Raw genomic sequence first — 57671 nt, 5'->3', positions numbered from 1 at the left:
CGCTGGCCGTCGGGGGAGACCGCGAACTCGGCGAACTTCTTCTGGCCCTCGACGTTGTCGGAGCCGGCCATCATGTAGACGTTCTCGCCCTCACCGAGGGTGCCGGGGCCGCCCGACGGGCCCTTGGGCACCGGTACGACCTCGATCTTGTCGGTCCCGATGCTCTTGACGAACCTGGCGAGCACGTACGGGCCGACCAGGTAGATGCCGCCCTGCCCCTTCTCGAACACCTCGTGGGTGACAGTCGTGTCGTTGCTGACCGCGCCCGGGTTGACGGTCTTGGCCTTGCAGAACTGGTCCTGCAGGTACTGGACCGCCTCCACGGTCTTGGGGTCGCTCACGACGGGGCTGAACTTGCCGCCGCCGTTGGCCTTCACGAAGTCGCCGCCGTTGGCGTAGATCAGCGAGGAGGCGTACCAGGAGGCGTAGCCGCGCTTGGTGCCGGCGGGGATCACGAAACCGGCCGTGTCCTTCTGGCCGTTGCCGTCCGGGTCCTTGTCGGTGAAGGCCGCGGCCAGTTTGGCCAGGTCGTCCCAGGTCTTGGGCGGCTCCATGCCGACCTTCTCGCGCCAGTCCTTGCGGATGATCAGGGCGAATGCCTGGGCGGAGAACGGCGTGCCGTAGTACTTGCCGTCGGAGCCCTGAGCGGCCTTCCATGCCTGCTCCGACACCTTGTCGCCGCCGGCCAGCTTGGCCTTGTCGACCTCCTGCAGCCAGCCCTGCGTGTGCATGTTGCCGAGTTGGGCCGTGTCGTTGATGACGATGTCAGGTAGCTTCTTCTGAGCTGCCTGCTGTTGAAGCTTCGTCTCGAAGTCGTCGAAGAGCGCGACGACTTTCGTTTTGATACCGCTGGCCTTCGTGAACGCGTCGGCCAGTTTCACAGCCGTTTTCGCGGAGTCGGAATCGGGCGCCTGCCTGATCCAGATCTCCAACGCGTCGTCCGAACTTGATCCCCCGGAGCCGCAGCCTGTCAGCGTTACGGCCAGGGCCGTCGCAATCGCGGCCCCGAGCAGCTGGCGTGACATCAGACCGCCTCCCGTTCACATATATGGACACCTGTCGCAGACGTGGAGCCTGTCCGTGTGAACGTAACGAGTGACGTAGGTCACGGTCAATATTCAGGAATGTGAATTTGGACCAGAGTTGTGTACAACAATGAGCCATATGCGCATTCTCATGACCGGCGCCGCCGGCAAGGTCGGTACGTTGCTCCGCCCCCGCCTCGCCCGCGACGGGCGTACGCTGCGCCTGTCCGACCTCCACCCGTTGGAGACCGCGCCTGGCGAGGAGATGGTGACGGCCGATCTCGCCGACGAGGCGGCCATGGCCGAGGCGATGAAGGGCGTCGACGCGGTGATCCATCTGGGCGGTCAGAGCCGGGAGCATCCGTGGGCCGACATCGTGCGGGCCAACATGGACGGCATGCACGTCCTGCTCGAGGCCGCCCGGCGGGAGGGCGTCGAGCACCTCGTGCTGATGGGCAGCCACCACGCGGCCGGCTTCCACACCCGCCCGGCCGATGGCGCGGAGCTGCCCGACTACGCCTTCCCCCGGCCCGACACCTTCTACGGTGTGAGCAAGGTCGTCATGGAGGCCCTCGGCAGCCTCTACCACGACAGGTTCGGCATGAACGTGACCGTGATCCGGCTGGGCACCTGCAACGAGGCTTCGGGTGACACGCGCGGCCTGGCCACCTGGATCTCCCCTGACGACCTCGCCCGCCTGGTGGAGGCCGCGCTGACCGCGCCCGGCTACCACGTCGTCTGGGGCGTCTCCGACAACGCGCGCCGCTGGTGGTCGCTGGAGGAGGCCCGGTCGATCGGGTACGTCTCGCGGGACGACTCGGAGGGCCAGGCCGCCGCGCTGATCGCCGAGCAGGGCGAGCCCGATCTGAGCGAGCCGCTGCATGACCGCGCGGGCGGTGTCTTCACGCTGAAGGACCTCGGAGGCAAGTGGTAGGACGTTTCGCCAGCGTGACGTGCCTATAGGGCGCTGTGCAACCGGTTGTATTCAACCACCCAACATTCATCCGACCCTTTGCTCTCGACCATTGATTGAACTGGAAGAACATAGATCACGATATGTCGATAACAGCTATGTAACGTCTGCAAAGGGTTGACGAAACTTTTGGCACACCTATAGGAAGGCGCTATCCCATCCCGCCGAGCCGGGCAAGCCCTGATACGAGGGGTGCATGAATGTCTGTAACCCCGGACAGCGCGGTTGCGACCGTGCCACCACGCGCGCAACCGCCCGGTGGGCGTCGCCGCACCTCACCCGTTAACGCTCACAAACGGCGTGAGGCCCGCACGGCTTACGTCTTCCTCGCCCCATGGTTCATCGGCCTGTTCGTCATCACCATAGGCCCGATCCTGGCGTCGCTCTACCTGTCGTTCACCGACTACAACCTGCTTGAAGCGGCCAAGTGGGTCGGGTGGGACAACTACCACAAGCTCTTCACCGTCGACACGCGCTTCCTCACCTCGCTGAAGGTGACCACGATCTACGTGGTCGTGTCGGTGCCCTTGCAGCTGGCCTTCGCGCTGGCCCTGGCCTTGGCGCTCGACCGCGGGCTGCGTGGTCTGTCGTTCTACCGCTCGATCTACTACCTGCCGTCCCTGCTCGGTGGCAGCGTGGCGATCGCCATCCTCTGGCGCAAGCTCTTCGGTAGTGACGGCCTGGTCAACGCCGTGCTGGACGTCTTCGGCATCCAGGGCGCCGGTTGGGTCTCTGACCCCGACACCGCGCTCGGGACGCTGATCCTCCTGCACGTGTGGACGTTCGGCGCGCCCATGGTGATCTTCCTGGCGGGGCTGCGGCAGATCCCGCAGAGCTACTACGAGGCGGCGGCGGTCGACGGGGCGAGCAAATTGCGGCAGTTCCGCTCGATCACGCTGCCCCTGCTCACGCCGATCATCTTCTTCAACCTCGTACTCGAAGTGATCAAGTCGTTCCAGTCCTTCACCCAGTCGTTCATCGTCAGCAGCGGCACGGGTGGTCCGGTCGACTCCACGCTCTTCTACACGCTCTACCTGTATCTGAAGGGCTTCAAGAGCTACGAGATGGGCTACGCGGCCGCCATGGCCTGGGTCCTCCTGCTCATCATCGCCGGCCTGACCGGCGTGAATTTCCTCGCGTCGAAGTATTGGGTCTTCTATGGCGACACGAAGTAAGCCGCTGCCGCTGCTGTTCCGCCCGCTTCCGCGGGGCAGCCGCGTCCTCAAGCACATCCTGCTGATCGGCTTCGGCCTGGTCATGCTCTATCCGCTGCTCTGGATGGTGTCCAGCTCGCTGAAGCCGGAGGACCTGATCTTCCGCGAGCCTGGCCTGTGGCCGAGCAGCTTCACGCTGGAGAATTACAGCGAGGGCTGGACCGCGCTCAAGCACTCCTTCGGCTACTACCTGTGGAACTCCGCCGTCCTTACGGGCTTGACCGTGGTGGCGAATCTGGTCGCCTGCTCGCTGGCCGCCTACGCCTTCGCCCGGCTGGACTTCCCGCTGAAGAAGCTCTGGTTCGCGGTCATGCTCGGCTCGATCATGCTGCCGTACCACGTGACGGTCGTGCCGCAGTACATCGTGTTCTCCAAGCTGGACTGGATCAACACGATCTGGCCGCTGATCGTGCCCAAGTTCCTGGCCACGGACGCGTTCTTCATCTTCCTCATGGTCCAGTTCATCCGGACCCTGCCGAGGGAGCTGGACGAGGCCGCGGCCATCGACGGCGCGGGCTACTGGCGGGTCTTCCTCCAGGTGATTCTCCCGCTCTGCACCCCGGCGCTCGCGACGACCGGCATCTTCACTTTTATCTGGACGTGGAATGACTTCTTCAGTCAGAACCTTTACCTGACAAACTCGGACAATCTCACAGTGGCCGTTGCACTCCGCTCCTTCCTAGACTCCAGTGGCGAGTCGTCGTGGGGCCCCATGTTCGCGATGTCGATCGTGTCATTGGGGCCGATCTTCGGCTTCTTCCTTGCCGGTCAGAAATATCTGATTCGTGGTGTAGCTACCACCGGACTGAAGTAACACCCCCCCGCAACTCTTCACCAGGAGGTAGAGCTGTGAAGCCTAGGATGATGTGGACCGTCGCCCTGCTGTCGGCTGCCGTCATGACGGCAGCCGCCGGCTGTGGCGGCGGTAGTGGCGACAAGGCGAGCGGCGACAAGATCCATCTCCGCTTCTCCTACTGGGGCAGCGACGCGCGGCAGAAGCTCACCGAACAGGTGATCAAGAAGTTCGAGGAGAAGAACCCGACCATCGACGTCGAAGGCGACTTCTCCAACTGGGAGAGCTACTACGAGAAGCTGGCCACCAAGGTGGCGGCCAACGACTCGCCCGACGTCATCAGCATCGAGATCCGCGGCCTGAGCGAGTACGCCGGCCGCAACGCCCTGGCCGACCTGGCGGGCAAGGTCAACACCGCCGACCTCGACCAGCAGGTGCTCACCAGCGGCCAGGTCGACGGCAAGCAGTACGCCATCCCGAGCGGCGTCAACACCTTCTCGATGCTCGTCAACAAGTCGGCGCTGGAGAAGGCCAAGCAGAAGCTGCCCGACGACAAGTCCTGGACCTGGGACGACTGGATCAACCTGGCCAAGCAGATCTCCGCGGCCGGTAACGGGGTCAACGGCGCCGAGTACAACTACAACCCCGCCTGGCTGCAGATCTTCGCGGCCCAGCGCGGCGAGAAGTTCTACGACGGCAACAAGATCGGGGTTACGCCCGAAACGCTCAAGGCGTGGTGGGGCATCCACCAGCAGCTCATTCAGACCAAGGGCTCCGCAGACGCCGCCAAGAGCGCCGAACTGATCTCCGTGGGCCCCGAGCAGTCGCTGCTGGCCACCAACGCGGGCGCGATGGGCATGTGGTGGAGCAACCAGCTCAACGCCCTGTCCAAGGCGTCGGGCCAGGAGCTGACCCTGATGCGGATGCCCAAGACCGCGGGCGCGACCACCGGCGGCATGTTCCTGCAGCCGTCGATGTTCTACACGGCCTCCGCCAAGTCCGACCACCCCGCGGAAGCCGGCAAGTTCATCGACTTCCTGGTCAATGACCCGGACGCGGCCTCGATCCTGCTGAGTGACCGCGGCCTGCCGACCAACGCCAAGGTGCTCGCCGCCGTGAAGGGCAAGCTGCCGGCCGTCGACCAGAAGACGCTGACCTTCATCGACGCCGTCAAGGGCGAGCTGAGCCCGATCGTCGCCCCGCCGAAGGGCGCGCTGCAGATGGAGGACATCCTCAAGCGCAACAGCGAAGAGGTCCTCTTCGGCAAGACGACACCGGACGCCGGCGCGCAGAAGTTCCTGACCGAAGCCAACGCGGCCATCGCCGGCTGAGGTCTGATCCAGGCTGGGGGCGCGACAGCCCCCAGCCCCACTCCACGACTCGGGGAGAGAAGTTGAGCACCAGGTACGCCTTCGTCGGACTCGGCCATCGCGCCCAGATGTACGTCGACGCCCTGCTGGGTGACTGGCGGGACACCGGTACGATCGTCGGCCTCTGCGACGTCAACCAGACGCGCATGAACTACTACGTCGAGCGCATCGGCCAGCAGGTGCCGTGCTTCGCCCCCGACGAGTTCGGCAAGCTGCTGGAGCTGGCCGACGCGGTCGTGGTGACCACGGTGGACGTGACGCACGCCCGCTATGTCGTCGCCGCCCTCGACGCGGGGCTCGATGTCATCGTGGAGAAGCCGCTCACCATCGACGCCGAAGGCTGCGAGGCCATCGCCGCCGCCGCCGAGCGCAACCCGGGCAAACTGGTGGTCACCTTCAACTACCGCTACTCACCGCGCAACTCGGCGGTCAAGAAGCTGATCAGCGAAGGCGCGATCGGCGACGTCACCTCCGTCCACTTCGACTGGGCACTGGACACCATCCACGGCGCCGACTACTTCCGCCGCTGGCACCGCGACAAGGCCAACTCCGGCAGCCTGCTGGTCCACAAGTCCACCCACCACTTCGACCTGGTCAACTGGTGGCTCGCGGCGGCGCCCGAGCTCGTCTTCGCCCAGACCGACCTGCGCTTCTACGGTCAGGCCCTGCCCCGGGGTCCGCGTCCCGCCCGCGGCCAGGGCGCGCCCGGCCTCGGCACCGACCCGTTCATCCTGGACATCTCCACCGACGAGCGGCTCAAGCGCCTCTACCTGGACGCCGAGCACGAGGACGGCTACATCCGCGACCAGGACGTCTTCGGGCCGGGCGTGACGATCGACGACAACATGTCGGTTCTGGTCCGCTACGCCAACCGGGCCATGCTCACGTACTCCCTCACCGCGCACGCCCCGTACGAGGGCTACCGCGTCGTCTTCAACGGCACGGAGGGCCGGATCGAGCTGGACGTCCTTGAGCGGCCCTGGACCCCGGCGCACGCCGCGATCGACCCGAGCGCCGCGGGCAAGGAGCACATGGCCGGCGCCGGGGAGAAGCTCATCCTGCACCGGCACTGGCAGCAGCCGGAGGAGATCGCCATCGAGCAGGGAGAGGGCGGTCACGGCGGCGGCGACCGGCTGCTGCTCGACGACGTCTTCCGCGGCCCGGGTGACGACCCGCTCGGGCGCCCGGCGGGTTACCGCGACGGCATCCGCAGCGTACTGGTCGGCGTGGCCGCCACTCGCTCGGCCAGCACCGGCACGCCCGTCCGCCTGACCGCCGACGGCACCCGCCTCCTCGGCGCCTGACCGATGCGTGAGCTGCGCCATCCCGGGCCGTTCTCTGGGCTGACCGATGCCTGAGCTGCGCCACCTCGGGCCGTTCTCCGGTCTGGCCGAGCTCGCGGAGCGCCGGCACGGCCTGTTTCCCGAGGCCGCGCCCGGCCCCGCGCTCAGGAAGGCCGCCCGCGAGGCCATCGGGACGCTCGACCTCGCCGTACAAGACGTGCGGGTCGAGCGCTCCTGGACGACGAGGGACCTCAGCGGTGAGGAGCTCTCCTGGTCGGTGGGGTTCGGCCCGCGCACCCACGCCTACCTGCTCAAGCCCCGCGACGCGGTAGGACCGCTGCCCGGCGTGCTCGCGCTGCACTGCCACGCGGGCATGAAGTGGGCGGGCAAGGAGAAGATCGCGGACGGCCCCGAGCCGGCCACGCCCGAGGTGCTGCGGCTGCGCGAGCAGATCTACGGCGGCCGGGCCTACGCGAGCGAGCTGGCCAGGCGGGGCTTCGCCGTACTCGTCCCCGACGTGATCGGCTGGGGCAGCCGCCGCTTCGACCCGGCGGACATGCCCGAGCGCGTGCTCGCCCACGCGAACGATCCCGTCATGTCCGAAGCCGACCGCTACGACGTCGCGGCCGGGCACCACGAGCACGTGCTGGAGAAGTACTGCACCCTGCTCGGCACCTCGCTGGCCGGCGTGGTGGCGGGCGAGGACCTGGCCGCCGCGGCCTACCTGCGCTCGCGCCCCGACGTCGGGCGGATGGGCTGCGTGGGGCTGTCAGGGGGCGGCCTGCGGGCGGCGCTGCTCGGCGCGTTCGACCCCGGCGTCGACGCGGTCGCCGTCGCCGCGATGGTCTCCACCTACCGCGAGCTCCTGGACGGCTACGTCGCCGGGCACACCTGGATGTTCTACCCGCCCGGACTGTCGCGCGTCTGCGACTGGCCGGCGCTGGTCGCCGCCCGCGCGCCAGAACCGCTCCTGGTCATGTACGGCGAGCGGGACCAGCTGTTCCCGCCGGCCGGGATGCGCGCGGCGCACGAGGCCATCGCGCGCCGCCACCCGGACGGCGGCTACGAGGGGGTCTTCTTCGACGCCCCGCACGCCTTCGACGTCCCCATGCAGGAGCACGCCTTCACCTGGCTAGAGCGCCACCTCGGCGGCTAGCCCGGCCGCCTCGGCGGCGGACAGGCGCCCGTCGGCCACGACCACGGACACGCCCCTGGTCAGCTCGTCCTCGAAGACCAGCGGCGTGTCCCAGGCCAGCGCGGTGCCCACACCGGGATACTGCGCCACCCTGACGAACCACGGATCGTCCCCCGCCCGGACGAACACCAGCGTCCAGTCCTCGCCCGCCAGCGCCAGCCAGGGCGCCCGGGAGCCGTGGACCCGCTCCTCGCCGTCCTCTGACGAGGTGAACGCCCGCAACCCCGGCGACCCCGCCGGCGCCCGCCAGAAGAAGCCGCCATAGCCCGCCCCGGTCCGGCCCTTGGTGGCCGAGCTCTGGATCGTCAGTGGCGCGCCCGTGAGGTTGCGCAGCGTGAAGCCGAAGTCCAGCGCCCAGCCCCGCGACAGCGGGACGGCCCGCACGGTCCGCTCCTCACGCACCACCGGCTCCTCGCCCGGCCGCTGCCACAGCAGCGTCTCGGCGAAGCCCGAGGAGTCGCGCCCGGTGAACGACACATGCCGCTGGATCCCGTGGTCGTCCAGCCACTGAGGCCCCTGGTCCCTGACGAACGTTCGGCCGCCCCAGAAGTTGCGCCCGCCGACATCGGTGACGGCCACCCCGGCGCCGAGGTGGTGCGGATGGTCCGCGGGCTGCAGCTCGGTCACCACCGTGCCGCCCAGCGTGCGGACCGGGTGGAGATAGGGCCGCGGGGCCGCGGTGATCGGCAGGTCGGGCCGCGTGACGTACTCGGCCACCACCTGGTCGGCCACCATCAGCGGCACGGCCCAGCTCACGCCCAGCTCGGAGAAGAGCTCCAGCCGCTCGGCGCAGGACTCGACCACCTGGGCGATGCCGGGCAGCACCGGCCCCTCACCGGACAGGTCCTGGTGGTCCCGGGAGATCGGCAGCGGATCGGGCGCGACCCTGATGGCCTCCAGAACCTCCATGAACGCCCCGGTCCGGTGGATCGGCACGATCAGCTCGGCTCCGGAGCGTACGTGCTCGGCGAGGTTCTCCAGCAGGTCGGCCCGGGGGAAGCGGCGCACGGGGCCGTCGCCGACGCGGACCTCGTCCACCGTGTACGTGAACGTGATCGTGCCCCGTTCGCCATGAACGACCACGTACGGCTCGTCGCGCCCGGTGGCGCAGAGCGTTACGGCGGCCACGATCGGCGGCCCGTCCGCCAGGTGGACGCGGATGGCGGAAGTGTCGTCCGACTCGATGGCGTTGGCGTGGAACAGCTCCGCCTCGACCGACGTGACCGCGCCGCGCTCCTCGGCGCCCGCCACGGCGAGGGCGGTGGCGACGGCGTGCGCGAACGGGTTGGTCAGCGCGCCGTCCACGATGTCCACGCCGTCGAGCCGGCGCCGCCCCGACCAGGAGCTGCGGGTGAAGTAGGAGGCGGGCCGCGGCCACGCCCCCGCCACCCCGATGCCGGTCACGCGGCCGATCGTGTCCTCGGCGATCAGCCGGCGCACCTCCGGCAGGGCCGCGGACGCGAGGCTCTGGAAGCCCACCTGGCAGGCGAGACCGGCCTCGGCGGCGGCCTGCTCCATGCGCTCGAAGTCGGCGAGCGTGGCCGCCGTCGGCTTCTCCACCAGCACGTGCGCGCCGGCCGCCAGAGCCGCCAGCGTCAGGTCCGCGTGCGTCGGGATCGGGGTCGCCAGGATGGCGATCTGCGCGCCGGTCCGCTTGATCAGCTCGGGCAGGTCGGTGGAGAACTCCGGCGTGCCGAGCCCGTCGAGGTCTTCGGGGGAGACCGGCCGCACGTCGCAGACGCCCGCCAGCTCGATCTGGCCGGCCAGCTTCCGCAGCCGGTTGAGGTAGTGGGCGCCGAACCCGTGTGCTCCGGCGAGTACGACCCGCATGCTCATCTCCAGTGGAGGCCGAGCCCCCGGTGCTCACCGACGCGCACCTTCGCGTCGCTCACGTGGACGGGATACGGCTCGGCCAGCAGCCCCAGCGCGGCGAACGAGGCGTCCTCGACCTCCTCGGCCATGCACGGCAGCGGCAGAGCCAGCGCGAGCTGCGCCGACAGGTCGGGCAGCAGGTGCGGGTAGACCGGTACGTCGAACGTCCGGGCCAGCTCGGTGATGCGCAAGAACGGGGTGATTCCCCCCACCCTGACCACATTGGGCTGCACGATGTCGCAGGCCCCCGCCGTCAGCAGGTCGCGGAAGCCGTAGACGGTGTAGACGTTCTCGCCGACCGCGATGGGCACGTCCACGGACCGCCGCAGCTCCACGTGCGCGGCGACGTCGTCGGCGGGCAGCGGCTCCTCCAGCCAGTGCAGGTCGTACGGGGCCAGCGCCTCGACGGCGCGACGGGCCCGGTGCAGGTCCCAGCGCTGGTTGGCGTCGATCATCAGCAGCGTGCCGGGGCCGACGACCTCGCGGACCGCGGCCACCCGCTCGACGTCCTCGGCGAGGTCGGGCCGGCCCACCTTCATCTTGATCCCGGGATAGCCCGCGGCCTTCCACCGCCCGGCCTGGGCGACCAGCTCCTCCAGCGAGTAGTGCAGGTTCACCCCGCTGCCGTACACCGGCACCGTGTCCCTGCGCCGCCCCAGCACGTCGGCCAGGCCGCGCTCGCCGCAGCGCAGATCCCACAGGGCCAGGTCCACCCCGGCAAGCGCGACGGTGGTGATCCCGCCGGGCCCGGCCTCGCGCAGGTGCCGCCAGAGCCGGTCCCACACCACCTCGGGGTGCGGGTCCAGGCCGATGACGGCCTCGCGGATGTCGTTCTCCAGCAGCGCCTGTACGGCCCGCGCCCCGATCTGCGGCGTCCAGGAGAAACCGGTGCCCGTGCGGCCGTCGTCGAGCGTGAGCTCCACGACCATGACGTGGTTGACGGGCACGTCCGGCCCCCACGGCCTGGACAGCTCGGCGGTGTGAGCGCTCACTTTCAGGTCACGGATCATGAGACGCCTGCCAGCGACCGCCCGTGTTCGATCAGGGCCTTCAGCTCGGCCACGTGCTCGGGCGAGGCGTCGACCAGGGGCGGGCGTACCGGGCCCGCGTCCAGGCCGCCGAGCCGTACGCCGGCCTTGACCAGGGAGACGGCGTAGCCGGGGACCTTGGAGCGCAGCCTTACAAGCGGCTCGTAGAACTCGGTGAGCAGGTGGTCGGCGCCGTTCAGGAACGCGGTGGCGATCTCCGGCGCGAAGGCGAAGACGGCGGAGGAGTAGAGCTCCACGCCGATGCCCCGGTAGGCGCCCATCGTCAGCTCGGCCGTCGGCAGCCCGTTGAAGAACCTGAACTCCTCGCCGATCTCCCTGCGCACCGCCAGCACCGTGCGCTGGATGAGGTCGATGTCGCCCAGGCCGTCCTTGAGACCGATCACGCCCGGGATCCTGGCCAGCGCCACGACCTGCTCGGGGGTGGGTGCCACCGCGTCGCGCTGGTAGATGATGACCGGCAGGATCGCGGCGACCGCGCGTACGTAGGCGGTGAAGCCCTCGTTGGGGCCCTTGGCCAGGTAAGGGGGCATGAGCAGCAGGCCGTCGGCGCCCGCCTCGCGGGCCGCGCGGGCCTGGCCCAGCGCCGCGCCGAGCGGACCGCCGGCGCCCGCGAACACCGGCACCTGGCCGGCCGTGGTCTCGACGGCCACTCGGACGGCGGCGGCGTGCTCCGCCTCCGACAGCGCGGGGAACTCACCCGTGCCGCAGGCCGCGAACACCGCGCCAGGGCGGTGTTGGAGCCCGCGCCTGATGTGCTCGGCCAGCACCTCCTCGGCCAGCCCGTGGTCGGGGTCGAAGGGGGTCACGGGGAAGAAGAGGACTCCGCTGAGGTTCATCCGGTCTCCAGTTCGGTGTGCCACGATCTCTTGGGCGTCCAGCCCAGCATCCGCCCGGCCTTGGCGGAGGTGAAGGCGGGAGCGGTCCCGGTGAGGTTCGCGGCCGCGGCGGCGGTCGAGGGGATGACGGCGGGGAGCAGCTCCGCCAGGGGCTCGCGGGCCAGCGCGTCGGCCGCCCCCGCGAAGAACACCTCGCCGTTGGGCAGGTCGGGCAGGCGTTCGAGGAGCACCGAGATCAGGTCGGAGGCGTCCCTGGCGTCGAGGTAGTTGAACAGCGAGGCCCCGGCGATGTCCGGCCGGTCCAGCCGTTCGACGATCGTGTGGCCCGACTGGGTGGGCGCGCCCGCCCACTCCTCGGGAGCCACCACGAAGCACGGCCGCACCGCCGCGAACCGTGTCTGCGAGCTGCGCGCGAACGACGCCATCGTCTGCTCGGCCACGACCTTGGACAGGTTGTAGGCGTTCCACGGCGCGACGGGGTGCTCCTCGTCGATGGGCAGATAGCTGGGCGTCCAGCCGCCGGGCGCGCCGTAGCCGATGACGGTCGGGCTGCTGGCCACGACCACCTTGCCGACCCCGATGCTGCTCGCGGCCGCGCACACGTTGAAGGCGAGCTGGGTGTTGGTACGGAAGGTCAGCCCGTCGGTACGGCTGAACGGGGTCGCGATGGCGGCCAGGTGGATCACGGCGTCGGGCCGGAAGCGGGCCATGACGTCATACGCCTCGCCCAGGTTCGTCAGGTCGGCGGGCAGGGTGACCGCGGCCTCGGGGGGAGTGCCCGGTGTGACGTCGATGCCGATCACCTCATGACCGGCCTGAGCCAATGAGGCGACCACGCTGCGCCCTAGCCGGCCGGCGCTGCCGGTCACCAGTGTTCGTGTCATCGGTCGTTCACCACTCCTGCTTGGGATACGGCAACCGGTTGCAGAAAGTATCGAGGCGGGGCCGGGATAACGTCAAGCGGCATGGCCTTCTCTCCCCAGGCGGTCTGGCCATATGAAGAGATATGGTGGGGATTTAGGTGAAAAATCCGGCGGGGATGGCTGATTGACAGTGATACAAACGATTGCACTAAAGTACTAGGTACGGTCGGAGGAGGCCAAGCGTGGCGGTGACGATTCGTGACGTGGCTGAAGCGTCGGGCGTGCATGTTTCCACGGTGTCCCGGGCGTTCTCCGCGCCCCACCTGGTCAACCCCGAGACGCGCACCCGCGTGCTCGCCATCGCCGAGGATCTCGGCTACCGGCCCAACCGCGCCGCGCGGGCGCTGACCACGGGCCGCACCCACAACATCGGCCTCATCGTGGCCGACATCGCCAATCCCTTCTTCCCGCCGCTGATCAAGGCCGCCCAGGCGCAGGCCAGGCTCCGCGACTACCACGTGTTCGTGGCCGACACCGACGAGGACCCGCAGGTCGAGGAGGATCTGATCCAGACCCTCACCAAGCAGGTCGACGGCGTGCTGCTGTGCAGCCCGCGCCTGACGAACCGGACGATAGAGCGGCTGCGCGAGGAGGTGCCGTTCGTCGTGGTCAACCGCCGGGCCAAGGGCATGCCGACCGTGCTCATGGACGTGGGCCGCGGGGCCAGGCAGGCCGTCGAGCACCTCACCGCGCTCGGGCACCGGCGCATCGCGCTGGTCACCGGGCCCAGCGGGTCGTGGACCAGCAAGGAGATGCAGGAGGCGGCCGCCGCGATGAACGACGTGGACGTCGTCTTCCTCGGCCCCAACCCGCCGACGGAGCTGGGCGGCCTGGCGGCGGCCACCGATGTCATCGCCTCGGGCGCGACGGGCGTGCTGGCCTACAACGACCTGGTGGCCATCGGCCTCATCGAGGGGCTCGCCGAGCGGGGCAAGAGCGTCCCCGGAGACGTCAGCGTGATCGGCGTGGACGACATCGTGCCGGGCCGGCTGAGCCGCCCGAAGCTGACCACGATCGCCATGCCCACCGCCGCCGCCGGCCGCATCGCCGTAGACCTGCTGCTCCAGTCGGTCGACTCGGCGGCCACCGCCGCCGCCACGATGCTGGAGACGGCCCTGATCGTCCGCGAGTCCACGGGAAAGGCACACAGATGATGTTCGGAACGCTGCCGTCGGGTGAACAGGTCGAGCGCCTCGAGCTGTCCTCGGGACGGCTGCGCGCGAGCGTGCTCACATACGGCGCCATCCTGCAGTCGCTGGAGGTGTCCGGCGTCAACGTGGTGCTCGGACTGCCCACGCTGGAGGACTACCTCACCCGCAGCCGCTACTTCGGCGCCGTCGTCGGCAGATACGGCAACCGCATAGCGGGCGGCCGCTTCACCCTCGACGGGGTCGAACACCGCCTGCCGCTCAACAACGGGCCCAACAGCCTGCACGGCGGCAACCGTGGCTTCGACCGCAAGGTGTGGACGGTCGCCGAAGCCACCGACTCCTCCGTGACGCTCACGCTGACCAGCCCCGACGGTGACCAGGGCTATCCCGGCACGCTGACCGCCTCGGTCACCTACACGCTCGAAGACGACGCCCTGCGTCTGGACTACACGGCCGAGACCGACGCGCCCACCGTCGTCAACCTCACCAACCATTCCTACTTCAACCTGGCCGGCAGTGGCGACGTGCTCGGGCACGTGATCCAGATGGACGCCGAGCACTACCTGCCCGTCGACGACGACAAGATCCCCACGGGCGAGCCGGCGCCGGTCAAGGGCACGGAGTTCGACTTCACCACGCCGCACGCGGTGGGCGAGCGCTACGACGGCGGCTACGACCACTGCTTCGTGCTCGACGGCGGCATCCGGGTGACCGAGCCGGTCGGTGGCCTGACCATGGAGGTCACGACCACCGAGCCGGGGGTCCAGTTCTACGCGGGCGGCATGCTGGACGGCGTCGCCACGCCGTACGGACCGCACGCGGGTCTGTGCCTGGAGACGCAGCACTTCCCCGACTCGCCCAACCAGCCGCAGTTCCCCTCTACCGTGCTGCGGCCGGGCGAGACCCGCACCTCCACGACCTCCTACCGGTTCACCACCTGACCGCCTGCCCGCAGCGCGGTCGTGGCGCGGAGCACCAGGAGCGCCACGTCGTCGTTCGACGGCTCGGTGGCGAACGACTCGACCGCCTGCCGGATCCGCTCGGCCACGGCGTGCGCGCTCAGCCCCGAGCAGCCCGACAGGATCGCGGTCAGCCCGTCGTCGTCATCGAGCAGCCGGTTGCCGTCTCGCCGCTCGGTGACGCCGTCGGTGACGCACAGCAGCAGCTCCTCGGGCAGCAGCTCGAACGTCTCGGTGTAGAACCGCGCGTCGCCGTCGATGCCCAGCAGCAGTTGCGAGGTGGCGACGGGCTGGACCTCGCCGTTCGCGCGCAGCAGCAGGGGCGGGGGATGGCCCGCCGAGGCGAGCGTGCACAGCGCGCCGCCCTGGGGCAGCGGCGTCAGCTCGCCGCAGAGCAGGCTGAGGAAGCGGCCGTCCTCGCCCTCGTCGAGCAGCGTCTGGTTGAGCCGGTCGAGGATGTCGGACACGGTGTAGTTCTCCTTGGCCAGCAGCCGTACGGCGTGGCGGGCCAGCCCGGTCACCGCGGCGGCCTCCGGACCGCTGCCGCAGACGTCGCCGAGGGCGAAGCACCAGTGGTCGCCGACGGTGAACAGGTCGTAGAAGTCGCCGCCGACGTGCGCGCCCTCTCCGGCGGGCTCGTAGACGACCGCCGACTCCAGCCCCGGCATCGGCGCCACCCGCATGGGCAGCAGGCTGCGCTGCAGCACTCGTGACGTGGTCGCCTGCCGCGAGTAGAGCATGGCCGTGTGGAGGTTGAGCGCCACCAGGCGGCACAGGTCGGCGAGCAGGTCGGCCAGCTCCAGCGGAAGCGTCGGCTCGACGCGCCCGATCACCAGCGCGCCGTGCGAGCGGCCCTGGGTGAGCAGCGGGAACGACAGCACGCTCTCCGGCCCGACCGGCCAGGTCACCTCGCCCAGCGCCGAACGCGGGATGACGGGCAGGGCCTGGCGCAGGTCGGCGTTGTGGCGTTCCTCGCTGTGCCACACGTGCGCGAGCCTGGTCATGCCCGCCAGGTCGGTCAGGTAGACCGCCGCCCAGGTGGCGATCTTGGGTACGACCAGCTGGGCCGTCAGAGCCGCGATCAGCTCCTCGTCGTGCACGCCCGCCAGCAGCTCGCCGGCCTCCGCGAGGAACGACAGCCGGCCCCGGTGCGCCCGGTCGCGCTCGGCCAGTCGCTCGCGCTGCACGGTCACCGCCACCTGGTCCGCGATGTGCTGCAGGCTCGCGGTGAGCGCCTGGTCGAACCGGCCGGGCTCGGCGGCGGTCGCCACGAGGTAGCCGGTCACCTCGCCCGCCACCATGAGCGGCGCGCACGCCAGCGACCTGGCCTGGAGCCGCTGGGCCAGCTCGACGTCGGTGGCCAGCAGGTCGTCGAACATCGCCGGCGCCTGCTGCTCCACGCCGAACACGCCCGCGCCCACCACCCCCACCAGCCCCGCCGTCGCCCCGGTGCCCGCCGCGACGCCGAACCGGTTGCCGCCCTCGGCCCGTACCAGCACATAGGCGGCGTCGGCCGCGCTGGACAGCTGGACGATCTGCGCGATGGTGTCGAGCAACTCGTCCAGCGGCATGTCGTGGTCGAGCAGGTCCTTGATGCGGCCGCCCTGCTCCCGCTTGAGCGGGGCGGGCGGGGAGGCCAGGACGTAGCGGTGGTCGCTGGACACCACGATCCAGATCGACCGGCGGTCCTGCGCGCGGCCGTCGGTGCGCAGGTGGGAGATGTAGACCGGGAGCAGGTCCCCGTCGCGGTGCCGCATCCTGGACTCGCCGCGCCAGCGGCCCAGGCCGAGCGTGTCCGACAGCGACAGCGCGCACGGGCCGTGCCTGCGCCAGGCGACCAGATCCGCCAGCGGCTCGCCGGCGACCTGGGCGGCGGACCAGCCGAGCAGTGCCTCCGCCTCGGCGTTCCAGGAGACGATCCGGCCGTCGAGGTCGCTCACGATGACGGCGACGTGCAGGGTCTCCGTGGAGGCCGCGACCGAGGCGGCCTTCGCGGCGGGGATGCCGGAGGCGCTCTCGTGGCCGCACCCCTTGTCGAGCTCCATGCGGACCCAGACCCGCTTGGCCGCGCCCGTGTACGTGACGCCCCAGGCGTCGGCGAGCATGCCCGCCAGCGCCAGACCGCGCCCGCTCGTGGCCATGCCCTCAGGCGGCGACTCGGCGGCCGGCACGATCAGGGTCGGGTGATGATCGTCGACCTCGATCTCCAGCCTGGTCGGGACGGCGTTCGGGTCGAGCCGGCAGGTCAGCTCCAGCCCCGTGCCCGCGTGCACCACGGCATTGGTGACGAGTTCGCTGGTCAGCAGCACGGCGTCTTCGGTGAGGTGGCTCAGCTGCCATTCGCCGAGCACCTGACGTACGAAGCGCCGCGCGGCCGCGGGGGCCTGCGGGGTGCCGTCGAAGGCCGTGCTCGACACGCGGGTCGTGTCCACTATGCGTCCTAGAACATCACTCGATGTGGCAGTTCGGTCACTCTCAGAGTGGCAGACTGGACGGCTCCAATACCCCCCAGTTGCAAAGAAGGCCTCCATGGTCGTGCTGTTGGACCCGCTGGAGGTGAGGTATGGACGGGTCTCGGGGGACTCGGGCGGCCTCAGGTGGTCTGGGGGGAGAAGGAAGGATTGTGATGAATCGCCAGGTGAAGATCTTGCTGGTCGACCACAAGGACGAGAGCCTGGTCGCGCTCGAGGCGGTCTTACGCCCGCTTCAGCAGCAGCTGTTCAAGGCCAGATCGGGGCAGGAGGCCATGAAGCTGATGCTCCGCCACGACTTCGCGGTGGTGCTGCTCGACGTGCTCATGCCCGGCATGGACGGCGTGGACGGCACGCAAGGCATGGACGGTTTCGAGACGGCGACGCACATCAAGCGGTTCGACCAAGCGGGTGACGTGCCCATCATCTTCCTGACCGGCACCGAGCCGGGATCCGGCGCCGCGTTCCGGGGTTACGCCGTGGGGGCGGTCGACTACATCGCCAAGCCGTTCGATCCGTGGGTGGTGCGGTCCAAGGTCGCGGTCTTCGCCGAGTTGTTCCGCAAGAACGCGGTGCTGCGCGAGCAGACGGCCCTGCTGGGCGACCTCGTGCGGAACGACGTGGCGCAGTCGAGGAACGCGCGGGTGCTGTGCGGATTCTCCGAGCGGCTCGGCGCCGTCGAGGCGCGGCTCGGCGAACTGGCCGGCTCCTGCGCTGGCGACGAGGCAATGAGGGAAGCGATCAGGGACATGGCCGAGCTGGTGGCCGGCATGCAGGCGGCCTTCGACACGGTTCGATTGTGACGGGTCCGGGGTAAGAGAGCTTTCGCACGCCGCCTTCACGCGTGTTCGGCGAGCCTGTGTGCGTTCCGCGGTGTCTCCGTCGTACCTTTGGCATCATGGCCACCCGTACGCCGAAAAGCGCATCGAAGGGGCCGGCGAAGCGGTCGACCTCCGCCCGCTCGACCCCCGCCAAGCGCGCAACCAGCTCGACCGGGCGGCCGAGGGCGAAGGGGGCCGGGTCGGCCCGCAAGCCGGGCATGACCCACCATGACCCGATCACGTGGGTCTTCACGATGATCGGCAAGCTGATCGTCGGGCTCTGGATGCTGCTCGCCAACGGCATCGGCAGCACCGCCCGGGCGCTCGGCAAGAACGCGCGCGACCTCGATCCGGCGCACCGGCGCGACGGGGTGGGCCTGTCCGTGCTCGCCGGCGCCATCGTGCTGGCCGCGATGACCTGGCGCCAGGCCGACAGCACGGTCTCCGGCGTGGTCAACGTCACCGTGCACAGTGTGTTCGGGTCGCTGGCGTGGGCGCTGCCGCTGCTGCTCGGCCTGCTCGCCTGGCGCTACCTGCGCCACCCCGACCAGAACGCCGACACCGGCCGCATGGTGATCGGGTGGAGCGCGCTGCTGGTCGGCGTGCTCGGCGTCATCCACGTCGCCAACGACACGCCCTACCCCGCCGGCACCGCCAACGACGGCATGGAGCGGGTGTCGCAGGCGGGCGGCATCATCGGGTTCATCGTGTCGGCGCCGCCGATGAGCATCCTGCCCGCCTGGATCACGATTCCGCTGCTGCTGATCCTGTCGGGCTTCGGCGTGCTGGTCATCACGGCCACTCCCGTCCACCGCGTTCCGGAGCGGCTGGCCGAGCTCACGCACCTGCTGTTCGAACGGCACGCGCTCGCCGAGCAGGCCACGCCCGTCAAGAAGCGGCCCAGGGCCAAGAAGGGCGAGACGGGCGAGAAGGCCGATCTGGTCAAGCCGTACGACACGCCGGTGCTCTCTGAGCAGGACAAGCGCGCCGAGCACTCGCCGGAGATCGTGCCGGGGCTGACGGACGAGGAGGAGCCGCCCCCAGCGCCGGTCAGGAAGACCGAGCCGCCGGAGCCCACTCCCGCGCCCCGCAAGGTCGAGCAGTTGGTGCTCTCGCCCCAGGCCGGGCCGTACAGCCTGCCTGATCTGCAGTTCCTCAAGCCGGGCAGCGCGCCCAAGCCGCAGACCAAGGCCAACACCGTCGTCGTCAACGCGCTGACCAGCGTCCTTGAGCAGTTCGTCATCGACGCGCAGGTGATCGGGTTCACCCGCGGCCCGACCGTGACCCGCTACGAAATCGAGCTGGGCCCCGCGGTCAAGGTGGAGAAGGTCACGGCGCTCACCAAGAACATCGCGTACGCCGTTAAATCGGCGGATGTCCGGATCTTGTCGCCGATTCCGGGTAAGTCGGCGATCGGGGTGGAGATCCCGAACGCGGACAAGGACCTGGTCTCCCTGGGTGACGTGCTGAAGTCCCAGGTGGCGCAGAGCGACCACCACCCGATGATCGTGGGACTGGGCAAGGACGTCGAGGGCCGCACGATCGTGGCGAACCTCGCCAAGATGCCCCACCTGCTCATCGCGGGCGCCACCGGCGCCGGCAAGTCGGTCTGCGTCAACGGCCTGATCACCTCCATCCTGATGCGTGCCACGCCCGACGAGGTACGCATGGTGCTCGTCGACCCCAAACGGGTGGAGCTGTCGGTCTACGAGGGCATCCCTCACCTGATCACGCCCATCATCACCAACCCGAAGAAGGCCGCGGAGGCCCTCGAATGGGTGGTGGGGGAGATGGACCGTCGCTACGACGACCTGGCCGCCAGCGGGTTCCGGCACGTCGACGAGTTCAACAAGGCCGTGCGGGCCGGCAAGCTGCAGCCGCCGCCGGGCAGTGAGCGGGTCTACCAGCCCTACCCGTACCTCCTGGTGATCGTCGACGAGCTGGCCGACCTGATGATGGTCGCCCCGCGTGACGTCGAGGACTCCATCGTGCGCATCACGCAGCTCGCCCGCGCGGCCGGCATCCACCTGGTCATCGCCACGCAGCGGCCCTCCGTCGACGTGGTCACCGGCCTGATCAAGGCGAACGTGCCCTCGCGGCTGGCCTTCGCCGTGTCGAGCCTCACCGACTCGCGGGTCATCCTCGACCAGCCGGGCGCCGACAAGCTGGTCGGCCAGGGTGACGCGCTGTTCCTGCCGATGGGCGCCAGCAAGCCCATCCGCATCCAGAACGCGTTCGTCTCGGAGAAGGAGATCGCCGAGATCGTCACGCACTGCAAGACGCAGATGCAGGCCGAATACCGCGACGACGTCGCCGCGGCGCCGGTCAAACGGGAGATCGACGGCGACATCGGCGACGACCTCGACCTGCTCGTCCAGGCGGCCGAGCTGATCGTGACCACGCAGTTCGGCTCGACCTCGATGCTGCAGCGCAAGCTCCGCGTCGGCTTCGCCAAGGCGGGCCGGCTCATGGACCTGCTGGAGAGCCGCAACGTGGTCGGCCCCAGCGAGGGTTCCAAGGCTCGCGAAGTGATCGTGAAGCCCGATGATCTGCCCGGTTTGCTAGCTGACTTGCGTGGCGAATGACCCCAATGCACGTTCGCCCCACGACTACTGATTGAATGTGAATCATTACAGAACGTCGTGGGACGGAAGGCGCTAGCCATGCCGGAACAGAGCACAGGGGCCATGCTGGCCGCGGCCCGGCGGTCAGCCGGGCTGACGGTCGCGCAACTGAGCGAGACCACCCGCATTCGTGAGGCGATCATCTACGCGATCGAGCGCGACGACTTCTCGCAGTGCGGTGGTGATTTCTATGCGAGGGGACATGTCAGGGCCGTAGCCAAGGCCGTCGGGCTCGATCCCGTGGCGACCGTCCACCTCTATGACGAAGAACACAGCGGGGCGGTCACGCCCATCCGGGCCGCCGCCGTCTTCCAGGCCGAACGCAAGATCAGGATCAACGAGCGGCGCGGTCTCAACTGGACGATGGCGCTGGGCGTGGCCCTGGCCATCACCATGGTCTTCGGGGCGGTCAGGGTGCTCGGCGGCGGCACGTCGGACGAGATGCGCACCGCCGACTCCCACCTCATCCCGCCGAACGTCCCGATCAACGAGCACGCGCCCAAACCGTCGCACGCCAAGGGGAAGGCGTCCAACGCGGCCGCCAAGGACGTCGTCGTCGTCAAGGTCAAGGCCAAGAGCCCGTCCTACCTGAACGTCAGCGACGCCAAGGGACGCAAGCTGTTCTCGGGGACGTTGAAGGCGGGCAAGAGCAAGACCTACCGGTCCGACATCGAGGTCCATCTTCTGATCGGTGACGCGGGCGCCGTGTCGCTGCAGGTCGACGGCAAGGATCTGGGTCATCCGGGGGCCAGCGGGGAGATGGTGACGCGCTCGTTCAAGCCTTCCAAAGCACAACCTAGGTAGCCCGTGCGCCCGGTGGTGGCCAACTGCCGATACCGTAGTGTTCACCATGTCATCCCGCCGAACCGCATCGCTGATCACTCTGGGCTGCGCGCGCAACGAGGTCGACTCCGAGGAGCTGGCCGCGCGACTTGAGGCTGCCGGCTGGCAGCTGGGCGACGACGACCCCGATGTCGTCGTCGTCAACACGTGTGGCTTCATCGACTCGGCGAAGAAGGACTCCATCGACACGCTGCTGGCCGCGGCCGACTCCGGGGCCAAGGTGGTCGCCGCGGGCTGCATGGCCGAGCGCTACGGCAACGAGCTCGCCGACGCTCTGCCCGAGGCCAGCGCGGTCATCTCCTTCGACGACTACACCGAGATCGGCGGCCGACTCGACGACGTGCTCGCCGGTAGGCCGCTCAAGCCGCACACGCCAAGAGACCGCCGCACCCTGCTACCCATCTCGCCCGTGGACCGTGCCAGCGCGGGCAAGACCGCCATCCCCGGCCACGGCGACCTGCCCGACGGGCTGGCGCCCGCCAGCGGGCCGCGCGTGCTGCGCAAACGGCTCGACGAGAGCCCCGTGGCCTCGCTCAAGCTGGCCTCCGGCTGCGACCGGCGCTGCACGTTCTGCGCCATCCCGGCCTTCCGCGGCGCCTACGTCTCCCGCGACCCCGAGGAGCTCCTGGCCGAGGCCGACTGGCTGGGCCACCGGGGCGTCCGTGAGCTCGTCCTCGTCAGTGAGAACTCGACGTCCTACGGCAAGGACCTGGGCGACCTGAGGGCGCTGGAGAAGCTGCTGCCGCGGCTGGCGGCGGTCGAGGGCATCCAGCGGGTGCGGGCCAGCTACCTGCAACCGGCCGAGCTGCGGCCGGGGCTCATCGACGTGCTCGCCGGCACCGAGGGCATCGCCCCCTACTTCGACCTGTCCTTCCAGCACGCCAGTGGCACCGTCCTGCGCCGGATGCGTCGTTTCGGCGACCCTGAGCGCTTCCTGGGACTGCTGGACAGCATCCGTGAGGGCGCGCCCGAGGCGGGTGTGCGCTCCAACTTCATCGTCGGCTTCCCCGGTGAGACCGAGGAGGAGTTCGGCGAGCTGGTCGGGTTCCTGGAGCAGGCCAGGCTCGACGTGATCGGCGTGTTCGGCTACTCCGACGAGGACGGCACCGAGGCGGCCGGCTTCGCCGGCAAGCTCGACCAGGACGTCATCGACGAGCGTGTGCGCGTCCTGACCGAGCTCGCCGAGGAGCTGACCGCGCAGCGCGCGGAGGAGCGCATCGGTACGGAGGTCGACGTGCTCATCGACGACGACCTGGGCGACGGCGGCTATGAGGGACGGGCCGCCCACCAAGGTCCCGAGGTCGACGGGTCCGTCACGGTCCAGGGCATCGGCCTGGTCCGCGGTCAGATCGTGCGCGCGGTGGTGGTCGACGCCGAGGGGGTTGACCTGATCGCGCGCATCAAGGCCGGTCCATGACCAAGGACGAGCGCCGCGTGGTGAGCCCGTGGAACATCGCCAACGTCCTCACGGTCCTCCGGTTGGTGCTCGTCCCCTTCTTCGTCGTCTGTCTCTTCCTGCCGGGCATGGGCTGGCGCCTGGGTGCGCTGGCGGTGTTCGGCGTGGCCTCGTTCACCGACCATCTGGACGGCGAGCTGGCCAGGCGCTACGGGCTGATCACCGATTTCGGGAAGATCGCCGACCCGATCGCCGACAAGGCGCTGACCGGCGCGGCCCTGGTGTCCCTGTCGATCCTCGGCGAGCTGCCGTGGTGGGTGACGGTCACCGTCCTGGGCCGCGAGCTGGGCATCACCGCCCTGCGGTTCGTGTTGCTCAGGCACGCGGTCATCCCGGCCAGCTATGGCGGCAAGGTCAAGACCGTGCTGCAGATCACGGCCATCGTCCTCTACATCCTGCCCCACGTGCCCGACACGATCCGCTGGGTGGTGATGGGCGCGGCCGTGGTCGTCACGGTGGCCACGGGCGTCGACTACGTGGTGCGCGCGATCAAGCTACGGCAGGTGGCCAGACGGGCCCGCGGGGAGTGATCATGGTTGGTGCCGCGGAGGTTCTCACCCTGCTCGTACGCCGGGCCGCCACGCTCGCCGTGGCCGAATCGCTGACCGGCGGGCTCATCGGGGCGACGTTCACCTCGGTCTCGGGGTCCTCCAAGTCGTTCAGGGGCGGGGTCATCTCCTACGCCACCGATCTGAAGCACCGGCTCCTGGAGGTGCCGGACGAGCTGTTGCGCCGGGAAGGGGCCGTGCACCCGGAGGTGGCGGCGGCGATGGCGACGGGGGTCGCCCGGCTGTGCGAGGCGACATACGGCCTGGCGGTGACCGGTGTGGCGGGGCCGGAGCCACAGGACGGAAAGCCCGTCGGCACCGTGCATGTGGCCGTCAGCGGACCCGGCGATCAGATTTGGCAGAGACAGTTGAGGCTTGAGGGGTCTCGCGAACGTATCAGGGTAGAGACGGTGGACGAGGCTATCGATCTACTGGCAAGTGTGCTGAAGGGGAACAATGGGGAACATACCGGGTGATTACCGTGTTACGTCCCCAGCGAACATCCGAGGCACGGTCTCACACGGTGTCGGTCGATACGGGTACGGTGGAGCTGTGAGTGAGGTCCGTGAGCCATCTGCAAGCACCGAGCGCCCGGCAGGCGGGCCTAACGAGTCACGTAACGAACCTTCACGTAATGAGCTGTCACGCACTGAGCCATTGCGCAATGAAGGAAGCGCGGCGGGGCAGGGACGGAGACGTCCGATGATGACGGCGAGGAGCATGTACGAGCCGAAGAAAAAGACCGGACGCCACGATCCGACCGCGCGGGGCGTGGTGGTGAAGCCATCCACGCCGGGGAGGGAGCGACAGATGATTCTGCTGCGTCAGCTGCTCGGCGACGTGCTGAGGCGATTGAGGGTGCGCCAGGGCCGCACTCTTCGTGAGGTGTCCACGCTGGCGCGTGTCTCGCTTGGCTACCTGTCCGAGGTTGAGCGCGGTCAGAAGGAGGCGTCATCGGAGCTGCTGGCGTCGATCTGTGGCGCCCTCGGGGTGCCGCTGTCGCAGGTGTTGCGTGAGGTGTCCGACCAGTTCGCGCTGGCGGAGCTCCAGGCCACCCCTGTGCTCGCCGACGCGCCGGAGCACGAGCGCATCCCCCTTCCCGAGACGGTGCCCGGGTCGATCACCGACTCCGTGTTTCCCGAAGTCAAGGACATGGTGGCCGCCTAACGCGGTTGGCAGTCACCACACCACAGGATGAGGCGTTCCTGTGGCTGTGCGCCCATCTCGCCGCGACTGATGCGCGTTCCGCATCGGCGGCAAGGTCGGCCTGCCCTGCCGTAAACCCACGTCTGGCCGGCCGGTCTGCGGTCGCCCGTGGTCACTGTGGCGGCGTGTGTCCTGTTCGCCGCCAGGAGCCGCTGGGCGAGCGTCACGAGCGCGTCCAGGTCCTCGATGTCGCCGACCTTCCGCCACGGCCAGACGCCGCGCAGGAAGAGTGTCTCGGCGCGATAGATGGTGCCGATTCCCGCGAGATTGCGCTGATCGAGCAGCGCCTCCCCGATCGTCCGTTCCGGCGCCTCGCGCAGACGGCGCACGGCCTCGGCCGGATCCCAGTCGTCGCCGAGCAGATCGGGCCCCAGGTGCCCGACGACGCGGTGCTCGTCGGCGGTCTTCAGCAGGTCCACCACCCCCAGCCGCACGCCCACGGCCTGCCACTGCTCGTTGGCCAGCACCAGCCGGACCTGATCGCCGGGGGCCGTGCGACGGCCCGCGGGCAGCACGCGCCAGCTGCCGTCCATGCGCAGGTGCGTGTGTACGGTCAGGCCGCCCTCGACGCGGGTCAGCAGGTGCTTGCCGCGTGAGAGGTTCTCCAGGACCGTCCGGCCGCTGAGATCGGCCGTGGCGTGCCGGGGGACGCGGAAGTCCGAACGGGTCAGGACCCGGCCGTCGAGCGCGCCGCGCAGCCGCGCGGCCGTACGGTAGACGGCATCTCCTTCGGGCATGCCCCCAGTCTAGAAACCCGGCCGGACCGGCAGGCGCCCCCTTCTGAAGGCGGCGTCCCGGCTGAGCCGCCGGGTAGGGTAACTCCCCGGGCGGCGAGCTGGCCGAGTTGTGTGGAGTCATTCCCAGGGCGGCGAATCGGCCCGGCGGGTGGGGTCAGTAGTGGACGGCGAGTCGGCCGCGTCGTGCGGAGAGATTCCCAGGGCGCCGGGCGGGTCCGGCGAGTGGGTCAGCAGCGGACAGCGAGTTGACCGCGTCGTGGGGAGAAAGCCCAGGGCGGTCACGGGGAGTGACTCCGAGGGTGCCGGTCGGGCCCGGTGAGTGGGTCAGTCGCAGGCGGCGAGCTGGCCGCGTCGTGCGAGATCAGTCCCAGGCGGCGGGGTCGGCGGCGAGTTGGCGGACGCGGTCGGGGAGGGCGCCGCTGGCCACCTGGTCCAGCGTGACCTCCTCCAGGATGGCGCGTTCGGTCGCCCGCAGTGCGATCCAGACTTGCTGCAGCGACTCCGCCGGCCCTCGGTAGCCCACGTGCTCGGGACGCTCACCACGTACGTTGGCAAGTGGCCCGTCGACCGCCCTGATGACGTCGGCGAGAGAGATGTCCGCGGCGGCCCGGGCCAGGACGTAGCCGCCTTCCGGACCCCGCTGGCCACGGACCAGTCCGGCACGCCGCATCTGCAGCAGGATGTTTTCCAGGTATTTGGGGGGCATGTCCTGTTCTTTGGCGAGCTCGCCCACGGTGGTCGGCCCGGCGCCGGCCGCGGCGAGTTCGGCGGCAGCACGGAGGGCGTAGTCGACACGAGCGGAAAGGCGCATGTTGTCGATTATCCCTCCTGGTCAACACTGGTTATGCGCAACGTCGCCAGAATGGGCGGCCCATCCGGACGTGGCAGGCGCGGTGCCTGCACGGACACCGCGATCAGTGGGCTGCCGAGGCGGCGCAGGACAGAGGGGATGATCGTGAGACATCCTCGTGTTCACCTGCGGTGATAAGCAAGGTCCAGGGCGCTAAACTTCCAACAACCTTTTCGATTTGACGGTGGGATTCAGCGTGGAGCGACGCCCTGGTGTGCCCAGACTGCTCAGGGAGATCAACGACCGGGCCGCACTGGAGTTGTTGCTGGCCACGGGGCCGATGACGCGGGGGCAGATCGGCGATCGGACCGGGTTGTCCAAGGTCACCGCCTCGCAGACGCTGTCCCGGCTGGAGGAGCGCGGGCTGGTCGAGGTCGTCGGCACGCAGGCCGGCGGGCGCGGCCCCAACGCGGCGCTCTACTCCGTCATCCCCTCCAGCGCCTACGTGGCCGGGCTCGAGGTGGGGCCCGAGCTGATCTCCGCGGCCGTCGCCGACATCCACGGCCGGACGATCGCCGAGGTCTCCGTCGATCCCGCCGACCTCGACGACCCGGTCTCGGTGGTGCACGGCGCGATCATGAAGGCCTGCCGCAGCGCCAAGATCAGCATCGGCCGGCTGCGCGGCGTGGTCATCGGCACTCCCGGCGTGGTCGATCCGCGCAGCGGCGACGTGCGCTTCTCCTTCGACCTGCCCGGCTGGCACGAGGGCATCCACGAGGCGCTCGCCGGTGACCTCAAACGCGAGGTGACGATCGAGAACGACGTCAACCTGGCCGCGATCGCCGAGCGCGCCGACGGCGCCGCCCAGGGGCTCGACGACTTCGTGCTGCTCTGGTCCGCCCGTGGCCTCGGTCTCGCGGTGATGCTCGGCGGCAAGCTGCACCGGGGGCGTTCGGGCAGCGCGGGCGAGATCGGCTACCTGCCGGTGCCCGGCGTACCCCTGCCCGAGGACATCCGCACCGAGCCGGGCCGCCTGCCCTCGCTAGCGGGCGGCCTGCAGTCGCTCGTCAGCGCCGAGGCCGTGGGCGAACTCGCGGAGGGCTACGGGTTCACGGCCGAGAGCGCCGGGGAGTGCGTGAAGGTCGCCATGGCGGCCGGAGCCGGGGGCGAGCCCTTTCTCGATGAGATCGCGCACCGGCTCGCGCTCGGCGTGGCCTCGGTCTGCGTGATCCTCGATCCGGGCCTGGTCGTGCTGGCGGGCGAGGTGGGCCAGGCCGGTGGCAGCGCGCTCACCGCCCGGGTGGAGGAGGCCGTGGCGCGCATCTGCCCCGTACGCCCCCAGGTCGTCACCACCACGGTCACCGACAAGAACCCGGTGCTGCGTGGCGCTGTCCTCGCGGCCCTGGACCAGGCCCGCGAGGCACTCCTCAAACCGTGAGCAGTTCCACGGCGGCCTGGGCGTTCGCGCGGGCCGCGCCGTACGTCGCGATGTAGGCCGCGCTGTCCGGCCGCCAGATCGGCAGTCCCATCTCGATCACCGTCGCGTCGGGCCGGGCCGCCACCAGGGCGGAGACCAGCTCGCGGCTGGCCTCGTTGCGGTGCGCGTCCTTGATCACCAGGACCAGCGACCGGTGCGTGGCCTTCGCCAGCAGCACCGGCACGTCCGCGTCGGCCGGCTTCACCCGGATGATCTCGGCCTGGGGCAGCCATGGCCCCACGCCCCAGGGCACGTCGCCGACGGCGATCGTCGGCGGCGTGTCCACCTCGATGACCAGCGGCTCGACCAGCGGCCCCGTCACGCCCGTGAGCCGCACCGCGCGCCTGGCGGCGTGCAGGCCGACCCCGTTCTGCTCGACCGTGGGCGAACCGGGCGAGCCGAACCACTCGCGCAGCGCCGCCAGCCTGGCCGCGGCCTCCTCCAGCCGAGCCGCGGGCAGCCGCCCCTCCTGTACGGCCGTGACGATCTCGTCGACGATGTGCCGTACGTCTTCGTAAGTGGGCAGCGGGCCCAGACAGAGCAGATCGGCCCCCGCGGTCAGCGACAGCACGGCGCCACCGGCCAGGCCGACGCTCTTGGTGATGGCGTGCATGTCCATCGCGTCGCTGATGACCGCGCCGTCGTACCCGAGCTCGCCCCTGAGCAGTTCGGTCAGTGCGGCGGGCGACAGCGTGGCCGGGGTCGGGCCGGTCAGCGCGGGCACCGCCACGTGCGCGGTCATGATCGACTTGGTCCCCGCGCCGATCGCCGCCCGGAACGGCACCAGTTCGCGCTCGCGCAGTACGTTGAGTGTGACGTCCACGACGGGCACGGACACGTGCGAGTCGACCCGGGTGGCGCCGTGGCCGGGGAAGTGTTTGACGCAGGCGGCCACGTTCACCGACTGCAGGCCCTGGACGGCGGCCACCGTGTGCCTGGCCACCAGCTCGGGGTCGTCGCCGAACGACCTGGTGCCGATCACCGGGTTGTCGGCCTCGGTGTTGACGTCGGCGTCGGGCGCCATGTCCAGGTTGATGCCGCAGGCGGCCAGCTCCGAGCCGATCGCCCGGTAGACCCGGTGGGTGAGCTCGGCGTCGTCCACCGCGCCCAGCGCCGCGTTGCCCGGGTACGGGCTGCCGACGTGGTAGGCCAGGCGGGTGACGTCGCCGCCCTCCTCATCCAGGGAGATGACGGGTTCGCCGGCCGCGCGCAGGGACGCGGTCAGCGCCCGCAACCGGTCCGGGGCGGCGACGTTGAAGCCGAAGAGGGTGACACCACCCAGGCCGTTCTCGAGCTCGCGCAGCACCCAGTCGGGCGCCGTGGTGCCCTGGAAGGCGACGAGCAGCGTGCCGGCCGCGAGGCGGCGCAGCCCCCGATCACTCTGACTCATAGCTCCTCATCAATGGAGTTTCAGGCACGGTCGGGGCACGGCTAAGCCGCACGAAGATCCGTGGATCGGTCAGCCCTTGACGGCCCCGGCCACCAGACCGGAGACCATGCGGCGCTGAACCAGCAGGAAGAAGACGACGACCGGGATGGTCATCATCGTGGAGCTGGCCATGATGGCGCCCCAGTCGGTGCCCTTCTGCCCGAAGAAGTACTGCATGGCGACCGGCATCGTGTAGCCCTCCGAGCCGCTCATCAGGACCAGCGCGAAGATCAGCTCGTTCCACGCGGTGATGAACGAGAAGATGCTGGTGGCCACCAGGCCCGGCGCGACCAGGGGGAAGAGCACCTTCCAGAACGTGGCCATCCGCCCCGCGCCGTCGATCCAGGCCGCCTCCTCCAGCGACTTGGGCACGGCGGCGACGAACGTGCGCAGCATCCAGATGCCGAAGGGCAGCGTGAGCCCCACGTTGACGAGGATCAGGCCGGCCAGCTGGTCGTACAGGCCGAGCCGCTTGACGCTCAGGAACAGCGGGATGAGCAGCGCCTCGGAGGGGATCATCTGCACGATCAGCAGCAGGATCAGGAACGTGTTGCGCCCCTTGAACCTGAAGCGGGCCACCGCGGTCGCCGCCAGCAGCGAGAAGACCGCCCCGATGAGCACGGTGCCCCCGGCCACGATGGCGCTGTTGCGCATGTAGAGCCAGATCGAGTGCCCGGCCACGCCCTCGCTCAGCACCCGGTCGACGTGCTCGAAGGTGAAATGGGTGGGGAACGGGATGAAGTCGGTGGTGAAGATCTGGTCGTTGGCCTTGAACGAGGTCGAGGCCATCCAGTACACGGGGAAGATCGCGATCAGGAACACCAGCAGCCCGGCCGCGTTCAGCGCGATCTTGCCGAGTTGTTTGCGCGCGAGCGGGCTCACATCTCCTCCTGCTTGACGAGCTGCCTGACGTACACCGCGGTGACGACCAGCAGGATCGCGGTCAGCACCAGGGCGATCGCCGCGCCGGAGCCCATCTTGGGCGGCGGCCGGAAAGCCTCGGCGTAGGAGTAGATCGACAGGTTGAACGCCTCACGGTTCGATGGGCCGCCCATGAGCACGTACAGCTGGGAGAAGACCTTGAAGTCCCAGATGATCGACAGTACGGTCAGCACCGCGAAGACCGGCTTGAGCAGCGGAAAGGTGATCTTCCTGAACGTCCGCCAGGCCGACGCCCCGTCCACCCGCGCGGCCTCGTACAGCTCGGCCGGGATGCCCTTGAGCCCCGCCAGCACCGACACGGCCACGAACGGGAAGCTCGCCCAGACGACGCAGATGATCAGCACCATGTAGATGGACCACGCGTCGTTGAGCCAGGGCTGGCCGGTCCAGTCGGTCCGGCCGAAGAGCAGGCTCGACAGCCAGTCGGGCAGCAGGTTGAGTGCCCAATTGATGACCCCCGCCTCCGCGTCGAACAGCCACTTCCAGATGACGCCCTGCGCCACCGGCGGCACGGCCCACGCGAACATGATGCCGACCACCACGAACGTGGACATCTTTCTGCCGAGCTTGTTGAGCAGGACGCCCACCGCCGTGCCGACGATCAGCGTCAGCGACACCGCGACGACGGCGAAGACGAGCGTGTTGCGCAGCGAGGACCAGAAGATCTCGTTGTCGAAGATGCGGGTGAAGTTGTCCCAGCCGACCCAGGTGGCGGGCTTCCTGCCGCTGATCTGGACCAGGCCCACCTTCTGGAAGGCGATGACCCCGACCTGGAACAGCGGGTAGAGCAGCAGCGCCCCGATCACCAGCAGGCCGGGGATCAGCAGCACGTACGGCACCGACCAGGTGGGCAGGCCGCTGGCCCGGGCCGGGCGGTGGGAGTTGGGCCGCCGGGGGGTGGAGGACTGGCCGCCACCCCTGGCGAGCGTCGAGGTGTTCGTCATAAGGCTATGAGGCGGCGTTGAGGATGTCTTCGAGCTCCTTGTTGGCCTTGGCCAGCGCGTCGTCGGCCGACGACTTGCCCTCGATCACCGTGCGGGCCGCGTTCTGCAGCACCGCCTTGGTCTCGTTGGCCTCGGTCCAGTGCGGGCTGGCCGGGAAGGCCTTGGCCTTGGCGAAGGCGGCGGCGAACGGCGCCTGGGCCGGGTCGCTGGCCAGCGCGGCCAGGGCGTCCGGGTAGACGGGGAGCAGGCCGCCGTCCTTGGCGTACTTGTCGCCCCACTCCTTGCCGGAGGCCAGCTTCACGAACTCCTTGGCCGCGTCCTTCTCCTTGGCGCCACCCCACACGGCGATGTCGTTGCCGCCGAGGAAGGACTGCGCCTCGCCGCCGTCCTTGGACGGGAGCGGGAAGAAGGCCAGCTTGTCGCCCTTGAGCTTGCCCTTGCTGTCCTCGTCGATGCCCGGCAGGTCCCACGACGCGGTGAGGTACATGCCGACCTTGTTGTTGGCGAAGCGGGTGCGGATGTCGGTGGTGTTCTGGGTGAGCCGCGACTTGCTGGACAGGCCGTCGGTGACCAGGCCGGTGTACTGGGCGAAGCCGGACTTGAAGGCGGGGTCGGTCAGCTTGCCGACCCACTTGTCGCCCTCCTTGACGGCGTAGTCGCCGCCGGCGGTCCAGGCGAGGGCGCCCAGCAGGTGGTTGGCGTCGGAGCCGCCGTTGAAGGCGAACCCGTCGACGTCCTTGCCCTTCTTGGACTGGATCTTCTTGGCCGCGGCGACCAGGTCGTCCCAGGTCTTCGGGACCTCGATCTTGAGCTCCTTGAACCAGTCGGCCCGGTACAGGACCGCCCGGCTGCCGCCGCCCCACGGCACGGCGTACGTCTCGCCGTCGATAGTCTCCAGGCCCATCAGATTCTTCGGGATCTGCGCCTGGTCGCCCGAGGCGACGATGTCGGTGACGGGCTCCAGGGCCTCCTGGCTCTGCCACAGCGGCACCTGGTCGTTGCCGATCTCGGTGACGTCGGGACCGGTGCCACCGGCCGCCGCGGCGGTGAACTTGTCGTTCACCTGCGGCCACGGGATCCACTCGACCTTCACCTTCGCGCCGGTCTGCTGCTCGAAGGCGGCGACCAGTTCGTCGGTGTACTTCTGCGCGGCGGGGTTGCTGTCGCCCAGGCGCCAGAAGGTCAGCTCCTTGCCCGCGTACTTGGGGCCGGACGCGGGGGCGGAGGCCGCCGCGCTCGGCGAAGCCGCGGGCGTCCCGCCGGAACCACAGGCGGCCAGGCCCAGGGCCAGAGCGGCCGTGGTGACCGTAGTGGCGGTGATCTGCGCGATCCTCACAGGGTTCTCCCTTCCCGGGTGCTCGCTTGCGGTCCGCACCAGGCTGATCTGCATGTCCGAACGACTGCTGCTAAACTAACAAGAAACTTTCTTAAAAAAAACGCCCGTTAGCCATTCGTGACGAGAGGGAGCGCGTCGATGAGCCGAAGCCCGGGGATCCCTCGGCTGCTCCGCCGGTTGAACGACCGCACGGCACTCGAACTCCTCCTGGAGGACGGGCCGCTGACCCGTGCGGAGCTCGGTGAGCGGACCGGCTTGTCCAAGGTGACCGCAGGTCAGCTGCTTGCCCGGCTGGAGGAGCGGGGGCTCGTCCGGGTGGCGGGGGAGCGGGCGGGAGGCAGGGGTCCGCACGCGGCCCTGTACGCGGTGAACCCGTCCAGCGCGTACGTCGCCGGGCTCGAAGTGCTGCCCGACAGCCTCACCGTTGGTGTGGCGGACATCACAGGGCAGATCGTGGTCGAGGTCACCGTCAACCCGGCGGACGGGGATCCGGTCAAGGCCGTGCACTCCGCCGTCCAGCGGGCCTGCGCCTCGGCCCGCGTCAGCCTGTCACAGCTGCGCGCCTTCGTGATCGGCACCAGGGGCGTGGTCGATCCGGGCAGCGGCGACGTGCGCTTCTCCTGCGACCTGCCGGCCTGGCACGTCGGCGTGCTGGCCAGCCTGCGCCAGACGCTGGGCGTTCCGGTGATCATCGAGAACGACGTGAACCTGGTCGCGCTGGCCGAGCACCGCTACGGCGCCGCCGCCGGACACGACGACTTCGTGGTCATCTGGGCGGGTGTCGGCCAAGGGCTGGGCGTCATGCTCGGCGGGCGGCTGCACCGGGGCATCACCGGGACGGCGGGTGAGATCGGCTGGCTGCCCGTGCCGGGCGAACCGCTGCCCCTCGATGTGACGCAGCCGACCTCGGGCTCCTTCCAGCGGCTGGTCGGGCACGACGCGCTGAGCGGGCTCGCCACCACGCACGGCGTGCTCGGCACCACGGTCCCCGACCAGGTACGCAACGGCTGCGACAGGTACCTGGACGAGGTGGCGGCGCGCCTGGCGGTGGGGGCCGCGGCCGTGACGGTCGTCCTCGACCCCGGCCTGATCGTGCTCAGCGGCGACGTCGGCCGGGCGGGCGGCGAACGTCTGGCCGCCAAGGTCGAGGAGGCCGTCGCCCGGTTCTGCCCGACCCGGCCCAAGGTCGTCACGACCGGGGTGGCGGGCAATCCGGTGCTGCGCGGCGCCCTGGTCGCGGCCTTGGCGCAGGCCCGAGATCAGGTTTTCTCCGACACTGTGTGAGAATTTCTGCCTATGTGGCAGCCCACGAGCGACATCGTGCTGATCTCTGATCCCCGCGTCGCCGCGATCCCGGTGCGCGACAACGGCGAGGAACTGGCGGACGTACGCGGCCGCCTGCGTGTGGACGAGCGGATGGCCGACCGCGCGGGTGCCTACGCGCACCTGCGGTCCGGGCTGCTGGCGCGGCTGGAGCGAGCCGAACGGCGACTGCCCGACGGCTTCCACCTGCTGGTCGTCGAGGGCTACCGGCCGATCGACACGCAGCGCCGGATCTTCGATGAGTACCGCGACGGGCTGCGCGCTGCTTTCCGCGAAATGTCGCCTGACGAGGCATATATCGCGGCGAGTCGGTATGTGTCGCCGGTCGAAGTCGCCCCGCACACCGCCGGAGCCGCCGTCGACCTGACGCTCACCGCGCCCGACGGCACGGAGTACGACATGGGCACCCAGGTCAACGACAACCCGGAGGAGAGCGACGGCGCCTGCTATATGGACGCCACGAACATCTCGGCCGACGCCCGCGCCCATCGCAAGATCCTCGCTGACGCCCTGGAGCCTGTTGGCCTGGTCAACTACCCGACGGAGTGGTGGCACTGGTCCTTCGGCGACCGGTATTGGGCGCTCGCCGAGGGAAGGCCGTACGCACTCTATGGCCCACATCGCTTTGCCTAGCGGAAAAGGGGCATAAAAGGGATGTGACTCCTCTTATCGGGATCGAGGAGGAGTACCTCATCGTCGATCCCTGGTCGCGCCATGTGGCTCCCCGGGCGGCAGAGGTGTTGGCCGCCGCGACGGACGTCCTAGACGTCGTTCACGAGATCACCCGTTTCCAGGTCGAGGCCCGTACCGCCCCTTCGGCCGACCTCGGTGAGTTAGGCACGCGGCTGAGGGCCGCGCGCAAGGAGGTGGCCGCGGCGGCCCGCTCGTGCGGGCTGGCCGTGGTCGCCAGCGGCATTCCCGTCCTCGGTGACGTGGTGCCGATTCCGCTCACCGACGACGTCCGCTACGAGCAGGGCCGGATCCTCTACCGCGCGTTGCAGGACGAGCTCACCATCTGCGCCCTGCACGTGCACGTGGACGTCCCCGACGAGGAACAGGCCGTCTACGTCGGCAATCACCTACGCCCATGGCTGCCCACGCTGATCGCGCTGGCCGCGAACTCGCCCTTCTTCGTGGGGCGCGACACCGGCTACGCGTCCTGGCGGGTGATCAGCTGGGGCCGGTGGCCGGTCTCGGGCGCGCCGCCGTACTTCCCGTCGTACGCCGACTACGAGCTGGCGCTGCGCGCGCTGTCGCAGTCGGGCGCGCTGATGGACCCCAAGACGGTGTACTGGGACGCGCGCCCGTCACCCTCGCTGCCGACCATCGAGGTGCGCGTCGCCGACGTGCCGCTGGATGTCAGCGACAGCCTCACCATCATCGGGCTGATCCGCAGCCTGGTCGTGACCGCGCTGGCCGCCGTGGCGCACGGTGACCGCGGGCCGCCGATCCCGTCGGAGGTCATACGGGCCGCCTACTGGCGCGCCGCCCGTGACGGCCTGGGCGGCGACAGTCTCGACGTGCGTGAGGGTGCGCTGGTGCCGGCGCGGGTGATGGCGGGCCGTCTTCTGGAGCACGTACGGGACGCCGCGGCCGAGGCCGGTGATCTGCCGGTGGTCGAAGAAGGGCTGGACCGGCTGCTCGGCCGGGGTTCCGGAGCGGAGCGGCAGCGCAGGGCGCACGCCCGCACCGGGCACCTGGCGGCGGTCGTGGACGACCTGATCGAGGCCACGGTCGCCTGACCGGTCAGCGCAGGGCGAGTGTTCAGCGAAGGGCGAGTACCGTGGCTACGCCCAGCCCGAAGACGACCACCACGCCGCGCAGCACCGCGGGCGGCATGAGCCGGGCCAGACGGGTGCCGAGGAAGCCACCCGCCAGGCTCGCCGGCGCGACCACCGCCACCGCCTCCCACCGCACGGGCCCGAACAGCGAGAACGCCACCACCGACACCGTGCTGATCACCAGGGACAGAGTGGCCCGCACGGCGTTGACCCGATGCAGGTCGTCATGCAGGAACAGCCCGAGCACCGCCAGCAGCAGCACTCCCATGCCGCCGTTGAAATAGGCGCCGTAGCAGCCGCCGAGGAACACCCCGACGTGGACCAGCCCGCTGGTGCCCTGCCGCCCGTCACCCTCGAAGCGCTTGCGCAGCCAGGGCTGGGCCAGCAGCGCCAGACTGGCGAAGGCCACCAGCCACGGCACCAGCGAGTCGAACAGCCGCCCCGGTGTGAGCAGCAGCAGCGAGCTGCCCGCGATCGCGCCGAGCACGGTGGTGGCCGCGAGCACCGTGGCCCGGCGCCGCTGCCCGCGCAGCTCGGCCCGGTAGCCCAGGACGCCGCCCAGGTAGCCGGGCCACAGCGCCACCGCGTTCGTCACCGAGGCGGTGATGCTCGGATAGCCGAGCGCCAGCAGCGCCGGAAAGGAGATCAGGGTGCCCCCGCCGGCCAGGGCGTTGACCGCCCCGGCCAGCAGGCCCGCCCCGGCCAGGAAGGCCAGCTCGGACAGCTCGATCATCGGCCGGCCGCGTAGCCCTGGGCGCCGCGCGGGTTGGCGGCGGCCTTCAGGAAGCCGCCGTCACGGGCGACCGCGCTGAGCCGGCCGAGCGACCACGGACCCTGCACCTCCACCTGGTGGCCACGCCGCCGGAGCTCGGCGACCACCGCCGGGTCCAGCCGGTTCTCCACGTGCATGACGCCCGGCCGGGAGCCGCGCGGGAAGAACGAGCTGGGGAAGTGCTCGGAGTGGAACATGGGGGCGTCGACGGCCTGCTGCAGGTTGAGCCCGCCGTGGACGAGGGAGAGGAAGAAGTTCAGGCTCCACTGGTCCTGCTGGTCGCCGCCGGGCGTACCGAAGGCCAGCCACGGCTTGCCCTCGCGCAGCGCGAACGACGGTGACAGCGTGGTGCGCGGGCGCGTGCCCGGTCGCAGCGAGGCGGGCAGTCCTTCCTGCAGCCAGAACATCTGCGCCCGCGTGCCGAGGCAGAAGCCCAGCTCGGGGATCGTGGGCGAGCTCTGCAGCCAGCCGCCGCTCGGCGTGGCGGAGACCATGTTGCCGTGCCGGTCCACGACGTCCACGTGACAGGTGTCGCCACGGGTGGAGCCGTCGGAACCGACCGTGGGCTCGCCCACACCGGACCGTACGCCCGAGATGCCCGGCGCGGTGCTGACCGTGCCGGCACCGGGGAACACCGGCAGCCGAGGCGGGCGCCCGCCCGGTGCGCCCGGCCGCAGCTCCATGCTGGCCTCGACGCCGATGATCGCGCGCCGCTTCGCGCTGTACTCGTCGTCGAGCAGGTCGGCCATCGGCACCTCGGCGTCGCCGTACCAGGCTTCGCGATCGGCGAAGGCGAGCTTGGCGCTCTCGATCACCGTGTGCACGTAGTCGGCGCTGAGCTGCCCCATCGCGTCCAGGTCGAACCCCGACAGCAGGGCGAGCTGCTGAAGGAAGACCGGTCCCTGCCCCCACGGGCCCGTCTTGCAGACCGTGTGCCCGTGGTAGTCGAAGGTGACCGGCTCCTCGACCGACGCCGACCAGCCCGCCAGGTCGTCGCCGGTGAGCAGACCGCCGTGGACCTCGCCCGAGCTGTCGCGCCAAGCGGTCTCGGTGCTGAACCGGGCGATGGTCTCGGCGACGAACCCCTGGTACCAGGCGTCGCGGGCGGCCGCGATCTGCCCCTCACGGCTGGGCGACGCGGCCCGCGCCTCGGAGACGAGCCTGCGGTAGGTGGCGGCCAGCACGGGATTGGTCAGCTTGGCTCCCGGCACCTTCCCCTGCGGCAGCCAGGTCGCGGCCGACGTCGGCCAGTCCTCGAGGAAGAGCCGCTCGACCGACGTGACCGTGGCGGCGATCCGGTCGAGCACCGGGACGCCGTGGGTGGCGTAGTGGATGGCGGGTTCGAGCACGTCGGCCAGCGTCCAGGTGCCCCAGCGCTCCAGCATGAGCATCCAGCCGCCGAACGCCCCGGGTACGGTGGCCGCCAGCAGCCCGGTGCCGGGCACCACGTCGAGCCCCAGGCCGGTGAACCGGTCGATCGTGGCGGCGGCGGGGGCGACGCCCTGCCCGCACACGACCGACACCCGCTCCTCGTCCTGGCTCCACAGCAGGATGGGCACCTCGCCGGCGGGCCCGTTCAGGTGCGGCTCCGCCACCTGAAGGACGAATCCGGCGGCGACGGCCGCGTCGAAGGCGTTGCCGCCGCGTTCGAGCACGCTCATGCCGGTAGCGGAGGCCAGCCAGTGCGTGCTGGCCACCATGCCGAAGTCTCCGGTCAGCTCGGGCCTGGTGGTGAACAAAGCGCGTCCCTTCATCGGGTGGCGGCCGCGTCGGGCACGTGGTCCGCCGTGACCAGGTGACAGGCGACCGGGTGGCCGCTCGTACGGGGGTCCGTCAGTGCCGGCTCGCTCGTCCGGCAGGCGTCGTACGCCAGCGGGCACCGGGTGTGGAAGCGGCAGCCGGCGGGCGGATCGACCGGGCTCGGCACGTCGCCGCCCAGCACGATCCGGCGCCGTTCGCGCTGCCTGACCGGATCGGCCACCGGCGCCGCCGACAGCAGCGCCTGCGTGTAGGGGTGGCGGGGTTCGGCGAAGATCTGCGCCGTCGGCCCCGACTCCACGATCTTGCCCAGGTACATGACCGCGATCCGGTCGGCCAGGAACTCCACCACCGACAGGTCATGGGTGATGAACAGGCAGGAGAAGCCCATCTCCCGCTGCAGGTCGGTGATCAGGTTGAGCACCGACGCCTGCACCGACACGTCCAGCGCGGACACCGGCTCGTCTGCCACCACCAGCTTGGGCTCCAGGATCAGCGCGCGGGCCAGCCCCACCCGCTGCCGCTGCCCGCCGGACAGCTCGTGCGGGAAGCGCGTCCTCATCTCCGGCCGCAGCCCGACCTGCTCCAGCATGGCGGCGACCCGCCCGCCGGCCTCGCGTCGGCTCGCGATCCCGTGGTGCAGCAGCGGCTCGCCGACGATCTGCTCGATCGTGAAGCGCGGGTTGAGCGAGGAGTAGGGGTCCTGGAAGACCATGTGGACGTCCCTGCGCAGCGGGCGCATGGCCCGGCGCGACAGGTGGGTGATGTCGCGGCCGTCGAGCCGGATGCCGCCCGAGGTGGGCTCGGTGAGCCGCAGTACGCACTTGCCGACGGTCGACTTGCCGCTGCCCGACTCGCCGACGAGGCCGAGCACCTCGCCCTGGCCGATGCTCAGCGACAGGCCGTCCACGGCGCGTACCTGGCCGTAGTGCTTGACCAGGTTGTCGATCTCCAGGATCACGACCGCCCTCCCGGGTGGAAGCAGGCCGCCAGATGATCGTCCGGCAGTTGGGGTTCTAGCTGGGGTCTTTTGCTTCGGCAGTCGTCCTGCGCGCGGGTGCAGCGCGCCTGGAAGGCGCACTCGTCCGGGTCCGTCAGCGGCGAGGGCACCATGCCGGGGATCTCGGCGAGCCGGCCGTTCACGGCGGCCGACGGCAGGGCGTTCATCAGGCCGAGCGTGTACGGATGGCGCGGTCGCGCGAACAGCTCGGTGACGGGCGCCTGCTCCACGGCCCGGCCCGCGTACATGACCACGGCCCGGTCGGCGATGTCGGCGACCACGCCCAGGTCATGGGTGATCAGGATGACCGCGGTGCCGAGCCGGTCGCGCAGGTCGCGGAACACGTCGAGCACGCCCGCCTGGATCGTCACGTCCAGCGCGGTCGTGGGCTCGTCGGCGATCAGCACGCGCGGCGAGCAGGCCACCGCGATCGCGATCATCACCCGCTGGCGCATGCCGCCCGAGAGCTGGTGCGGGTACTCCTTGATCCGGCGGGCGGGCAGCGGGATGCCGACCAGTTCGAGCAGCTCCACCGCGCGGTCCCGCGCGGCCCTGCGGGAGAGCCCTTCGTGCCTGCGCAGCACCTCGGTGATCTGGTAGCCGACCGTGAACGACGGGTTGAGCGAGGTCATCGGCTCCTGGAAGACGACCGACACGTCCTTGCCCCTGATCTGCCGCATCCGCGACTCGGGCAGCGTGGTCAGCTCGCGGCCGTCGAGCTTGACCGAGCCCGACAGCCTGGTCGTGTCCGGCGGCAGCAGCCTCGGCACGGACATCGCGGTGACCGACTTGCCGCAGCCCGACTCGCCGCAGAGCGCCAGGATCTCGCCCTCGCCCAGTTCGAGCGAGATGCCCCTGACCGCCTGTACCAGGCCGTCCTCGGTGTCGAAGTCGACGGTCAGATCGGTGATCTCGAGTAGGCTCATCGGCCGCTCCTCGGGTCGAGAACGTCACGCAGCCCGTCGCCCAGCAGGTTGAAGCCGAGCGTGGCCAGCGCGATCATCAGTCCCGGCCAGATCGCCAGCCACGGCGCGACGTCCAGGTACTGCTGGGCGGTGGTGAGCATCACGCCCCACGACGGCGTCGGCGGCTGGACCCCCAGGCCCAGGAACGACAGGGTCGACTCACCGATGATCGCCGCCGGGATCGCCACCGTGGCCTGCACGATGAGCGGGCTGGAGCAGTTCGGCAGCACGTAGCGGAGCAGGATGTGGCGGTCGGTCGCGCCGTCGGCGATGGCCGCGGCCACGTAGTCCATCTCCTTGATCGCCAGCACCTCGCCACGGGTGATCCGGATGACCGCCGGCAACTGGGAGAAGCCGAGCGCCAGCACCACACCCTTCAGCGAGGGGCCGATGATCGCCGCCAGCCCCACCGCGAACACCAGGAACGGGAAGGCCAGCGTCACGTCGACCAGCCGCATCACGACCGGGTCCAGCCAGCGCCGGTAGAACCCGGCCACCAGCCCGATCGGGATGCCGATCGCCATGGCCAGAAGTGTGGACAGCACGCCGGCCTGCAGCGATACCTGCGCACCGTGCGCGATCCTGGCCAGGGCGTCCCGGCCCAGGTCGTCGGTGCCGAGCGGGTGCGCGCCCGACGGCGGGGCGAGCGTGGCGGTGTAGTCCTGCGCCGACGGATCGCCGGTGAGCAGGGGTCCGAGCAGCGCCAGCAGCAGGAACCCGGCAACGAGCACCAGCCCCGCCATCGGCATCGGACGCCGCCTGAAGCGCCGCCACAGCCTGCGGCGGCGATCGGCGCGGCCCGTCGTCGCCGGTACGGTCAGCGCGTCAGCCATGCCCGCCTCCCGACAGCCGGATGCGGGGGTTGAGGAAGGCGTACGCGATGTCGACCAGGAGGTTGACCAGCACATATCCGATGACCGTGATCAGCACCACGGCCTGGATGACCGGATAGTTGCGGGTGAGCACGGCGTCTACGGTCAGCTTGCCGAAACCGGGGATGACGAAGATCTGCTCCGTCACCACCGCGCCGCTGATCAGTGCGCCCAGTTGCAGGCCCAGGACGGTCACCACGGTCGTGAGGCTGTTGCGCAGCGCGTGCGCGCCCACCACCTTGGCCTCCGACAGGCCCTTGGACCGGGCGGTCCGCACATAGTCGGCCGACAGCGCGCCCAGCATGGCCGAGCGCGTCTGCCGCATCAAGATCGCCGCGAACCCGGTGCCGAGCACCAGGGCGGGCAGGATCATGCGCTGCAGGTTCTGGCCGGCGTCCTGGGTGAACGGGACGTACCCGGAGGCGGGCAGCCAGCGCAGCGTCACCGCGAACAGCAGGATGCCGAGCAGGCCCAGCCAGAAGTGCGGCACGGACAGCCCCGCCAGGCCGAAGCCGGTGGCCACGTAGTCGGGCAGCCGGCCCCGCTTGATCGCGGCCACGATGCCCGCGCCCAGGCCCACGACGATCGCCACCAGCAGGGCCAGCGCCGACAGCTCCAGCGTGACCGGCAGCCGCTCGGCCAGAATGTCGGCCACCGGCAGCTGATCCTGGGTGGAGCGGCCGAGATTGCCGGACAGGGTCTGGCCCACGTAGTCGAGGTATTGGGCGGGCAGGGGCTTGTCCAGGCCGAACTCGTGGCGGATCGCCTCGACCATCGCGGGCGAGGCCTCCTCACCGGCCATCACCACGGCCGGGTCCCCGGGCAGCGCCCTGATCCCGAGGAAGATCAGGATGCTGGCCAGGAACAGCACGATCACCGCCGAGCCTGCTCTGCGGAGGATGAACCAGACCATCAGGCGGCGAACCCAGCGGTGACGAAGCGCGGCAGGCCATCCTTGAAGTACTGGACACCGGCGACGGTCTTGTTCATGCCCAGGTAGTACTTGTTGTGATACAGGTACACGACGCCGCGCACCTCGGCCGCCCGCTGCAACGCCTTGGCGTACAGCTCGGCGCGCTGGGCCGGCTCCGTGACCGCCGCGGCCTCCTTGATCGGGTCGTCGATGCCGGGGTCGGACATGCCGCTGTAGTTGTTGCTGCCGCGGCTGGTGATCAGGTTCGACAGGTTGCCGTCCGGGTCCACCCGGCCCGACCAGCCGTTGAGCACGGTGTCGAACTTGCCGGCCTTGCCCTGCTCCAGTGTGCTGACGAACTCGGCCGTCTGCACCGTGACGTTGAAGCCCGCCTCCTTGGTCATCTGCTGGATGACCTGGGCCAGACGCTGGTTGGTGGCGTCGTTGGGCGTGGTCAGCGTGACCGGGATGGGCGTCGGCACGCCGGAGGCCTGCACCAGCTGCTTGGCCTTGGCCAGGTCGCGCTTGGCGCACTGGAGCGAGGGCGAGCGGTAAGGGCTGTCGGCGGGCAGCGGGAAGCAGTCGGCCTCGTACAGGCCGTTGTAGACGGTCTTGTTGATCTGGTCGCGGTCCAGCGCCAGCTCGAACGCCTCCCGCAGCTGCGGGCTCTTGGCCAGCGGGGTGCTGACCGTGCCCGGCTTCTCGGTGGAGCCGTTGGCGTTGCCGGTGTTGATCGTCAGGCCGTAGTAGCCGAGCCCGCCGCCGGACACGACGGTGAGGTTCGGGTCGGCCTGCACGCCCTTGACCGTGGTCGTGGCCAGCTGGTCGGCCACCTGGACGTCGCCGGACTTCAGGTTCGCGGCCCGTACGTTCGGGTCGACGATGATTTTGTATACGAGCTTGTCGAGCTTCACCTTGGCGGCGTCGTAGTAGTCGGGCGCCTTGTCCAGCACGATCTGGCTGCCGGAGGTGCGCGCGGCGAACTTGAACGGCCCGACGCACACCGGGCTAGCGCCGAAGTTGTCGCCCGCCGCCTCCAGCGCCTTGGGCGACATGATCATCCCGGCGCGGTCGGCGAGCTGCGCCGTCAGCGGCGTGAACGCGCGCGCCAGCGTGAGCTTGATGGTGGCCGGATCGACCACGCTCACCTTCGACACGGCGGCCAGGTCGGCCTGGCGGGCCGACTTCTCCCACGTACGGTGGCGATCGAGCGACTTCTTGACCGCCTCCGCGTCGAAGGCGGTGCCGTCGTTGAACTTCACGCCCTCGCGCAGCTTGATCGTCACTTCCTTGCCGTCGCCCGAGACCTCGGGCAGGGCGGTGGCGAGCTGCGGGACCAGCGTGGCCTTCGCGTCGATGTCGAAGAGCTTCTCGCACATGCTCGCGAACACCTCGCGGCCCACCAGCGTGGTGGACACGCTCGGGTCGAGCGCGTCGGGGTCGGCGTTGAGCGCGATGTTCAGGGTGCCGCCGCTCTTGACGGCGCGGCTGTCGGACGTGGCGTCGGCCACTGACGGGGCGACGGGGGTGCCGCTCGAACCGCCTCCACCGCAAGCCGTCAGGGCTATGGGAAGTACGGCGAGCGTCAAGACCAGCCTGGGTCTCATGATGCCTCCGGGGGACGAGCTTTAGGAGACTGTATACAAGAACCTGGATTTCAACGGTGTTTCGTCACCACATGTTGTTATCCGACCGTTTTCTCATCTTGCTGGGGCTTCGCCACGGCAGCCAGGAACGACCGCCTGGCCGCGGCGACGTGCGCGACCGCCCTGGCCTGGGCCTCGTCCTCGTCGCCCGCCGCGATGGCCTCGCACAGGCTCAGGTGCTCCGACCAGGAGTGTGGTCCGCGCGCGGCCGCGGTCTGCCGGAACACCCACTGAGCCCGCAGCAGCATCGGCGCCATCATCAGATTGAGGTACGAGTTGCCCGCCACCTCACCCACGGCCAGGTGGAAGGCGGTGTTGAGGTCGGCCACCCGTTCGAGCCGACCCTCCTCGACCGCCTCCTTGGCCGAGTCGAGCACCAGCCGCAACCGCGCGGCCGTCTCCGGGGTCCGCTTGCGCGCCGCCAGCCGGGCCGCCAGCCCCTCGATCGCCATCCGCACGTCGAAGAGCTCCTCGGCCTCGGCCGGCGACAGCCGCGCCACGGTGGCGCCGATCCTGGGGATGACCTGCACGAACCCCTCGGCGGCGAGCACCCGGATCGACTCGCGCACCGGGTTGCGCGACACGCCCAGCCTTGCGGCCAGCCGGTCCTCGACCAGGCGCTCACCTTGGGGGAGCTCGCCGGAGATGATGAGTCGGCGGATCTCCGCGGTCACTTGGTCGCGAAGGGGGAGATGGGCGCCGCCCAGTGTCAGCTCAGTCATTTGAGGGAATCGTATACAAAGTTACGGCCGTTTCCGGTGTTGTCGGGGAATCCGGAGGGTGAGGCCGTACACGTCGTCAGGCCGGGCAGCCCTATCGGTCGGTCAGGCGCGCGGTCTTTGGGTCGGTCAGGGGTGCGGGCCTTTCAGTTGGGCGGGCGCGTGGGCCTTTGGGTCGGTCAGGGGTGCGGCCTTTCGGTCGGAGGGGTCTTTCGGTTGGTCAGGCGCGCAGGCGCAGACCTCGCGGTGTCGGGTGGAAGCCGGCCTCCTCCAGGGCCGCCGCCAGCGGTGACTCGCCGATCGAGGCGCCGTCGGCCCGCTCGACGGTCAGCTTCCCGAGCGCCCCATCCCGTACGGCCAGCGCCAGCGCGTCCACGGCCGGCCGCAGACGCTCGTCGTCGGCGAACGACAGCAGCGTCTTGCCGCCCCGCTCCACGTACAGCACGAGGAACCCGTCCACCAGCACCACCAGCGCGCCCGCCTTCCTGCCGGGCTTGTGCCCCACCTCGCCGGGATGCGCCGGCCACGACAGCGCCGCCCCGTAGGGGTTGGCCGGATCAGCCGCGGCCAGGACGACCGCCCTCCGATCGGTGGCCCGCCCGGATGGGCCCAAGTCGTGGGCGCCGGATGCCGGGGCAACGCTCGGAGCCATGGCGCGCATCCGGTCCACCGCCCCCGGCAGCGCGAACTGCGCGCCCCCGAGCCCTTCGACGAAGTAGCCCCGGCGGCACCGCCCGCTCTCCTCGTAGGCCCGTAGCACCTGGTAGACCGGTGTGAACCCGCCCGGCAGCCGCTCCGACGTCACCGCCCCGCGCGTCACCACCCCATGCCGTTCGAGCAGCACCTCGGCCTGGGCCTGCGCCCGCTGGGTGGCGTCCTCGGCGGGCGAGGGAAGCAGCCACCAGCGCCCGCCCACCGTGGGCGGCCCGCTCCTGCTCGGCAGCACGGCCCGCCGCCGGCGCGTGGTGGCCGGCCGGTGTGCGGGCCGGCCCGACCCGAGTGTGGCCCGCAGCGGCGCCAGCGTGTCACCGGACACGCGTCCCGACCACACCAGATCCCACAGCGCCGACACCAGCGCCGCGTCGTCGAGCGAGCCGAGCTGGTCGGAGATCCCCCGGAAGAACAGTGCCCCGCCGCCGCCCAGCACGTCGAGCACCTGCTCGTGCACCGGGGTCATGGTGATCTGGCCGGGTTCGGGCAGCAGCAGGGGAGCGGTGTCGGCGAAGTAGAGCGACACCCAGCCGTCGCCGCCGGGCAGCGATCCCTGGCCCACCCACATCACCTCGCCCGACGAGGTCAGCTCGTCGAGCAGCGCCGGGTGGTAGCCGGGCACGCGCGACGGCAGGACCAGCGTCTCCAGCGCCGATGCGGGCACGGCGGCTCCCTGGAGCTGCTCGACGCTGTGGATCAGCGCGTCCATCGCCCGCGCCGCACCGGCCGCGACGCTGCCGCGTGGCGCCGCTCCGCTCCCGTCGGTGCCGCGTGGCGCCGAGCCGGTGATGCCGTGCCAGGCGGGCATGAACAGCGCGAGCGTCTCGGGCGGGACCGGTTCGACCTCTTTGCGCAGCCGCGCCAAGGACCTGCGCCGCAGCATCCGCAGCACACCGGCGTCGCACCACTCCTCGCCCCGGCCGCCCGGCCGGAACTCGCCGTTGACCACCCGCCCGGCCGCCGCCAGCCGGCGCAGGGCGTCGGTCACCACGGCCACGCCCAGGCCGAACCGGGCGGCGGGTGTGCCGGCATGGAAGGGCCCGCGCGTACGGGCATGGCGGGCCACGAGGTCGGCCAGCGGGTCGGCGACCGGCTCCAGGAACGCGTGCGGGATCCCGACCGGCAGCGGCGCGCCCAGCGCGTCACGCAGCCGGGCCGCGTCCTCGATCGCCGCCCACTGCTCCTCGCCCGCGATCCGCACCTTGATCGCCCGGCGGGCTCGTTCGAGCTCCGCCAGCCAGGCCGGATCGCCGCCGCGCAGGCTCACGTCAGGCACGAGCAGCGGCCCGTGCGAGCGCAGCAGGTCGGCCAGGTCCTCGGCGTCGCGCAACGGCCGGTCGAGCCTGGCCAGCTCGCGTTCGGTGTCGGAGATGACGTCGGGGTCGAGCAACTCCCGCAGGTCGGCCTCGCCGAGCAGCTCCGCCAGCAGGGTCATGTCCAGCGCCAGCGCCTGGGCCCGGCGCTCGGCCAGCGGCGCGTCTCCCTCGTACATGAAGGCGCCTATGTAGTGGAACAGCAGCGACGTGGCGAACGGCGACGCCTGTGACGTCTCCACCTCCACCACCCGCACCCGGCGCGCGGCGATGTCGCGCATCAGCGTCACCAGGCCGGGCACGTCGAACACGTCCTGGAGGCACTCGCGCATCGTCTCCAGCACGATCGGGAACGACGCGTATTGAGAGGCCACCCCCAGCAGGTGGGCGGCCCGCTGCCGCTGCTGCCAGAGCGGGCTGCGCCGGCCGGGCGTGCGGCGCGGCAGCAGCAGGGCCCGGCCCGCGCACTCTCTGAACCGGGAGGCGAACATCGCCGAGCCGCCCAGCTCTTCGGTGACGATCCGCTCGATCTCCTCGGCGTCGAACGCCGCCACGTCGGTGGGCGGCTCGACCAGCGTGTCGGGGATCCGCAGCACGATGCCGTCGTCGGAGTGCACGGCCTGTACGTCGAGGCCGTAGCGCTCGCGCAGCCGCCGGTTGATCGCCAGGGCCCACGGAGCGTGGATCCGCGCGCCATAGGGGGAGTGGATGACGACGCGCCAGTCGCCGAGTTCGTCGTGGAAGCGTTCGACCAGGAGGGTGCGGTCGTCGGGGACGTAACCGGTGGCGTCACGCTGCTCGTCGAGGTAGGCGCGCAGGTTGCCGGCGGCGTATTCGTCGAGGCCGGCCGCTCGCATGCGGTCGTTGGAGGTGTTCGCCGCGTGTTCGCGGAGGAAGGCGCCGATCGCCTTGCCCAGCTCGGCCGGCCTGCCCGGCGCGTCGCCGTGCCAGAACGGCAACTTGCCCGGCTGGCCGGGCGCGGGGGAGACGAGCACCCGGTCGGCCGTGATGTCCTCGATCCGCCACGAGGTCGCACCCAGGACGAACACATCGCCCACCCGCGACTCGTAGACCATCTCCTCGTCGAGCTCGCCCACCCGGGACGCCTTCTCGCCCACCAGGAAGACGCCGAACAGCCCGCGATCGGGGATCGTGCCACCGTTGGTCACCGCCAGCCGTTGCGCGCCCGGACGGCCCTGCAACGTGCCCGTCACCCGGTCCCAGACGACCCGCGGCCGCAGCTCGGCGAACTCCTCGCTCGGGTAGCGTCCGGCCAGCATGTCGAGCGTGGCCTCCAGCGCGGTGCGCGGCAGCGTCGCGTAGGGAGCGGCCCGCTTGACCACGGCCTCCAGCTCGTCGACCGTCCACTCCTCCAGCGCGGTCATCGCCACGATCTGCTGGGCCAGCACGTCGAGTGGATTGCGCGGGTAGCGCAGTTCCTCGATCTGGCCGCTCATCATGCGTTCGGCCACTACGGCGGTCTGGATCAGGTCGCCGCGGTATTTCGGGAAGATCACTCCCTTGGACACCGCGCCCACCTGGTGACCCGCCCGGCCGATGCGCTGGAGCCCGCTCGCCACGCTCGGCGGCGCCTCCACGCACGCGACCAGGTCGACGGCGCCCATGTCGATGCCCAGCTCCAGGCTGGACGTCGCGACGACGGCGGGCAACCGGCCCGACTTGAGCGCCTCCTCGATCTGCGCCCGCTCCTCCTTCGACACGGAGCCGTGGTGCGCGCGGACGATCTCGGTGACCACGCCCTTGCTCGCCCCGGCCTGCGCCATCATCTCGGCGGGCGCCCGCCGAGGCGGATCTTCCGGCGGCGGCGGCGTGCGCCTGGGCGGATCTCCCGGCAACGGCGTTTCCCAGATCGACATATCGACGGCCTCGGGCCCTTGCACGCGCTCGTAGGCGAGCTCGTTGAGCCTGGTGCAGAGGCGTTCGGCCAGCCGCCTGGAATTGGCGAACACGATCGTCGACGAATGCGCCTCGATCAGCTCGAACAGGTGGTTTTCGACATGCGGCCAGATCGACCGGCTGGACGGCTCGGGCTCCTCGCCGTCGGCGAACCCTGCCCCGCTGTCGGCGGACCCCGGCCCGCCGTTCGTGGATCCCGGCCGGCCCTCCATCTCCGTCATGTCCTCGACCGGGACGACCACCTCGACCTCGATGACCTTGTCGGAGGGCGGCTGCACGACCGTCGCGGGGCGAGACCCACCGAGGAACGCCGCGACCTCGCTCACCGGTCGTACGGTCGCCGACAGCCCGATCCGCTGCGCGGGCCGTTGGAGCAGGGCGTCGAGCCGCTCGAGGCTGAGCGCCAGGTGGGCACCGCGCTTGGTGGCGGCCACCGCGTGCACCTCGTCGACGATCACCGTCTCGACGCCCCGCAACGCCTCGCGCGCCTGGCTGGTGAGCAGCAGGAACAGCGACTCCGGCGTGGTGATGAGGATGTCGGACGGGTGGGCGGCGAACCGCCTGCGGTCCTCGGCCGGGGTGTCACCGGAGCGGATGGCCACCGAGATCTCCGGCACCGGCAGGCCGAGCCGGCGCGCGGTCTGCTTGAGCCCGGCCAACGGGGCACGCAGGTTGCGCTCCACGTCGACGGCCAGTGCCTTGAGCGGCGACACGTACAGGACCTTGGTCTGCTTCTTGACCTGCTTGGAACTGGCGTCGCCCTGCTTCGGCCCCGGCTTCGGACCCGCTTCGCCTTGCTTCGGACCCGCGTTGACCTGCTTGGAACCCGCGTCGACCTGCGTCGGATCCGCCGGAGTGGTGGTGGGGTGGTCGGCGGCGGCCAGGCGGTCGAGGGACCAAAGGAACGCCGCCAGCGTCTTGCCCGACCCGGTAGGCGCCACCACGAGCGTGTTGTCGCCGCGCGCGATGGACTCCCATGCGCCTTCCTGCGCACTCGTGGGCGCCTCGAACGCTCCGGCGAACCACTGCCTGGTCGTGTGGGAGAAATGTTCTAGCGAGCTCACCAGCACATACTGCCTCGTCGCACCGACAGAAAACTCATTGTGGCGGCGGTGCGAGATTGAGGCGGGGGCGCTGCGGACATAGAGCGAGCGTGGGCATCGACTACGCAGCCATTGAGACCCGCCGCGAGGACATCAGGGAGCGCTACCTCTTAGCGCACCGGCCGTCCAGCAGCGCGCGCGGCCTGCACCATTTCGCCCTGCTGTCGTCGGACGTGGAGCGGACGGTCAAGTTCTACCAGGAGCTTCTTGAGTTCCCCTTGACGGAGATTTTCGAGAACCGTGACTTCAAGGGCTCCAACCACTTCTTCTTCGACATCGGCAACGGCAACCTCCTCGCCTTCTTCGACTTCCCGGGGCTCGACCTCGGCCCCTACCAGGAGGTGCTCGGCGGGCTGCACCACATCGCGATCTCCGTCGACCCCGCCACCTGGGAGCGGCTGCGCGGCAAGCTCGAGGTGGCCGGCGTGCCGCACCAGATCGAGAGCGGCGCCTCCATCTACTTCAAGGACCCCGACGGCGCCCGGCTGGAGCTGCTCGCCGACCAACTGGGTGAGATGTACGGCTCGCGCGTGATGTGATCTACCGTCGCGACGCTCTACGCGTACGCGGTGTGCCCGCCCGAGGTTCCTGCCTGATGCCTGCGTGCCTTTCGGCTCTTTCCGATTTCTCCTGTTGTACGGCTAAGCGCTGGGCTAACCGGAGCTGGCGGCGCTTCTTTCGGTTGGCTTTGCACTCGGCGGACTTGGGCGGGGAGGACTTGGGGGTCTTTGCCATGGGGGTGTCCTACCCACCCTTCCGGCGGTTCCATACTTGTGTGATGCGGCTGACCGAGTTCTGGAGACGGATGCGCGCCCACTTCGGGGAGTCGTACGCCGACTCGTGGGCCCGCGACTACGTGCTCGCCCCACTCGAAGGGCGGACGGTCGACCAGGCGCTGGCGGACGGCGAGAGCGCCAAGACCGTCTGGCGCGCGGTCTGCCAGGTCGAGAACGTCTCCTCCCGCCTCCGCTGACCTCCCGCCTCCGCTGACCTCCCGCCTCCGCTGACCTCCCGCCTCCGCTGACCTCCCGCCTCCGCTGACCTCCCGCCTCCGCTGACCTCACGGCCCCGGCTGACCTCCCTGCCCCGGCTGACCTCCCTGCCCCGGCTGACCTCCCTGCCCCGGCTGACCACACGGCCCCGGCCGACCTCCCTGCCCCGCTAACCTCCCTGCTCGTCCTCCTCCATGCTCGCTTTCAGCGAGCGGGCTGTCAGATGCAGGTCGTCGGCGGTGCCCTGACCGCCGGGTGACCACAGGAACTGCCACCCACGACCGGCGGGGGTGGCGAAAACGAGCGTCTGCTTGCCGGTGCGGGGATGCCACGCCCACAGCACCGGCTCCTCACCGCCGATCATGCGGCTCGCCAGCCCGTGACCGGGCAACAACTTGGCGAGTGCTTCCAGATGGGTGCGCCGTTCCCCGGTGTAGCCGCTCGTCAAGCCGCCTCCAACCCTCGCCCCTGCAGTGAGTCTCCCCAGCTCACCGCACCTGACAACACGCGGAGGCCAACCCTCGTGAACATCACTTGACGGGGTCTGGAGGTTACGCAGCGGTGTCCATGAGGATCCGCATAAGAGCGTCCATACCCGCGTGATCGTCCGCTGGGTGTCGGTGCAGAGAGGCGGTGTACTGAGACGCGGCGGCGACATGATCGCGGCCGATCCGGTCAGACCGAGCATCATGCCGAGCTACTGGGGAGGGGCCAGCTCGAATGGACCGAATGCTGGGTCCACGCAGAAGCCGGTGATGAGGATGCGAGGGCAGCCACTCGCGAGCGGGTGCTGGACGCGACCAGCGACTATCAGTACCGAACTGCGGTCGAGCTGCTCGTCGCGTTGTCGACGGTGGTCAGCGGCGGTGTGGACGAGGGGTTGCGGCGGCCGACTGCGGTGCTCGATACCGTGCAGCCGGCGTTCCGCACGCATGAGATCGTGGCGGCGGCGCGACGCGTGTCGAGCGCTGTTCCTGTCGAGCAGCGGGAGCGGCCGGAAGCGGGCGATCTGCGGGAGATGCTCGCGATCGAGCAGAAAGCGTGAAGTGCTCTGCCAGGAGAGCGCTTCAACCGGTCATTGCACCTCTACACGCTGAGTAGTACGACCATTGACGACGGGCTCCGTCTCCGGGGCGGACGTCACATCCGAGTATTTCCGATTCAGGGCGCAGGCATAGTCTCGCCTCCGATGCCTGTCTCGTTGCCGTCAGCGTCACGGAAGACCCACTTGCAGACGTTGCCGTGCTGCTCCATGTCCATCGGCCGCAGGCCGCACCCAGCGATCCGCTCCACTTCGGACTTCGGATCGTCCAGCCAGATCATGCTCACGCCGCCTCCGGCGCGAGCGGCGTCCTCGATGACGTACACGTACCGGTCCTCGGCCAGTTGCCACACCGCTTCGACGTCGTTGGGCCAGAACGCCGGACCCCTGCCGAGGAGCCTGGTGTACCACTCCACGGCGCTCTTGCAGTCGCGGACAGGGATGCCCGCGAAGATCCCCACTGCCACGATCGGATCTCCTCTCGCCATAGGGGCCGGGAAGGTCCTGCCCACTAAAGGAATGGACTCCGCGCGTCTGCGGAAATCATCGCGGTCCGCGTCAGGCGCGCAGGTGGACCGTCTCGTCCAACCCCTGTGGGCAGACGCTCTAGCCTGCACACTTAATCTTCGATCTCACGAGCTCGCGTCCGTCAAGGTTCATCTGCACGCGCTCAACGTTCGGTGTCGGGGGACAGGAGCCGTTTGCGTGGGGCATTGCCGCGTGTTCCTGCTGTGATCGAACAGCCGTTCGGCTAGGATGTAATCCGCCAGGCCACGCCCTCCCAGCGACGACTCCGCAAAACTGTCGGTGGCAGGCCGTAGCTTTCACTCGACTGATCGGACCACAACCCTCCAGGGGGAGTTCCCATGGCTATCAACGACCGCGAGAAGGCCCTCGAGACCGCCCTCGCTCAGATCGAGAGGCAGTTCGGCAAGGGCTCCGTCATGCGCCTCGGCGACGACGCCCGAGCCCCCATCGAGGTGATCCCCACGGGTTCGATCTCCCTGGACGTCGCGCTGGGCATCGGAGGGTTGCCGCGTGGCAGGATCGTCGAGGTCTACGGCCCGGAGTCCTCGGGTAAGACCACGATCGCCCTGCACGCGGTGGCCAACGCCCAGCGGGCGGGCGGCATCGCGGCGTTCATCGACGCCGAGCACGCCCTCGACCCCGAATACGCCAAGAAGCTCGGCGTCGACACCGACGCCCTGCTCGTCTCCCAGCCCGACACGGGTGAGCAGGCGCTCGAGATCGCCGACATGCTGATCAGGTCGGGCGCCGTCGACATCATCGTCATCGACTCGGTGGCCGCCCTGGTCCCCAAGGCCGAAATCGAGGGCGAGATGGGCGACAGCCACGTCGGCCTCCAGGCCCGCCTGATGTCCCAGGCCCTGCGCAAGGTCGCCGGCGCGCTCAGCAACACCGGCACCACCGCCATCTTCATCAACCAGCTCCGCGAGAAGATCGGCGTCATGTTCGGCTCGCCCGAGACCACGACCGGCGGTAAGGCGCTCAAGTTCTACGCCTCGGTCCGCCTCGACATCCGCCGCATCGAGACGCTCAAGGACGGCACGGAGGCGGTCGGCAACCGCACGCGGGTCAAGGTCGTCAAGAACAAGATGGCCCCGCCCTTCCGGGTCGCCGACTTCGACATCCTCTACGGCGTGGGCGTCTCCCGCGAGGGTGGCCTCATCGACATGGGCGTCGAGCACGGCTTCGTCCGCAAGTCCGGCGCCTGGTACACCTACGAGGGCGACCAGCTCGGCCAGGGCAAGGAGAATGCCCGCAACTTCCTGAAGAACCACCCCGACATGTCCAACGAGATCGAGAAGAAGATCAAGGACAAGCTCGGCGTCGGCCCCCGCCTGGATGCCCCCGCCGAGGCACCCGCGGCCCCGGCCGCTCCAGCCGCCGCTCCCTCGGGCCGCGGCGCCAAGGCCGCCGCCACGCCGAAGCCCGGTGACGTCTGATCGGGTCGCCGCATGAGTGACTCTGATCGGTCGTCGGATGAGTGACACGGACCCGTCGCAGGCGCCCCACCCCCAAGACTGGGGCGCCTGGCCCGACCTCCCCACCTCATCTCCGGGCCGCCGCCGCAACTCCAGCGCCAACCTCTTTCCGCGGTCATCAACCCCGGAGGACACCTGGCCCTCCGGGCCCTCCTCGGACGACTCGCCCCGAGGCCGGAAACCATCCCGGAGGAAACGGTCCAGCGGGAGGCTGCCCGGCGGCGACCCGTCCGATGGAAGGCCGCCTGGCGGCGAGCCGTCTAGCGGGAAGCTGCCCGGCACCGAGCCGTCGGGTAGGAAGCCGTCCGGTGAGAGGCAGTCTGGGGGTGAACCGTCGGGTGGGCTACCCCGTAGCGGACCGTCAGGTGGCACGATGACCGGTAGCGAACTGTCCGGTGGGAAGATGTCTGGCGCTGCACTATCCAGTGGGAAGCCGTCCGGCGGGGAGCCGTCGGCAGGGTGGCCGTCGCTCAGCGAATGGCGCCAACGGTCCCGCCCCCCGGCCGGCCCACCCTCGGCCGACCTAGCATCGGCTGACCCACCCCCGGCCCAGCCCGCTCACGCACCTGCCGAGCCGAGCTCCGAGCTGGGCGCAGCGTCGACCGCTGAGTCGTCCGGTGATTCGGGCAGCGAGTTGGGCGGCGGACAGAACGACGAGCGGCTCTCAACCACGCCCCAAGAAGCCGTCTGGCGGCCTGCCCAGGACAACTCACCGCCCACCGCAGGCAGGGCGTCCTCCCGGGGCGACGATGTGCATTCGCCTGCCCAGGACAACTCACTGTCCACCGCAGGCAATGCGTCTCCCCGAGGTCAGGACGTGCCTTTGCCTGCCCAAGGCACTTCATCGTCCACCGCGGACAACCCCTCTCTCCGAGGCGATATGCCGTTCTCCCAGGACGGGTTGTCGTCCGGTGCGGGCACCGACAGCGGTCAGTTCGAGGGCGCTTCCTATTCCGGTGGCCAGGCCGAGGATGATCCGTACCAGGATGATCCGTACCAGGGTGGCCGACGTGGGGAGAGGCGCTCCGGTAGAGGACGGCGATCAGGTGGGCGGGGTGGGAAGGGGGCACGTTCGGCGGGCTCTCGGGGGCGTGGCGGGTGGCTTCCCGACGGGCCCGATGAGGGGTCGGCCGCCGGGGCCGCTCCCAACGCCGACCCTGAGTCGGTGGCTCGGGCCATCTGCCTCCGTCTGCTCACGATGGCTCCCAAGACGCGAGCCCAACTGGCCGAGGCACTCCGTAAGCGTGACGTGCCGGATGAAGCCGCGGAGGCGGTCCTCGATCGCTTCTCCGAGCTGGGCCTGATCAACGACGAGGCATTCGCCGAAGCCTGGGTCGACTCCCGCCACCACGGTCGTGGACTCGCCAAACGCGCTCTGGCCGCGGAGCTTCGCCACCGCGGCGTCGACTCCGAGACCGTCAACGAGGCCGTGGACCGCCTCGAGCCCGACCAGGAGCTCGAAACGGCACGCCGCCTCGTCGAACGCAAGCTGTCCTCCACTCGCGGCCTGGACCCTCAGGTCCGTACTCGCCGCCTCGCCGGGATGCTGGCCAGAAAGGGGTACGCCCCGGGACTGGCCTTCCGCGTCATCCGCGAGGCACTGGAGACAGAGGGCGTCGAAATCGAGGACGACTTCTCCTGACCTCCACACGGCCCCCGCCCCACCGGATCACTCCCCTCGCACACACACGTTCCACACCGGGGGTGTGGTTCGTCGGGGTGGGGTGCCGGGTCTCTGGGGCGGGTTGCTTGGTTTCTGGTGGTACCGGGTGCGGACTGTCCGAGGGGTGCCCGGCTCTTCGGGTGAGGTGTTTGGGTCCTGCCGGCAGCGGAGGCGGGCCTCTTTGGTCGGGCTGGAGGTTTGGGGGTAGGGCGTGCGTAGTTGCGTGTGGAGCGGCATTTCGGGGCAGAAGCGGGAAATCTGCCTCAATGAAGAGATGCAAGCCCTTAAGACACGCTTGATGACTCGTTTGCTTGCTCGTGACTTGTTCGACGCATAACCTCGACGGCAGTGAGGAGTTACTCCGCGCAGTGCGGATTGCCATACCGGTGATTGACGGACGAACGAGCTCGGTGGATCGAGGCAGGCGAGGTGTCGGCTACCCCAGTCGACGCCCGGTCAGTCTTGGTTGGATATCGGTCGTGGTGAAGATGCCGATTGGGCGATCAGCGCCGCGCATGTGACCCCTCCCGTTTTGAGGGCGCGTTACGAGTCTTGACGACGCGAGGAGGGCGGGGAGCACATGGGGCCGCTTGTCGTGGTGCTGTCGGTGGCGGTGCTCCTGCTGGCGTTCGGGATGATCGCCGCGTTGCTCATCGTCGTCCGCCGCACATCGGGCAGCGGTTCGCGAGTGCTCAAGCCGAGCCCCGAGCAGCTGCAGGCCGTACACGAGGAGCTTGAGCTGGCTCGTGAAGAGGCCGGGGCGATCCGGGGCAAGGCCGAGTCCGATGCCGAGGAGATCCTGCGCAGGTCGGCGGCCGCCGCCGAGAGCGCGGCGCAGTTGCGGCGCGAGGTCGAGGAGGAGGGGCGGATACTCAAGGCCGAGCTCAAGGAGCTCCGGGCCGACCTCGAACGCAGGGAAGGGCGGCTGGCCGAGCGCGAGCAGCGGCTCGATGAGGAGGCCAGACGGCAGGCCGAACGTGATCGCAAGCTGGGCGAGACCGAGGTCGAGCTGGCCGACAGGCGCGCGGAGCTGCTGCAGGTCGAGGACGAGCGGCGGGCGATCCTCGAGCGCGTCGCCGGGCTCACCGGAGAGCAGGCCAAGAGCGAGCTGGTACGCGAGATCGAGAACCAGGCCAAGCGCGAGGCCGCGCTGATCGTCAGGGAGATCGAGGGCGATGCCCGCAAGGAGGGCGAGAAGCGCGCTACCAAGATCGTGACGCTGGCCGTGCAGCGGATGGCGGCCGAGCAGACGGCCGAGTCCGTGGTGAGCGTGCTGCACCTGCCCGGCGACGAGATGAAGGGCCGGATCATCGGGCGTGAGGGGCGTAACATCCGGGCTTTCGAGTCGACGACCGGCGTGAACCTGATCATCGACGACACACCGGAAGCGGTGTTGCTGTCGTGTTTTGACCCGGTACGCCGGGAAACTGCCCGGCTCACACTGGAGAAACTGGTACTCGACGGCCGCATTCACCCCCAGCGCATCGAGGAGGCGCACGAGCGCAGTCGTGCGGAGGTGCAGGACCTGTGCGCGCGGGCGGGAGAGGACGCGCTGGTCGAACTGGGCATCACGGACATGCACCCCGAGCTGACGCTGCTCCTCGGCCAGCTCCGATACCGCACCTCCTACGGGCAGAACGTCCTCAAACACCTCATCGAGTCCGCGCACATCGCCGGAATCATGGCCGCCGAGCTCAAGATGGACCAGTCGCTGATGAAGCGCTGCGCCCTCCTGCACGACATCGGCAAGGCGCTTACGCACGAGGTCGAGGGCAGCCACGCGCTGATCGGGGCGGAGATCGCCCGCCGATACGGCGAGCAGGAGGACGTGGTGCACGCCATCGAGGCGCACCACAACGAGGTCGAGGTCCGCACGGTCGAGGCCGTGCTCACGCAGGCGGCCGACGCGATCAGCGGCAGCCGTCCGGGCGCGCGACGGGAATCGTTGGAGGCGTACGTCAAGCGGCTGGAGCGGCTGGAGGAGATCGCGCAGTCGTACGACGGGGTGGAGAAGGTGTTCGCCATGCAGGCGGGCCGGGAGATCCGGGTGATGGTGAAGCCGGACGCGATCGACGACATCCAGGCGCAGGTGATCGCGCGGGATGTGGCCAAGCAGGTCGAGGAGGAACTGACCTATCCGGGGCAGATCCGCATCACCGTCGTCCGGGAGTCGCGAGCGACCGAGTTCGCGCGCTGAGGTTCGCGATCAGTGCATTCCGTGCATTCCGTGCTTTGCGCGCTGAAAGTCACGATCAGTTTTCTGTACGGCGTGGGGTGGGGGACGACCTGTCTGCCCAACCTGGCGTTTAGAGGCTCTTTTGGGAACCCCCTCGGGCCGATCGCCGCACTGCGTGCCGTTGGCCCGCTGGGCTCGCCGTAGATCGATGCAGGCCAGTGTGGATATGACCCGCCTCCGGTGGGGGCTCAGGCTCCGGGATGGCCGTGATCACCTTGTGCGGGTGGCTGGTGGGTGCCGTGCGGCCCGCCTTCCCGTCCGCCGTCCCCAAGGCGAGCGGTGGGCGCCGACGCGCGCCGTGGCGGTCGAGGACGCCCACGGGCTTCTGGGACTCTCGGCCCTCATCGAGGGTGGACCTGAGTTCTGGGGCTGGTCGCGCGATCCGAGCGGGGTCGTGGAGGCCGCCGTGATTGACCATGCTTCATTAAACAGAGTATGGTTGCCGGGCGCGTCAGAGAGATCCACATTGGCGCTGATCGTGATACTCGCGTCCACGGCCTCCGACCAGGGCACAGGGGACGAGCCACAGCACGTCCAGGTGCGCGACTGTTGCGGCAGTGCTCGGCGCCAGCCGCGAGGTCGCTTGCGCCCGATCCGCACGACCTGCCAGATCGGACGGTAGCCGGCTCGTACGCGAGCCACGGAAGAAGCAGATCACGCGCGCCGGCGGGA

At 69.9% G+C, this 57671-nt stretch carries 48 protein-coding genes (1 of these 48 running past the window's edge); 25 read left to right on the top strand and 23 right to left on the bottom strand.

Annotated features, from left to right (window positions below; all coding sequences use genetic code 11):
- A protein-coding gene (locus tag AB0B64_RS03995; protein WP_357946893.1) for a sugar ABC transporter substrate-binding protein crosses the window boundary here: on the bottom strand, window positions 1-1025 show its 5' portion. It extends 283 nt beyond the left edge of the window; 1025 of the gene's 1308 nt are visible here — the first part of the coding sequence; it begins with the start codon at window positions 1023-1025; its stop codon lies beyond the left edge, outside the window.
- 139 nt (window positions 1026-1164) lie between these two features.
- Between AB0B64_RS03995 and AB0B64_RS03990 the strand changes: the two genes are divergently transcribed.
- From AB0B64_RS03990 to AB0B64_RS03965, 6 genes are all read left to right on the top strand, one after another.
- Complete coding sequence (locus AB0B64_RS03990; RefSeq protein WP_357946896.1) at window positions 1165-1959, top strand: NAD(P)-dependent oxidoreductase; 795 nt, start codon at window positions 1165-1167, stop codon at window positions 1957-1959.
- Between the two features lie 239 nt (window positions 1960-2198).
- The gene (locus AB0B64_RS03985; protein WP_357946899.1) at window positions 2199-3173 is read left to right on the top strand and encodes a sugar ABC transporter permease; all 975 of its coding nucleotides are present in this window, start codon (window positions 2199-2201) and stop codon (window positions 3171-3173) included.
- Window positions 3157-4026 carry a carbohydrate ABC transporter permease gene (locus AB0B64_RS03980; RefSeq protein WP_358174457.1) on the top strand — a complete coding sequence of 290 codons (870 nt, stop codon included), beginning with the start codon at window positions 3157-3159 and terminating at the stop codon, window positions 4024-4026. Before AB0B64_RS03985 ends, AB0B64_RS03980 begins: the two co-directional genes overlap by 17 nt.
- 35 nt (window positions 4027-4061) lie before the next feature.
- Complete coding sequence (locus AB0B64_RS03975; protein ID WP_357946904.1) at window positions 4062-5336, top strand: extracellular solute-binding protein; 1275 nt, start codon at window positions 4062-4064, stop codon at window positions 5334-5336.
- Window positions 5337-5398: 62 nt separating this feature from the next.
- Window positions 5399-6679, top strand: coding sequence for a Gfo/Idh/MocA family oxidoreductase (locus tag AB0B64_RS03970; protein WP_357946907.1), 1281 nt, complete (start codon window positions 5399-5401; stop codon window positions 6677-6679).
- Window positions 6680-6725: 46 nt separating this feature from the next.
- Entirely contained in the window at window positions 6726-7814 is a 1089-nt protein-coding gene (locus AB0B64_RS03965) for a dienelactone hydrolase family protein (RefSeq protein WP_357946910.1), read from the top strand.
- On the opposite strand, the gene AB0B64_RS03960 is transcribed toward AB0B64_RS03965, so the two are convergent.
- From AB0B64_RS03960 to AB0B64_RS03945, 4 genes are read right to left on the bottom strand one after another with little or no spacing between them, the layout of a single operon-like run.
- Window positions 7791-9683 carry a DUF6807 family protein gene (locus AB0B64_RS03960; RefSeq protein WP_357946913.1) on the bottom strand — a complete coding sequence of 631 codons (1893 nt, stop codon included), beginning with the start codon at window positions 9681-9683 and terminating at the stop codon, window positions 7791-7793. The two genes, AB0B64_RS03965 and AB0B64_RS03960, sit on opposite strands and share 24 nt — an antisense overlap.
- Before the next feature lie 2 nt (window positions 9684-9685).
- Complete coding sequence (locus tag AB0B64_RS03955) at window positions 9686-10717, bottom strand: mandelate racemase/muconate lactonizing enzyme family protein (RefSeq protein ID WP_358174455.1); 1032 nt, start codon at window positions 10715-10717, stop codon at window positions 9686-9688.
- Window positions 10718-10731: 14 nt separating this feature from the next.
- Entirely contained in the window at window positions 10732-11610 is an 879-nt protein-coding gene (locus tag AB0B64_RS03950) for a 5-dehydro-4-deoxyglucarate dehydratase (RefSeq protein WP_358174452.1), read from the bottom strand.
- Window positions 11607-12494, bottom strand: a complete 888-nt coding sequence (locus AB0B64_RS03945; RefSeq protein WP_358174449.1) for an NAD(P)-dependent oxidoreductase — start codon at window positions 12492-12494, stop codon at window positions 11607-11609. Before AB0B64_RS03945 ends, AB0B64_RS03950 begins: the two co-directional genes overlap by 4 nt.
- A 221-nt stretch (window positions 12495-12715) precedes the next feature.
- Between AB0B64_RS03945 and AB0B64_RS03940 the strand changes: the two genes are divergently transcribed.
- Entirely contained in the window at window positions 12716-13687 is a 972-nt protein-coding gene (locus tag AB0B64_RS03940) for a LacI family DNA-binding transcriptional regulator (RefSeq protein ID WP_357656179.1), read from the top strand.
- Entirely contained in the window at window positions 13684-14625 is a 942-nt protein-coding gene (locus AB0B64_RS03935; protein WP_358174446.1) for an aldose epimerase family protein, read from the top strand. The genes AB0B64_RS03940 and AB0B64_RS03935 overlap by 4 nt, the downstream gene beginning before the upstream one ends.
- On the opposite strand, the gene AB0B64_RS03930 is transcribed toward AB0B64_RS03935, so the two are convergent.
- Window positions 14607-17075, bottom strand: coding sequence for a SpoIIE family protein phosphatase (locus tag AB0B64_RS03930; protein WP_357946927.1), 2469 nt, complete (start codon window positions 17073-17075; stop codon window positions 14607-14609). The two genes, AB0B64_RS03935 and AB0B64_RS03930, sit on opposite strands and share 19 nt — an antisense overlap.
- Before the next feature lie 194 nt (window positions 17076-17269).
- On the opposite strand from AB0B64_RS03930, the gene AB0B64_RS03925 reads away from it, so the two are divergent.
- From AB0B64_RS03925 to AB0B64_RS03895, 7 genes are all read left to right on the top strand, one after another.
- Window positions 17270-17917, top strand: coding sequence for a response regulator (locus tag AB0B64_RS03925; RefSeq protein ID WP_357946929.1), 648 nt, complete (start codon window positions 17270-17272; stop codon window positions 17915-17917).
- A 95-nt stretch (window positions 17918-18012) separates the two neighbouring features.
- Window positions 18013-20520: a DNA translocase FtsK gene (locus tag AB0B64_RS03920; RefSeq protein ID WP_358174443.1), complete on the top strand. Its 2508-nt coding sequence runs from the start codon at window positions 18013-18015 to the stop codon at window positions 20518-20520.
- Window positions 20521-20598: 78 nt separating this feature from the next.
- Complete coding sequence (locus tag AB0B64_RS03915) at window positions 20599-21363, top strand: helix-turn-helix domain-containing protein (RefSeq protein ID WP_357946934.1); 765 nt, start codon at window positions 20599-20601, stop codon at window positions 21361-21363.
- A gap of 46 nt (window positions 21364-21409) precedes the next feature.
- The gene (rimO, locus tag AB0B64_RS03910; RefSeq protein WP_357946937.1) at window positions 21410-22819 is read left to right on the top strand and encodes a 30S ribosomal protein S12 methylthiotransferase RimO; all 1410 of its coding nucleotides are present in this window, start codon (window positions 21410-21412) and stop codon (window positions 22817-22819) included.
- On the top strand, window positions 22816-23388 hold the full coding sequence (gene pgsA / locus AB0B64_RS03905) for a CDP-diacylglycerol--glycerol-3-phosphate 3-phosphatidyltransferase (protein ID WP_357946939.1): 573 nt from the start codon (window positions 22816-22818) through the stop codon (window positions 23386-23388). Before rimO ends, pgsA begins: the two co-directional genes overlap by 4 nt.
- Window positions 23389-23390: 2 nt before the next feature.
- Window positions 23391-23882, top strand: coding sequence for a CinA family protein (locus tag AB0B64_RS03900; RefSeq protein WP_357946942.1), 492 nt, complete (start codon window positions 23391-23393; stop codon window positions 23880-23882).
- 334 nt (window positions 23883-24216) lie between these two features.
- Window positions 24217-24573 carry a helix-turn-helix transcriptional regulator gene (locus AB0B64_RS03895; protein ID WP_357948119.1) on the top strand — a complete coding sequence of 119 codons (357 nt, stop codon included), beginning with the start codon at window positions 24217-24219 and terminating at the stop codon, window positions 24571-24573.
- Here the strand turns inward: AB0B64_RS03895 and AB0B64_RS03890 are convergent.
- A complete protein-coding gene (locus tag AB0B64_RS03890; protein WP_358174440.1) occupies window positions 24570-25349 on the bottom strand; it encodes a DNA-formamidopyrimidine glycosylase family protein in 780 nt (259 codons plus the stop codon). The genes AB0B64_RS03895 and AB0B64_RS03890 overlap by 4 nt on opposite strands.
- Window positions 25350-25710: 361 nt before the next feature.
- Window positions 25711-26160, bottom strand: coding sequence for an Rrf2 family transcriptional regulator (locus AB0B64_RS03885; protein WP_357946947.1), 450 nt, complete (start codon window positions 26158-26160; stop codon window positions 25711-25713).
- 235 nt (window positions 26161-26395) lie between these two features.
- Here AB0B64_RS03885 and AB0B64_RS03880 point away from each other — a divergent pair, with 235 nt between their 5' ends.
- Window positions 26396-27577: an ROK family transcriptional regulator gene (locus AB0B64_RS03880; protein ID WP_357946949.1), complete on the top strand. Its 1182-nt coding sequence runs from the start codon at window positions 26396-26398 to the stop codon at window positions 27575-27577.
- Here AB0B64_RS03880 and AB0B64_RS03875 read toward each other — a convergent pair.
- The 4 genes from AB0B64_RS03875 to AB0B64_RS03860 all read right to left on the bottom strand — a co-directional run bounded on the left by AB0B64_RS03875 (window position 27567) and on the right by AB0B64_RS03860 (window position 32267).
- A complete protein-coding gene (locus AB0B64_RS03875) occupies window positions 27567-29006 on the bottom strand; it encodes a glycoside hydrolase family 3 protein (RefSeq protein WP_358174437.1) in 1440 nt (479 codons plus the stop codon). The genes AB0B64_RS03880 and AB0B64_RS03875 overlap by 11 nt on opposite strands.
- A 69-nt stretch (window positions 29007-29075) precedes the next feature.
- Window positions 29076-29927 (bottom strand): carbohydrate ABC transporter permease, encoded by an 852-nt coding sequence (locus AB0B64_RS03870; RefSeq protein ID WP_357946955.1) that lies wholly within the window; start codon window positions 29925-29927, stop codon window positions 29076-29078.
- A complete protein-coding gene (locus AB0B64_RS03865) occupies window positions 29924-30931 on the bottom strand; it encodes a sugar ABC transporter permease (RefSeq protein WP_357946958.1) in 1008 nt (335 codons plus the stop codon). Before AB0B64_RS03865 ends, AB0B64_RS03870 begins: the two co-directional genes overlap by 4 nt.
- 4 nt (window positions 30932-30935) lie before the next feature.
- Entirely contained in the window at window positions 30936-32267 is a 1332-nt protein-coding gene (locus AB0B64_RS03860; protein ID WP_357946961.1) for an extracellular solute-binding protein, read from the bottom strand.
- A 138-nt stretch (window positions 32268-32405) separates the two neighbouring features.
- On the opposite strand from AB0B64_RS03860, the gene AB0B64_RS03855 reads away from it, so the two are divergent.
- The 3 genes from AB0B64_RS03855 to AB0B64_RS03845 are packed head-to-tail and all read left to right on the top strand — an operon-like array spanning window position 32406 to window position 35332.
- Window positions 32406-33551 (top strand): ROK family transcriptional regulator, encoded by a 1146-nt coding sequence (locus AB0B64_RS03855; RefSeq protein WP_358174434.1) that lies wholly within the window; start codon window positions 32406-32408, stop codon window positions 33549-33551.
- A gap of 12 nt (window positions 33552-33563) precedes the next feature.
- Complete coding sequence (locus AB0B64_RS03850; protein ID WP_357946965.1) at window positions 33564-34223, top strand: M15 family metallopeptidase; 660 nt, start codon at window positions 33564-33566, stop codon at window positions 34221-34223.
- Window positions 34224-34246: 23 nt separating this feature from the next.
- The gene (locus tag AB0B64_RS03845) at window positions 34247-35332 is read left to right on the top strand and encodes a glutamate--cysteine ligase (RefSeq protein ID WP_357946968.1); all 1086 of its coding nucleotides are present in this window, start codon (window positions 34247-34249) and stop codon (window positions 35330-35332) included.
- 22 nt (window positions 35333-35354) lie between these two features.
- Here AB0B64_RS03845 and AB0B64_RS03840 read toward each other — a convergent pair whose 3' ends face one another.
- The 9 genes from AB0B64_RS03840 to AB0B64_RS03800 form a co-directional block, all read right to left on the bottom strand.
- Window positions 35355-36104, bottom strand: a complete 750-nt coding sequence (locus AB0B64_RS03840; protein WP_357946970.1) for a sulfite exporter TauE/SafE family protein — start codon at window positions 36102-36104, stop codon at window positions 35355-35357.
- Entirely contained in the window at window positions 36101-37897 is a 1797-nt protein-coding gene (locus tag AB0B64_RS03835; protein ID WP_358174431.1) for a gamma-glutamyltransferase family protein, read from the bottom strand. The genes AB0B64_RS03840 and AB0B64_RS03835 overlap by 4 nt, the downstream gene beginning before the upstream one ends.
- Window positions 37894-38862, bottom strand: coding sequence for an oligopeptide/dipeptide ABC transporter ATP-binding protein (locus AB0B64_RS03830; RefSeq protein ID WP_357946975.1), 969 nt, complete (start codon window positions 38860-38862; stop codon window positions 37894-37896). Before AB0B64_RS03830 ends, AB0B64_RS03835 begins: the two co-directional genes overlap by 4 nt.
- The gene (locus AB0B64_RS03825) at window positions 38859-39827 is read right to left on the bottom strand and encodes an ABC transporter ATP-binding protein (RefSeq protein WP_358174428.1); all 969 of its coding nucleotides are present in this window, start codon (window positions 39825-39827) and stop codon (window positions 38859-38861) included. Before AB0B64_RS03825 ends, AB0B64_RS03830 begins: the two co-directional genes overlap by 4 nt.
- Complete coding sequence (locus AB0B64_RS03820; protein WP_358174425.1) at window positions 39824-40699, bottom strand: ABC transporter permease; 876 nt, start codon at window positions 40697-40699, stop codon at window positions 39824-39826. The genes AB0B64_RS03825 and AB0B64_RS03820 overlap by 4 nt, the downstream gene beginning before the upstream one ends.
- Window positions 40692-41651: an ABC transporter permease gene (locus AB0B64_RS03815; protein WP_357946983.1), complete on the bottom strand. Its 960-nt coding sequence runs from the start codon at window positions 41649-41651 to the stop codon at window positions 40692-40694. Before AB0B64_RS03815 ends, AB0B64_RS03820 begins: the two co-directional genes overlap by 8 nt.
- Window positions 41651-43258 carry an ABC transporter substrate-binding protein gene (locus AB0B64_RS03810; protein ID WP_358174422.1) on the bottom strand — a complete coding sequence of 536 codons (1608 nt, stop codon included), beginning with the start codon at window positions 43256-43258 and terminating at the stop codon, window positions 41651-41653. The genes AB0B64_RS03815 and AB0B64_RS03810 overlap by 1 nt, the downstream gene beginning before the upstream one ends.
- A 77-nt stretch (window positions 43259-43335) precedes the next feature.
- A complete protein-coding gene (locus tag AB0B64_RS03805) occupies window positions 43336-44019 on the bottom strand; it encodes a GntR family transcriptional regulator (protein WP_357946989.1) in 684 nt (227 codons plus the stop codon).
- Window positions 44020-44236: 217 nt separating this feature from the next.
- Entirely contained in the window at window positions 44237-49021 is a 4785-nt protein-coding gene (locus tag AB0B64_RS03800) for an ATP-dependent helicase (protein ID WP_358174419.1), read from the bottom strand.
- Between the two features lie 89 nt (window positions 49022-49110).
- Between AB0B64_RS03800 and AB0B64_RS03795 the strand changes: the two genes are divergently transcribed.
- Together AB0B64_RS03795 and AB0B64_RS03790 are read left to right on the top strand one after the other, a co-directional pair.
- Window positions 49111-49599 (top strand): VOC family protein, encoded by a 489-nt coding sequence (locus AB0B64_RS03795; protein WP_357946994.1) that lies wholly within the window; start codon window positions 49111-49113, stop codon window positions 49597-49599.
- Window positions 49600-49838: 239 nt separating this feature from the next.
- A complete protein-coding gene (locus tag AB0B64_RS03790) occupies window positions 49839-50033 on the top strand; it encodes a DUF3046 domain-containing protein (protein ID WP_225290661.1) in 195 nt (64 codons plus the stop codon).
- A 188-nt stretch (window positions 50034-50221) separates the two neighbouring features.
- On the opposite strand, the gene AB0B64_RS03785 is transcribed toward AB0B64_RS03790, so the two are convergent.
- The gene (locus AB0B64_RS03785) at window positions 50222-50500 is read right to left on the bottom strand and encodes a hypothetical protein (RefSeq protein WP_357946996.1); all 279 of its coding nucleotides are present in this window, start codon (window positions 50498-50500) and stop codon (window positions 50222-50224) included.
- 339 nt (window positions 50501-50839) lie between these two features.
- On the opposite strand from AB0B64_RS03785, the gene AB0B64_RS03780 reads away from it, so the two are divergent.
- Window positions 50840-51097 carry a hypothetical protein gene (locus tag AB0B64_RS03780; RefSeq protein WP_358174416.1) on the top strand — a complete coding sequence of 86 codons (258 nt, stop codon included), beginning with the start codon at window positions 50840-50842 and terminating at the stop codon, window positions 51095-51097.
- A gap of 116 nt (window positions 51098-51213) precedes the next feature.
- On the opposite strand, the gene AB0B64_RS03775 is transcribed toward AB0B64_RS03780, so the two are convergent.
- A complete protein-coding gene (locus AB0B64_RS03775; protein ID WP_358174413.1) occupies window positions 51214-51561 on the bottom strand; it encodes a VOC family protein in 348 nt (115 codons plus the stop codon).
- Window positions 51562-51960: 399 nt separating this feature from the next.
- On the opposite strand from AB0B64_RS03775, the gene recA reads away from it, so the two are divergent.
- The 3 genes from recA (at window position 51961) to rny (ending at window position 56960) form a co-directional block, all read left to right on the top strand.
- The gene (gene recA / locus AB0B64_RS03770) at window positions 51961-53061 is read left to right on the top strand and encodes a recombinase RecA (RefSeq protein ID WP_357947004.1); all 1101 of its coding nucleotides are present in this window, start codon (window positions 51961-51963) and stop codon (window positions 53059-53061) included.
- Window positions 53062-53098: 37 nt separating this feature from the next.
- Window positions 53099-54742, top strand: a complete 1644-nt coding sequence (recX, locus tag AB0B64_RS03765; RefSeq protein ID WP_358174410.1) for a recombination regulator RecX — start codon at window positions 53099-53101, stop codon at window positions 54740-54742.
- 601 nt (window positions 54743-55343) lie between these two features.
- A complete protein-coding gene (gene rny / locus AB0B64_RS03760; RefSeq protein ID WP_357947010.1) occupies window positions 55344-56960 on the top strand; it encodes a ribonuclease Y in 1617 nt (538 codons plus the stop codon).
- The last annotated feature ends 711 nt before the right edge of the window (window positions 56961-57671 follow it).

The sequence above is a fragment of the Nonomuraea sp. NPDC049129 genome (genome assembly GCF_040648495.1).
Classification (GTDB): domain Bacteria; phylum Actinomycetota; class Actinomycetes; order Streptosporangiales; family Streptosporangiaceae; genus Nonomuraea.
This window is presented reverse-complemented; position numbering and strand designations above follow the sequence as displayed.

Bases quoted from the DNA above. Each gene is read 5' to 3' on its own strand.
- AB0B64_RS03990 (WP_357946896.1), top strand. From the start codon at position 1,165: ATGCGCATTCTCATGACCGGCGCCGCCGGCAAGGTCGGTACGTTGCTC.
- AB0B64_RS03985 (WP_357946899.1), top strand. From the start codon at position 2,199: ATGTCTGTAACCCCGGACAGCGCGGTTGCGACCGTGCCACCACGCGCG.
- AB0B64_RS03980 (WP_358174457.1), top strand. From the start codon at position 3,157: ATGGCGACACGAAGTAAGCCGCTGCCGCTGCTGTTCCGCCCGCTTCCG.
- AB0B64_RS03965 (WP_357946910.1), top strand. From the start codon at position 6,726: ATGCCTGAGCTGCGCCACCTCGGGCCGTTCTCCGGTCTGGCCGAGCTC.
- AB0B64_RS03960 (WP_357946913.1), bottom strand. From the start codon at position 9,683: ATGCGGGTCGTACTCGCCGGAGCACACGGGTTCGGCGCCCACTACCTC.
- AB0B64_RS03950 (WP_358174452.1), bottom strand. From the start codon at position 11,610: ATGAACCTCAGCGGAGTCCTCTTCTTCCCCGTGACCCCCTTCGACCCC.
- AB0B64_RS03945 (WP_358174449.1), bottom strand. From the start codon at position 12,494: ATGACACGAACACTGGTGACCGGCAGCGCCGGCCGGCTAGGGCGCAGC.
- AB0B64_RS03935 (WP_358174446.1), top strand. From the start codon at position 13,684: ATGATGTTCGGAACGCTGCCGTCGGGTGAACAGGTCGAGCGCCTCGAG.
- AB0B64_RS03925 (WP_357946929.1), top strand. From the start codon at position 17,270: ATGAATCGCCAGGTGAAGATCTTGCTGGTCGACCACAAGGACGAGAGC.
- AB0B64_RS03920 (WP_358174443.1), top strand. From the start codon at position 18,013: ATGGCCACCCGTACGCCGAAAAGCGCATCGAAGGGGCCGGCGAAGCGG.
- AB0B64_RS03915 (WP_357946934.1), top strand. From the start codon at position 20,599: ATGCCGGAACAGAGCACAGGGGCCATGCTGGCCGCGGCCCGGCGGTCA.
- rimO (WP_357946937.1), top strand. From the start codon at position 21,410: ATGTCATCCCGCCGAACCGCATCGCTGATCACTCTGGGCTGCGCGCGC.
- pgsA (WP_357946939.1), top strand. From the start codon at position 22,816: ATGACCAAGGACGAGCGCCGCGTGGTGAGCCCGTGGAACATCGCCAAC.
- AB0B64_RS03900 (WP_357946942.1), top strand. From the start codon at position 23,391: ATGGTTGGTGCCGCGGAGGTTCTCACCCTGCTCGTACGCCGGGCCGCC.
- AB0B64_RS03895 (WP_357948119.1), top strand. From the start codon at position 24,217: ATGATTCTGCTGCGTCAGCTGCTCGGCGACGTGCTGAGGCGATTGAGG.
- AB0B64_RS03890 (WP_358174440.1), bottom strand. From the start codon at position 25,349: ATGCCCGAAGGAGATGCCGTCTACCGTACGGCCGCGCGGCTGCGCGGC.
- AB0B64_RS03885 (WP_357946947.1), bottom strand. From the start codon at position 26,160: ATGCGCCTTTCCGCTCGTGTCGACTACGCCCTCCGTGCTGCCGCCGAA.
- AB0B64_RS03875 (WP_358174437.1), bottom strand. From the start codon at position 29,006: ATGAGTCAGAGTGATCGGGGGCTGCGCCGCCTCGCGGCCGGCACGCTG.
- AB0B64_RS03865 (WP_357946958.1), bottom strand. From the start codon at position 30,931: ATGACGAACACCTCGACGCTCGCCAGGGGTGGCGGCCAGTCCTCCACC.
- AB0B64_RS03855 (WP_358174434.1), top strand. From the start codon at position 32,406: ATGAGCCGAAGCCCGGGGATCCCTCGGCTGCTCCGCCGGTTGAACGAC.
- AB0B64_RS03850 (WP_357946965.1), top strand. From the start codon at position 33,564: ATGTGGCAGCCCACGAGCGACATCGTGCTGATCTCTGATCCCCGCGTC.
- AB0B64_RS03840 (WP_357946970.1), bottom strand. From the start codon at position 36,104: ATGATCGAGCTGTCCGAGCTGGCCTTCCTGGCCGGGGCGGGCCTGCTG.
- AB0B64_RS03835 (WP_358174431.1), bottom strand. From the start codon at position 37,897: ATGAAGGGACGCGCTTTGTTCACCACCAGGCCCGAGCTGACCGGAGAC.
- AB0B64_RS03825 (WP_358174428.1), bottom strand. From the start codon at position 39,827: ATGAGCCTACTCGAGATCACCGATCTGACCGTCGACTTCGACACCGAG.
- AB0B64_RS03820 (WP_358174425.1), bottom strand. From the start codon at position 40,699: ATGGCTGACGCGCTGACCGTACCGGCGACGACGGGCCGCGCCGATCGC.
- AB0B64_RS03815 (WP_357946983.1), bottom strand. From the start codon at position 41,651: ATGGTCTGGTTCATCCTCCGCAGAGCAGGCTCGGCGGTGATCGTGCTG.
- AB0B64_RS03810 (WP_358174422.1), bottom strand. From the start codon at position 43,258: ATGAGACCCAGGCTGGTCTTGACGCTCGCCGTACTTCCCATAGCCCTG.
- AB0B64_RS03805 (WP_357946989.1), bottom strand. From the start codon at position 44,019: ATGACTGAGCTGACACTGGGCGGCGCCCATCTCCCCCTTCGCGACCAA.
- AB0B64_RS03790 (WP_225290661.1), top strand. From the start codon at position 49,839: ATGCGGCTGACCGAGTTCTGGAGACGGATGCGCGCCCACTTCGGGGAG.
- recA (WP_357947004.1), top strand. From the start codon at position 51,961: ATGGCTATCAACGACCGCGAGAAGGCCCTCGAGACCGCCCTCGCTCAG.
- recX (WP_358174410.1), top strand. From the start codon at position 53,099: ATGAGTGACACGGACCCGTCGCAGGCGCCCCACCCCCAAGACTGGGGC.
- rny (WP_357947010.1), top strand. From the start codon at position 55,344: ATGGGGCCGCTTGTCGTGGTGCTGTCGGTGGCGGTGCTCCTGCTGGCG.